The organism is Brevibacillus borstelensis (genome assembly GCF_003710865.1).
Taxonomy (GTDB): Bacteria; Bacillota; Bacilli; order Brevibacillales; family Brevibacillaceae; genus Brevibacillus; species Brevibacillus borstelensis.
Genome location: NZ_RHHO01000020.1, coordinates 1 through 54,462 on the forward strand (window position 1 = coordinate 1; position 54,462 = coordinate 54,462).

The following is a 54,462-nucleotide window of genomic DNA, read 5'->3' on the forward strand; positions in this document are numbered from 1 at the left end:
CTTTGACTTCAAGAAAGAAATTGCTAGGCTTGTGATTCAAAAACGCTTCGCTGTTCAGTTTTCAAAGAGCATTTCCGTCAAGTATTCATGTCCCGAGCCAACTTGTTTTTGAAGTTGTTCTCCCGAGGACAAGAACTAATCTATCACGTCAGCCTAGTTAGAGTCAATAGGTTTTTTGAAAAAAGTTTTAAGTAAAATTCTCTTCCCCTGTTTTTTTGCGTCTTACGTACTTGGAAATCTCATTGGGGGAAGCGATTCGGGCGTACATTCGAAAGATAATCGAGTACCGTTCTTCCATTGCCCTTTTCACTAAATAATCAATGCGCTTATCGCTAAAATCAAGCAACATTTCCTCCAGCTCTCGTTTCAGCAGATACTCCAACTCTTGTACCTCTTTTGTCGTGAACAGAAAACCCAGCAATCAGATCAACCTCCGCCTCTCCGAGTCTACCCTATATCATTGCCAAGGCATTTGAACCGTATTCATTTGAAAATCTTCGGTCCGACCCCAAATAAAAACAGCAGAAGCCTTGACTTTTCCAGCTTCGCAACAAAAAAACTGAAAAGAAAAAAAGCAAAGCACCCCTTTTTACGAGGGTGCTTCCAGACACAATTCGTCTATCCTATTTGATTAGCTTCATCTGCTGGAGCTGGTCGCCAAGCACTTCCCGCAAAATAAGCGGAGTAATGCTGCTCTCAACGATAGCAGCTACGAATAACAGGCCAATGACAGTTAATACGACCATCGGAAACTGTTTTAACGTGTCATACCAATCATTTTTCACACGCTCCCATTTTCCCGGTTGAATCAGCGATCCTACCGATCGGAAGCTGAGCATTCCAAGACGTATGCCCACACCAGCGGCAAACAGCACTGCAGGCAGCTCCAGTATGCCATGCGGCAAAATCCCGGCCGCAAATACAAGCCATGGACTGACACCGAACGCACTGTATTTTGCAAAGATAAAACCGAGTAAAACACCATTCGCAATCAAGCCAAATACGGGAAAAAAGGCAAAAAACAATCCCATTGCCATCATCATGAGAGAGCTGGTTACGTTATTGGAGAAGATAGCCCAAAACGTAGCAAACACGCCGCCACCATTCGCTTGTATCCGGTCAATTACTTCTTTTAGCTGACCCAGCAGGGAATTTACCATTTGCTCCAATGCATGTGCCTGCAGAAACCCTAAAGCCGCTCCGCCTACAAAAAGCAGGCAGGCAGCCAGGAAAAACTTGCTATTGTCAGTCCACAGGCGCTTAAACTGCGTCCTCATGAGCCACGCTCCTTTATAGCCTGGTTATTACACTATATGCATTGTACCGCATCATAACCCAACAGGACAAAGAATATCCTCGTCAGCCCAGCATAAACTGTATTGGGACAAAGGAGGTGCTGTCCATGAAGTTTATGTTTGTCGTGAGCACACAACGCTTAAAACAATGGATGATTATCGTAACCGCCTTGCTGATGGCAGCCGGAATCGCCTATGCCGAACGGGATGCCATCGCGGTCATTTCCGACGGGATTCAGGCCCCTCAAGCCATCTACAAGGTAGACACCAAGGAGAAAAAAATAGCCCTGACCTTCGACATTAGCTGGGGGGAAACCCGTGCCACACCTATTCTTGATGTGTTGCGTGAGAAAAAGGTAAACAAGGCCACCTTTTTTCTCTCCGCCCCCTGGAGCCAGCGCCACCCGGAAGTCGTCAAGCGAATCAAAGAAGACGGTTTCGAGATCGGTTCACATGGAAACAACCATGACTTTTACAGCAAATACCCCGACGAAGAAATCCGCACACAAATCAGCAAAGCCCACACCATTTTAACGGAGCTGACCGGAAAGAAACCTACGCTTATCCGACTTCCAAACGGCGATTTTGACAAACGGGTTCTCCAAATCGCAAGTGAGATGGGCTATACGGTCATCCAGTGGGATACGGATTCCAAAGACTGGACGAACCCTGGCGTAGACGTCATCGTAAATAACGTACTGTCAAAGGCTCACCCAGGCGACATCGTCCTATTGCACGCCAGCGACACGAGCAAAGAGACCCATCTGGCCTTGCCCAAAATCATCGATAAGCTTCGTGCGGACGGGTACGAATTCGTCACTGTGTCGGATCTCATTGCCGGCTCCCAGGTAAAAAGCCAGGAGGTTAATTGAAAAAGCTGACCAGATCCGGTCAGCTTTTCCTATTTTACCACTCGATGAAGTTGCATGACTTGCCAGACATTGCAGAACAATAAGGGAACCAGCATCGACATCGTGGCATAAAAATTATGCTGTTTGAGAGCTGGAATCCACTCGATGGCAGAAAAAACAAACATAAAGAACAATGTCGGCACCCACGCGCTATGATTCGTCAGCTTCGCCTTTGCATATGCCGTTACAATGGCAATCACGAGCAAGAGAATGGGCTCAACGAAAAATTCCGATATCCCTTTTCCTTCTCCCAGCATCGTATACCGCAAGTAAACCATATCGAAAAACGCGAACAGCACCAGGAAAATCTGTATATTTTTCCACAAGCCTGGGTTCTTGAAAAGTCCTCTGGCAAAGTAACTGATCGTCATATAAGCAAAGAGGCCCATTTGAGCCACAATGCTGATCGTCATCCCATACAGCATTTGCATAAAGGTTCCCATAAAAAAGTTGGCCATTGTGCCTTCCAGCAATTTATCGGAAGCAAAGATAAGACCTACCACAATGCCGCCCAATCCACCAAGCAGCAACGTAGTGAAAAACAGCCAGCCGTACTTGCGCAAGCTCACCGAACGTCCCTCCAATCTGCATCGCTTATGATTGTACCAACCCATGCAAGAAAATACTAGCGTAAGAACAAAACAAAATGCGCACGTTACTCATTAGACAGGGTAAAGGAGGGTAACCGCCTCATGTGGAAGAAAAGTGTTTCTTTGTGGCTGTTGCTGGCGGTCAGCCTGATCATGACAAGCTGCGGCAACGGAGGGCAAGCCCAGGGCCCGGCACAGCCTGATTATAAGAGTGTAAAGGATATGGTGCTCGACATCCTGCAAACGGAAGAGGCCAAAAACTCCGTTGCGAAAATGATGAAGGACGACAAATTTACACAGAACCTCATCATGGACGAGTCAACCGTGAAGACAACGCTGATCCAAAGCATTACCAACCCGGAAAACCGGCATATCAAAGAAGCCTTCAAAGACCCGAAGTTTGCCAGCACCCTGGCTAAGTCGATGAAAAATGAGCATAAAACATTGATGAAAGACCTGATGAAGGATCCCGAGTATCAAAAAATGCTGATCAGCGTAATGAAAGACCCGGAATTTGAAAAAAATCTGATGGAAATGATGAGAAGCTCCGCCTATCGCAAGCAGACCATGCAAATTATGAAGGAATCCCTGCAGAGCCCGCTGTTCCAGGAAGAGCTCATGAAATTGATGACAAAAGCCACCGAAGACATGATGCAGCCGAAAGAAGCGAAAAAAGGACAGAAAAAAGGCGGTCAGGGCGAAGGCGGCGGTGGTGGCGGTGGAAGTGGCGGCGAAAGCGGCGGCGGCGGTCAATCGTAATAAAAAAGGTGAGCTCCAATAAGAGCCCACCTTTTTCCATAGTTGCGTTTATTGATTGACAGTGGCTTCACATTTCTCGGCCACAAGCTTTGCCATATCCATATAAATGCTTCCAATCGCCGAATCCTGCCGGTAAACGGATGGAGAATAGTCAGCCTCGGCTGGATGATTTTCCGGCTGACCGAGCGGAATTTGCGCCAGCAATTCCGTAGCAAGCGTCTCGGCGAGCTTGGCTCCTCCGCCTCTGCCGAATACGTATTCCTTGGAACCGTCTTTCGCCTCATACCATGCCATGTTTTCGACGACACCGAGAATTTCATGCCCCGTCTTCTTCGCCATGGCGCCGGCACGGGCGGCCACGAAGGCAGCGGTAGCATGCGGAGTCGTCACAACGATTTCCTTGCTTTGCGGGATCATGGTATGGACGTCGAGGGCCATATCGCCCGTACCCGGAGGCAAATCAAGCAAGAGATAATCGAGGTCTTCGCCCCAATGGACTTCTGTAAAGAAGTTCCGCAACATTTTGCCCAGCATCGGTCCACGCCAGATGATCGGGGAATTGTCCTCCACGAAGAATCCCATCGACATGACCTTTACCCCAAACTTGTCGACGGGCAGGATCGTCTCGCCAATAACAGTTGGGCGTTGCTCAATGTTCATCATGTCAGGCACGCTGAACCCGTAAATATCGGCGTCAATAATCCCGACTTTTTTGCCTAAACGCGCCAGCGAGACGGCCAGGTTGACGGTGACCGTCGATTTGCCCACTCCCCCTTTTCCGGAGGTGATGGCAATAAACGTGGTCATCGAGTCTTTTGCCAAAATCGGATTGAGAACGGGCGCTTGTCCTGCCGGTGACGGAGATGACGCCTGTCCTCCGCGCAACTGTGCGCTTAACGCTGCACGTTCTTCATCGGTCATGGAACCGAATTGCAGACGGACTTCTTTGGCACCCAGCTCTTTGACGGCAGCAATCACGTCTTGTTCGATTTTGGCTTTCAACGGACAGCCGGAAATCGTGAGAACAACGGTCAAACTGACAGTTTCTCCCTCGATCTGGATGTCCCGAATCATATTTAATTCGACCAGGCTGCGGTTGATTTCCGGGTCTTTTACATCACGAAGCGCTTCCAGCACGCTTTCTTTGGTCAACATCGCGTCCACCTCTATCTTATATGATACAAACGTAAACAGAAGCTCTTTAGGGTATGCGCGTCCATTATAGCATATCCGACGGGACCATACACGGCTGCGGGTGTTTCGAAATTGCAACAGTCAGACCGTCAGCAAGGAAACGCTGATCACGGTGCAGTCGGCGGCTTTTCCCCGGCGTAATGCCGCAGTATCCCTTGATAAATCGCATTGGCCATAGCCTTTTGGTAATCAACCGAGCGCAGGCGTTTAGCTTCCGCCTCATTGCTGACAAAACCAACCTCCACCAATACAGCGGGACAATCTACCTCGCGTATCAAAAATACGTCGTCCGTTTTGCTCGGCACCCGGTCCGTATTCTCCAGTACCCGCTTGATCTCATCCTGAATGAGGTAGGAAATTTCCTCGCTCTTTTTGAAAGCAGGATAGTAAAACGTCTGGGCCCCCTTCCACTTTGGCGATGGAATCGAGTTTACATGAACGCTTACCAAAAAGTCAGGGGAATTGTCGTTGACAAACTTGACCCTGTTTCGGATATCCTCTGATTTTCGTTTCCGCAGCCGTTCTGCCTCAGGGGAAGCCAGATCCTTGTCCTCTTCCCGCGTCATAATGACGTGCGCCCCTGACTGCAGGAGAAAATCACGCAAGTACAGACTGATTGCCAATGTCACTTCTTTCTCGATGACACTGCCATCTGACGAAACAGCTCCGCCGTCTTTTCCTCCATGTCCAGGATCGATGGCGATGACTGTCCCTGCCAAGGGCAATGACCAGGTCGTCCAGGAGGAACGATCTGGTGCTTCATAGGTGAGCAACAGCACGAGCAGAAGAAATGATAAGATGTATCCCGTTACTTTTCGAGCCACCTTGCACCGTCCCCTTTGTCCATTCTCGTTTCATCTTATGGACAAAGGGCCGCAAATATGACGGCTTGTTCGAGTTCGCTTACCCAATAAACCAAACCTTGATCCGTCCCTACAATAGATCCGTTGGCGAAAAAACAAAAACCCCCTGCCTTTGCATACACAAAGAACAAGGGGTTTTGCATAAAGCCTCTCTTAGCGCTTGGAGAATTGAGGAGCGCGACGAGCAGCTTTGAGACCGTATTTTTTACGCTCTTTCATACGAGGGTCGCGAGTCAGGAAGCCAGCGCGTTTCAGAGCGCCACGCAGTTCCGGATCTGCCTTCAGGAGAGCGCGGGATACGCCATGACGGATCGCACCAGCTTGACCAGTGGTACCGCCACCTTTTACGTTAACCAATACGTCGTAACGACCCAGTGTTTCAGTCAGTACGAGTGGTTGTTTTACGATCAGTTTCAGTGTTTCCAGACCAAAATAAGTGTCCATATCACGCTTGTTGATCACGATGCGACCTTCACCTGGAACCAGGCGAACGCGTGCGACGGAGTGCTTACGACGACCTGTGCCGTAGTATTGTACTTGTGCCACGTGTCTTTCCTCCCTTTACCTTAACCGCGGATTTGCCATACTTCTGGTTTTTGAGCTGCGTGTGGATGGTCAGTACCAGCGTACACTTTCAGCTTGGAGAACATTTGACGTCCCAGGCTGTTTTTAGGCAGCATGCCCTTAACAGCGATTTCAAACATGCGGGCTGGCTTGTTTTTCAACATTTCACCTGCAGAGGTTACTTTCAGACCACCCGGATAGAGGGAGTGGGAGTAGTATTTCTTGTCTTGCAGCTTGTTGCCGGAAAGCTTGACTTTGTCAGCGTTGATTACGATTACGAAATCACCAGCATCAACGTGCGGAGTGAATTCCGGTTTCAATTTGCCGCGCAGAATGGAAGCAACTTCGCTAGCCAGACGGCCAAGCGTTTGACCTTCTGCGTCAACGATGTACCATTTACGCTCGACTTCGAGCGGTTTCGCCATATATGTGGTACGCATGTTTGTCCCTCCTAAATATCTTACACATCCATTTACAATCATGGAAAATCAGTTTGGAAAAGCTGTCTTGTAACGGAGAGCAACTTCTCCAGGTGTTTCAAAAAAAAACGAACTTGTTTTTCAATCCCGGGGCTAGAGTGGGGCTAGGCGGGTATGAAAATACCAAGGAATATCGTACTACATAGAAGTTCTTGAGTCAAGTGCCCTCATGCATGTTAAACATTGGCACGGCTGTTTTTTTGCGGGATCATCATCCGCAAAAAAGACCATTATTCCTCGTAGGAAACCTCCCACATGGTAAGACCCTTGGCCGGGGCTGTTTTCCCCGCAAGCTCGCGATTCCGCCCGAGCAAAATGGTCCGCAGCTCATCTGGATGGCGCTTTCCTTGGCCTACCTCTACCAAGGTTCCGACGATAATGCGCACCATGTTGTACAGAAAGCCGTTCCCCCTGCAAATCACCCAGATCACCTGTCCTTCAGACTCGACCCTCACATCGTACACCGTTCGCACCTTGTCTTCCACAACGGTCTTGGCTGAGCAGAAGGAAGTAAAGTCGTGCCTGCCGACAAGATGCCGGGCAGCCTGGCGCATCGCTTCCACATCCAGGGGAGAGCGGATATGATCGGCATAGCGGTGGCGAAATACATCCGGGACAGCACCGTTGTCGATGCAGTAACGGTACTCCTTGACCTTGACATCAAAGCGGGCATGGAACTCCGATGATACTTCTTCGACGGATCGTATCACTATGGAATCCGGAAGCTGATTGTTCAGAACAAACCGCCATTTGTCCAGCGGAATGCCGCTTTTTGTATCAAAGTGAAAAACTTGGCCGCGGGCATGGACGCCAGCATCTGTCCGGCCGGAACCGGAAATCTGGATCGTCTCCCCCGTAAGCCGGTGCAGGGCAGCCTCGATTTCCCCCTGGATCGTGACCTGATCCGGCTGTACCTGAAAGCCGCTGAAATCTGTACCGTCATAAGCGACCACACACTTTAACCGCCTCATGTACGCCACCATCCGATCACGAGCAGCAAGACGCATGCAGCGAGGGCGATCGAGCCGTCTCGCCAGCTCATCGTCAACGTCCGCAGTCTCGTTCGTCCAACACCGCCGCGATACCCCCGCGCCTCCATGGCCAAAGCCAGCTCCTCGGCACGCCTGAAAGCGCTGATAAACAAAGGAATCACGATCGGTATCAAATTTTGTGCACGCCGGATCAAATTGCCGCTGGTGAAATTTGCGCCGCGTGCTGTCTGCGCCTTGATGATCTTGTCCGTCTCTTCCATAAGCGTGGGAATAAACCTCAGTGCAATAGACATCATAAGTGCAATTTCGTGAACCGGCACGCCTATTCGTCCAAACGGGCCAAGCAAGCGCTCCAGCCCTTCCGTCAGATCGATCGGCGAGGTCGTCAGCGTCAACAACGAACTTACCAGCACCAACAGGCTGACCCGAAGCGAGATAAAGATCGCTTGGGTGACGCCCTTCTCCTCAATGGAAAACCAGCCCCACTGAAAGTAGACCTCTCCGCCTTTGGTAATCAACACGTGAAGAATGACGGTAAACAAGACCAGGATCCAAACAGGCCGCAAACTTTTCAAAATATAGGCAAGCGACAAGCGTGAGAGCATTACAGTCATGACCGTAAAGGCAATCAAGATCGCGTAGGTGATCACGTTGTTGGCCAGAAAGACCAGGATGGCAAACAGAATGATAAACAGCATCTTGCTCCGCGGATCAGCCCGATGGAGAAATGAGGTTCCCGGAACGTATTGCCCGATCGCAATATTTTGCAGCATCTGTCACCGCTCCCCTCGGTCCGAAATCCGTGCCAGCAGATGACTGATCAGTTCTTCTTCCCGGTAAACCGAAGATGGAAGGCGCTGTTCTTCCGGCAGCTTCCTGTTCAACTGTGAAATCAGGGAGACCGTTTCCGGCACATCCAAAGCGAGCTCGCGAAGAGTATCCGCCTGCGCAAATACCTCATCAGGCTTTCCCTCCAGCATTACCTTGCCTCCTGCCATGACGATCAGCCGATCGGCATAACGAGCGGCTTCCTCCATACTGTGCGTCACCAGCAAGGTCGTCAGCGACTGCTCGCGGTGAATGCGATAAATGGCCTCCAAAATCGCTTTTCTCCCCGCCGGGTCGAGTCCTGCTGTCGGCTCGTCCAATATCAACACTTTGGGCTGCATCGCCAGGACACCGGCTATAGCTACACGCCGCATTTGACCGCCGCTCAAGAGAAACGGGGAACGATCCTTCATCTCCTGGTAATCCAGTCCGACAATCTCCAAAGCTTCACGTACCCGCAGCTCGGCCATCTCTGGAGGCATGTCAAAGTTCAGCGGCCCGAAAGCCACGTCTTTGGCGACAGTCTCCTCAAACAACTGATGCTCGGGGTACTGAAAAACAAGTCCTATGTTGCGTCTGCTTTCGTGCGGCAGCTTTCGAGTCGGTGTCACCGTAACGTCGCCCAGCCTGATTGTTCCTTTCGTCGGCTGAAGCAAACCGTTGACATGCTGAATCAACGTGGATTTTCCCGAGCCAGTCTGTCCGATGATCCCCACAAAAGAGCCGGATGGAATGTTTATGGAAACATCCTGCAGCGCGAGGCGTTCAAATGGTGTGCCCACCCCGTACACATGACTTACCTCTTCAAAAGTAATTTGCATAAGTGCTCCACCAGCTCCTCTTGGTGCAGGATGAACGGCAGGGATACACCTTCCGCGGCCAATGCATGACGAACACGAACGGCAAACGGGACATCGAGCCCCAACGCCTGCAACCGGTCCGGATCAGCAAATACCTCGGCTGCAGTACCATCCCATTCCACCTGACCGGCCCGCATGACGATAACCCGATCGGAGAAGACTGCTTCCTCCGGAAAATGAGTGATGTTTACAACCGTTATTCCCTCTTCCCGATTGAGACGGCGGGCCAGATTCAACACCTCTCGTCTCCCCATTGGGTCAAGCATCGCTGTCGCTTCATCCAGAATAAGAACAGAGGGCCGCATCGCCATGATGCCGGCTATCGCGACACGCTGCTTTTGCCCCCCGGACAAGCGATGCGGCTGGTCATACAGATGCGCTTCCATGCCGACCGCTTGCAGCGACTCCCGAATGCGTGTACGCATCTCGGCAGGGTCTGTTCCCATGTTTTCCAAACCGAACGCCACATCGTCCTCAACCGTTGCTCCAACGATTTGGTTGTCCGGATTTTGAAAAACCATGCCGACATGCCGGCGAACCTCCCAAATCAGCTCGCCGTCACGCGTATCAATACCGGTAACGAGAACAGTTCCCTCTTTCGGCAGCAATAGTGCGTTCATCAGCTTGGCCAGCGTCGACTTCCCTGAACCGTTATGCCCGAGAACGGATACAAAGGCCCCTTTGTGAATATCAAGGTTGATGCGATTCAGCACCGTTTCTTTTTGGCCTCCTTCGCCTTCGTAGGCAAATGAGACTTCTTGCAATGCCAGTAGGCGTTCCTCCGTCATCAGGTGTCCACATCCTCCCAGCTAAAACAGGGGATTTACAAACAAATAAAGAAAAAGGGCACGAATCAGAGTCCAGTCCCAAGACCAGAGTCTGCCCCCACCCTTTTTCAGGTTGTCTAAAAAGATAGCCTTTTTACACAACCCGGATTTGATCAGATATATTACACCAATTCGATGTAAGCCATCGGAGCAGCATCCCCACGACGAGGACCTGTCTTCAGGACACGAGTGTATCCACCATTGCGCTCTTTGTAACGAGGAGCGATGTCATCAAACAGCTTTTGAACCGCATCGCGGCCTTCTTCTGTAGCTACTTCTTTACGAACGAAAGCAGCTACCTGACGGCGTGCATGCAGGTCACCGCGTTTTGCCAGCGTGATCATTTGATCAGCGATGGAACGCAGTTCTTTCGCTTTCATCTCAGTCGTCTCGATGCGCTCGTTGATGATCAGGTCAGTTACCAGATCACGGAACAGCGCTTTGCGAGCAGAGCTGCGACGACCCAATTTACGGTATGCCATGTTCTTACCTCCTTCTTACTCGCGAGCACTACGTCGATTTGCTGCTTAGGTCGAGCGAGATCTGCAGTGCCCTCGGGTGCTTCTTACTCGCGAGCACTACGTCGATTCTGCTGCTTAGGTCGAGCGAGATCTGCAGTGCCCACTGGGTGCCTCTTGCCAGACATGCTGCAGGTGCCCTAGTCGTCGCTGCGAAGAGAGAGGCCGAGTTCTGCCAGCTTCTCTTGCACCTCTTCCAAGGATTTGCGACCGAGGTTGCGCACTTTCATCATGTCCTCTTCGGTCTTCTGCGTCAGCTCTTGCACGGTGTTGATACCGGCACGCTTCAAGCAGTTGTAGGAACGGACAGAGAGATCGAGCTCTTCGATTGTCATCTCGAGCACTTTCTCCTTCTTGTCCTCTTCCTTCTCTACCATGATCTCTGCATCCTTCGCCTCGTCAGTCAAGCCAACGAACAGGTTGAGGTGCTCGGTCATGATTTTTGCGCCTAGACTAACGGCTTCTTCCGGACTAATGCTGCCGTTCGTCCACACTTCAAGAGTCAACTTGTCATAGTTGGTCATTTGACCAACGCGAGTATTCTCCACTTGATAGTTGACACGCTTGATGGGCGTATAGATCGAATCAATCGGAATCACGCCAATCGGCAGATCTTCCGACTTGTTTCCATCTGCTTGTACGTATCCACGTCCACGTCCAGCTGTCATACGAATGTGCAGACGACCGCCGTTTGCCAACGTTGCAATATGAAGATCAGGGTTCAAGATCTCCACATCACTGTCTGCGCGGATATCTCCCGCCTTGACTACGCCTTCGCCCTCAGCGTCAATCTCGATGACTTTTTCTTCATCGGAATGGATCTTAAGTGCCAGGCCCTTGATGTTGAGAATAATCTCTGTTACATCTTCCACGACGCCTTCAATCGTAGAGAACTCGTGAAGGACCCCGTCAATCTGAACGGTGCGTACCGCCGCGCCTGGCAAGGACGAGAGGAGAATCCGTCTCAGTGAGTTGCCAAGAGTGGTGCCGTATCCGCGCTCAAGAGGTTCTACAACGAACTTCCCGTACGAGTTGTCGTCGCTTACTTCCACAACCTCGATTTTCGGTTTTTCTATTTCTATCATTAAACAAACCCTCCTTCAAAACGTCGAAATTCTTGGGTGGGCAAGCGTTCCGCCCACTCATGAATTTCCCCGGCGGTTTACCGTTTGCGTGCATGACAAGCTAAAATCAGAATTTACCATTCTAGTATGGACATGTTCTGAACGTTATAAACCCGTTACACGCGGCGACGTTTTGGTGGACGGCAACCGTTGTGCGGAATCGGCGTCACGTCTTTAATCATGTTAACTTCCAGACCTGCTGCTTGCAGGGAACGGATCGCTGCTTCACGACCTGCACCCGGACCTTTTACCAGCACTTCCAGAGAGCGCATGCCGTGTTCCATTGCTACGCGGGCAGCAGATTCTGCAGCCATTTGCGCAGCAAACGGTGTGCTCTTGCGGGAGCCTCTGAAGCCGAGGGCACCGGCACTGGACCAAGAGATCGCGTTGCCGTGCGGATCAGTGATAGTCACGATCGTGTTGTTAAACGTAGAACGGATATGTGCTACGCCGACTTCAACGTTTTTACGGTCACGACGACGGGTACGAGTAGCCGTCGCTTGTTTTCTTTTCGCCATGTCCCATTACCCTCCTTTACTTCTTCTTGTTTGCTACAGTACGGCGAGGACCTTTGCGCGTACGTGCATTTGTTTTCGAACGTTGGCCGCGAACAGGCAGGCCACGACGATGACGGATTCCGCGGAAGCAACCGATTTCCATCAGGCGCTTGATGTTCAGAGAGATCTCACGACGAAGATCGCCTTCCACCTTGATGTTCTTATCGATGAACTCACGCAGTTTTGCCACTTCTTCTTCTGTCAGATCACGAACGCGAGTATCCGCGTTAACACCGGTAGCGGACAGGATTTTTTGGGACGTGGGACGGCCGATACCGAAAATGTAGGTAAGAGCGATTTCCACGCGTTTTTCGCGAGGCAAGTCAACGCCTGCAATACGTGCCATGTGTCAAAAGCACCTCCTTGTTTACTTATCCTTGTTTTTGCTTATGCTTTGGGTTTTCACAAATAACCATTACGTTACCTTTGCGACGGATAACCTTGCATTTTTCGCAAATCGGTTTAACCGACGGTCTCACTTTCATGGTTCTTGCCTCCCTCTTTAGGGTAGTGAAAAACGTCGAGACGTTTTTCATAAAACTATAATCAGACCGCGCTGCGGTTACAAAACGCTGGGAAGCATTTTGTTATTTATAGCGGTACGTAATGCGTCCGCGAGTCAAATCGTAAGGCGACAGTTCAACGGTTACCTTGTCCCCTGGCAGAATGCGGATAAAATGCATGCGGATTTTTCCCGAAACGTGAGCGAGCACTTTGTGCCCATTCTCTAATTCTACCCGAAACATCGCGTTGGGCAAAGGTTCGATTACCGTACCCTCCACTTCAATTACATCGTCTTTCGCCATCGTACACTCTCCTTTCTTCTGCAGCTTCAGTCAGACCATGAGTTTTTGGTATATGAAATACGGAACGAACTTATCGTCGACACGTTGGACGACAATCCTGAAGCGACCGTTGTGCCTCAGCTACGCTCTTGTAAAAATCTCATAGCCATCTTCCGTAATCGCGATGGTGTGTTCAAAGTGAGCACATCTTTTTCGATCCACTGTTACAACCGTCCAATTGTCCTCCAAAGTGCGGACATAACGTTCGCCGGCATTGACCATTGGTTCGATTGCCAACACCATTCCCGGTTTCAACCGAGGACCTCGATCAGGCGGCCCGTAGTTGGGAACCTGAGGATCTTCGTGCAGGTTTTGCCCGATCCCATGCCCCACATACTCGCGAACGAGAGTGAAGCCAGCAGCTTCTGCGTGGATCTGAATCGCGTGGGAAATATCGGACAGCCGCGCACCAGGTAGTGCCTTTTCCAGGCCCTTGTACAACGACTCTTCCGTCACTCGCAGCAAACGTTGATCTTCTTCTGCAATATTGCCGACCGGGTACGTCCAAGCAGAGTCACCATGAAAGCCCTGATACTGAGCTCCAATATCGATGCTGATGATGTCCCCTTCTTGCAGCACCCGTTTTCCTGGGATCCCGTGTACGAGTTCTTCATTGACTGAAGCACAGATACTTCCTGGAAAGCCTCCGTAGCCTTTAAACGATGGAATCGCTCCCTTGCTGCGGATAAAGGTTTCGGCGAGTTCGTCCAGTTGCTTTGTCGTTACGCCAGGCTTGATCGCCTTAGCCAGTTCTTGATGGGTGAGTGCGACGATCCGACCAGCTTCGCGCATAACCTCAAGTTCTGCTTTCGACTTTAGGATGATCATTCACTTACCCTCGCAACAAAGACTTAATCTCCTCAAACACAACCTGGATATCCTGCTCGCCGTCAATGCTACGCAGAAGGCCTTGCTCCGTGTAGTAATCGATCAGCAGCTGTGTTTGGGCAATATTGACATCGAGGCGTTGAGAAACAACTTCCAGCTTGTCGTCATCGCGTTGATAGAGCTTGCCGCCATCCTTGTCGCAAATTCCTGCCTCTTTCGGAGGATTGAACATGGTGTGGTAGCTCGCCCCGCACACTGGACAAATCCAGCGGCCGGTCAGACGATCAATCAGAAGCTCACGGCGAACATTGATGTTGATGACGTGATCAATCTCACGTCCCAGCTCCTTCACTGTCGCCGTCAATGCCTCAGCCTGAGGAACAGTACGCGGGAATCCATCGAGGAGGAAACCCTTCTCGCAATCTTCCATTGCCAGGCGTTCCCGCACAATTCCGATGACGACCTCATCAGGAACAAGCTGCCCCTGGTCCATATAGGACTTGGCTTTCAGTCCGAGCGGCGTTTCGTTTTTGACCGCTGCCCGGAACATGTCACCGGTTGAAATATGCGGGATGTCAAACTCTTTTACGATTCGTTCTGCCTGTGTGCCTTTACCGGCACCAGGCAGTCCCATCAAGATTATATTCACGTTCATTCCTCCGTCCCATCCGAAAAGCTTCTCACGCACCCTGAATCGGAGCCGTATCCCCGACCAGAAAGCTTTTCAACTACCTCGGTTACTTAATGAACCCTTGGTAATGGCGCTTGATCATCTGGCTTTCGATCTGCTTCATCGTGTCGAGAGCGACACCGATCACGATCAGCAGAGAAGTTCCGCCGATGTAGATCTGTTGAGGCAGGTTGGCCAGCTTACTGAAGAAGAATGGCAATATGGAAATTGTCATCAGGAACAAGGCGCCAGCCAATGTAAGACGGTTCAACGTACGGGTAATGTACACCTCGGTGTTTTTACCGGGTCGGATACCAGGAATGTAACCGCCATTTTTCCTCATATTCTCCGCCAGTTGTACAGGGTTGATCTGTACAAAAGTGTAGAAATACGTGAAACCGATAATCAAGATTGCGTATAGCGTCATCCCAAGCGCTGCGCTAGGTTGGAAATGTGTGTAGATCCAGTTGGCGATACCCGTTCCGGAACCATCTACCCAGAACTGCGCGATTGTTGAAGGGAAGATTACGAGCGAGATTGCAAAGATAACGGGAATTACACCAGCAGAGTTGATTTTGAGCGGAATGTGGGTGGATTGACCACCGTACATTTTGCGACCAACTACACGCTTTGCATATTGCACCGGAATCTTGCGCACACCTTGCTGCATAAAGATGACCCCAACAATAATAGCGATGATCACCAAAAGGACAATCAGCAATTTTACGATTGAAAAGAACAGATTCTGAGAAGCGTCGCCAAATTGCGTCGTGTAAATTGTCGTAATCCCACTAGGAATATTGGCAACGATACCAGCAACGATGATAATCGAAATCCCGTTTCCGATACCCTTCTCTGTAATTTGTTCACCCATCCACATCAGAAACGAGGTTCCTGCTGTCAGAGTGAGTGCGATCAATGCGTAACTGCCAATCGACGTATCGTTAAGCAGTCCTGGAGCCATGTTGTTAAACCCGATCGTCATCCCCACAGACTGGATCAAAGCAAGCACAATGGTGAAGTAGCGCGTGACGGTCGCGATTTTGCGGCGTCCCACTTCTCCTTCACGAGCCCATTGCGTAAACTTAGGCACAACATCCATGGACAGAAGCTGCATGATAATCGATGCCGTAATGTACGGCATGATTCCCATTGCAAAAATCGAGTAGTTTTGCAGTGCGCCACCGGAGAAGGTATTCAACAATCCCAGCAAGTGGTTCGTATTCTGCTGAAACAACTCGACATTCACGTTAGGGGCAGGGACGAAACTCCCGATTCGGAAGACGACCAGCATCATCAGCGTAAAGAATATCTTACGACGCAGGTCGCCTATCTTAAAAATGTTAGTTAATGAGCCTAACATTAGATCACCTCGGTTGTTCCACCGACTTGAGCGATCTTCTCAGCAGCTGCATTGGAGAACTTGTGAGCTTTCACAGTCAGCTTCACAGTCAGTTCACCGTTTGCAAGAACTTTTACACCGTCGCGCATAGCGCTGATTACACCAGTTTCTTTCAACAGTTCAGGTGTAACCACAGTGCCTTCTTCAAAACGATTCAGCGCATCCAAGCTAACAACCGCGTATTCCTTACGGTTAATGTTAGTGAAACCGCGCTTAGGCAGTCGACGGAACAGTGGGTTTTGACCACCCTCGAATCCAGGACGAACACCGCCGCCGGAACGAGCGTTTTGACCTTTATGACCTTTACCAGCTGTTTTACCAGTACCGCTACCGATACCGCGACCAAGGCGCTTGCGAGTATGGCGGGACCCTTCTGCAGGTTTCAGTTCATGCAATTTCATTCCTTGCACCTCCTAACCGTGTAAAATCAACGTTTACGCTTCTACTTCTTTCACTTCTACCAGATGCTTCACTTTGAAGATCATGCCGCGGATTGCAGCGTTATCTTCTTTCACCACAGTGTGGTTGATTTTGCGAAGACCCAGAGCTTTTACTGTATCTTTTTGATCGACTGTGCGGCCGATCACGCTGCGCTTGAGGGTAATTTGCAATTTTGCCATGTCCATTCCCTCCTTATTAACCCAACAACTCGTCAACAGTCTTACCGCGCAGTTTCGCGACGTCTTCCGCTGTTTTCAGACGGCCGAGGCCTTCCAGCGTAGCGTTGACCATGTTGATGGGGTTGTTGGAACCGAGAGACTTGCTCAAAACGTCACCTACACCAGCAAGCTCCAGAACCGCGCGGACAGGTCCGCCAGCAATAACACCGGTACCTTCGGAAGCAGGTTTAATCAGCACTTTACCGGAACCGAAGTGGCACAGTACTTCGTGCGGAATGGTCGTTCCTTTCATCGGTACACGGATCAATTTTTTCTTTGCATCGTCAATCGCTTTACGAATCGCGTCCGGCACTTCTTGGGCTTTACCCATACCAGCGCCTACGTGACCGTTGCGGTCGCCGACTACCACAAGAGCGCTGAAGCTCATGCGACGTCCACCTTTAACCGTTTTCGCAACACGGTTAACGGCGACTACTTTTTCTTCCAGCTCCAATTTGCTAGAGTCGATACGCATTCCTTTCCCTCCTTGTTGTTAGAATTGCAGGCCAGCTTCACGAGCTGCTTCTGCGAGTGCTTTAATGCGTCCATGATAAATATATCCACCACGGTCGAAAATTACGTCATTCAGACCTTTTTCTTGTGCACGCTTAGCAATCAGTGTACCCACAGCAGTCGCTGCTTCTACATTCGCACCGTTTTTCAGGCCAAGCTCTTTATCCAGAGAGGATGCTTGTGCCAAAGTAGTGCCTGTAGCATCATCGATCAGTTGAGCATAGATGTGCTTGGAAGAACGGAATACGTTCAGACGTGGACGTACAGCAGAGCCGACCAGACGCTTGCGAATGCGCAGATGGCGTTTTTTCCGAGCTTTGTTTTTATCAGCTTTCGTAAACATTACGCGGCCTCCCTTCTCATAAAACTACGAAGCTTATTTACCTTTTTTACCCTCTTTGCGGCGAACAACTTCGTCGCTGTACTTAATCCCTTTGCCTTTGTATGGCTCAGGCTTACGGAGGGAGCGAATTTCAGACGCGATTTGGCCTACGCGCTCTTTGTCGATACCTTTAACCACCAGAGTGGTTTGGTTTGGTACATCGATTTCAATACCCTCTTCAGGAGTTACCTCAACTGGGTGAGAGAAACCGAGAGAAAGAGTTACGCCTTTTCCTGCTTTCGCAGCGCGGTAACCTACACCTACAAGCTCCAGTGTACGAGTAAAGCCTTCGGATACGCCTTTTACCATGTTGGCAACCAGCGCACGAGTCGTACCATGGAGAGAGCGGTGAAGCTTGTTATCGCTAGGACGCTCAACGACTACTTCGTTATCGTTGATATTGATTTTGATATCCGGATGGAAGTTACGAACGAGTTGACCCTTAGGGCCCTTTACCGTCAGCTCAGTACCGTTCAGAGTGAGGGTAACGCCTGCAGGGACCACGATCGGTTTTCTACCGACACGAGACATGTGGTGCACCTCCTGTGCTTTTCAAATCTGTGATTACCAAACGTAAGCGAGAACTTCTCCACCTACATGAGCTTGGCGAGCTTGCTTGTCGGTCATTACGCCAGCAGACGTAGAGATCAGGGCTACACCCAGACCGCCAAGAACTTTAGGGATCTCTGTGTTTTTCGCATATACGCGCAGACCTGGCTTGGAGATACGCTTCAGTCCGGTGATTACGCGCTCGTTGTTCGCACCGTATTTCAGGAAAACACGGATGATCCCTTGCTTGTTATCTTCAACGAACTCAGCATCGCGAATGAAACCTTCTTCCTTCAGGATGCGAGCAATTTCTTTCTTGATAGTGGACGCCGGGATCTCCACTTTCTCGTGGCGAACCATGTTGGCGTTACGAATGCGCGTAAGCATGTCAGCGATTGGATCAGTCATAACCATGAGAGAGAACCTCCTTCCCGTTTCAAATTACCAGCTTGCTTTTTTCACGCCAGGGATTTGGCCTTTATAAGCAAGTTCACGGAAGCAAATACGGCAGAGTTTAAATTTGCGCAAAACGGAATGAGGACGTCCGCAGCGCTCACAACGGGTGTAAGCACGAACCGCAAACTTCGGTTTCCGTTGTTGCTTGATAACCATCGATTTCTTTGCCACATTCTTCCCTCCTTACTTTGTTTGTGGGGTTTATTTACGGAATGGCATACCCATTTGAGTCAGCAATTCACGAGCTTCTTCGTCTGTTTTCGCGGAAGTGACGATTACGATGTCCATACCGCGAACTTTGTCGATTTTATCGTACTCGATCTCAGGGAAGATCAGCTGTTCCTTCAGACCGAGCGTGTAGTTGCCGCGACCATCGAAAGCTTTCGAAGATACACCACGGAAGTCACGTACACGTGGGAGAGATACGTTCATCAGTTTGTCGAGGAAGTGGTACATACGCTCACCGCGCAGTGTCACTTTCGCACCGATTGCCATACCTTCACGCAGTTTGAAACCAGCGATGGAGTTCTTTGCACGAGTTACAACCGGCTTTTGACCAGCGATAATTTGCAAATCTTCAACCGCGGAATCCAGAGCCTTGGCGTTGCCTACCGCTTCACCAACACCCATGTTGATCACGATTTTTTCTACTTTCGGAACCTGCATGATGGAAGAGTAACCAAACTTGCTCATCAGGCTAGGCACGATTTCGCTAGTATATTTTTCTTTCAATCTTGCTGCCATCTAGGACATCCTCCTTTCCGATCTGACTACTTGTCGAGAACTTCGCCAGATTTTTTCGCGTACCGAACTTTTTTACCGTTATCCAGTACCTTGTAACCGATACGTGTTGCTTTGCCGGACTTCGGATCGATCAAAGATACGTTGGATACATGAATCGGTGCTTCTTGAGTTACAATGCCGCCTTGCGGATTGGATTGGGACGGACGAGAGTGTTTTTTCACCAGGTTGATTCCTTCAACCAGGACGCGATCTTTCTTCGGGTAAGCAGCGAGAACGCGACCTTTTTTACCCTTGTCTTTACCCGTTATTACGATAACAGTGTCGCCTTTCTTAACGTGCATCGCTTGGTGCACCTCCTATCGAGCAAACTACCAGAGTATTTCCGTTCAATTAGATTACCTCAGGAGCCAGGGAGATGATCTTCATGAAGTCTTTTTCACGAAGTTCACGTGCTACCGGTCCAAAAATACGGGTACCACGAGGTGATTTATCCTCTTTAATGATTACTGCTGCGTTTTCATCAAAACGGATGTAAGAACCATCCTGACGGCGAACGCCGCGCACGCTGCGTACTACAACCGCTTTAACTACTTGACCTTTCTTGACAACGCCGCCGGGTGTAGCGGATTTAACGGAGCACACGATAACATCACCGATGTTCGCCGTTTTGCGACCGGAACCGCCCAGAACCTTGATGCACATGAGTTCTTTTGCACCGGAGTTGTCAGCAACAGCCAATCTCGTCTGAGTTTGGATCATTTACTGTTCCTCCTTTCGGATGTAATTACCCGAAAATCTGAGTTATACGATTACTGCCTCTTCGACGATACGAACCAAGCGGAAGCACTTGTCTTTAGACAGCGGGCGAGTTTCCATGATTTCCACGATATCGCCTGTTTTCGCAGAGTTGTTTTCGTCGTGAGCCTTGAACTTCTTGGAATACTTCACACGTTTACCGTACAGCGGATGCTTTTTGTAGGTCTCTACCAGAACAACGATGGTTTTATCCATTTTGTCGGATACAACGCGACCTACCATGGTTCTACGCATTTTGCGTTCTGCGGTCATGTTCGAACCTCCTTCCTGTAATTAGCCGATCCCTAATTCTCTTTGGCGCAGGACGGTTTTCGCACGAGCAATATCCTTACGCACTTGTTTAATGCGAGATGTGATTTCGAGCTGACCGGTAGCCAACTGGAAGCGAAGGTTGAACAGCTCTTCTTTCAAGGAGTTAACGTTTTGTTCGATCTCGGCAGTGGTCAAATTGCGAAAATCATTAGCCTTCATGTGCGTCACCACCCACTTCTTCCCGCTTCACGAACTTGCACTTAATAGGCAGTTTGTGCATTGCCAGGCGCATAGCCTCGCGAGCGACTTCTTCGGATACGCCAGCAAGTTCAAACATGATCTTGCCAGGTTTCACTACAGCTACCCAGTACTCAGGAGAACCTTTACCGGAACCCATCCGTACTTCAAGCGGCTTTTGTGTAATTGGTTTGTCAGGGAAAATCTTGATCCATACTTTACCGCCACGGCGGATGTAACGAGTCATCGCAATACGGGCAGCCTCGATTTGACGGTTGGTAATCCAAGCCGGTTCGAGAGCTTGCAGACCGAATTCACCGAAAGCAACAGTAGTACCGCCTTTTGCGTTACCAGCCATTTTTCCGCGGTGCTGTTTGCGGTGTTTCACGCGTTTTGGCGTCAACATGTTTATTTGCCTCCTTCCTCAGTCGCTACGTTCTTCTTCGTAGGAAGGACTTCTCCACGGTAGATCCACACTTTTACGCCGATGCGGCCATAAGTGGTGTGTGCTTCGGCTGTACCATAGTCGATGTCAGCACGGAGCGTATGAAGCGGAACAGTACCTTCGCTGTAACCTTCGGAACGTGCAATGTCAGCTCCGCCAAGACGACCGCTGACCAGAGTTTTGATTCCTTTTGCACCTGCGCGCAGCGAACGAGTAATCGATTGCTTTTGAGCACGGCGGAAAGAAATACGGTTTTCCAGTTGACGAGCGATATTTTCAGCTACCAAAGTAGCATCCAAATCAGGCTTCTTCACTTCGTTGATGTTGATGTGTACGCGCTTGCCAGTCAGTTCGGTCAAGGATTTGCGCAGAACTTCTACTTCCGAGCCACCTTTACCAATTACCATACCAGGCTTAGCGGTGTGAATCGTAACGTTTACGCGGTTCGCTGCACGTTCGATTTCAATGGTAGAAACAGCAGCATCTTTCAGACGCCCTTTTACAAATTTGCGGATTCTCAGGTCTTCGTGCAACAGAGCTGCGAAGTCCTTGTCAGCGTACCATTTGGACTCCCAGTCGCGGATAATGCCGATACGAAGACCAACCGGGCTTACCTTTTGACCCACACGTAATCCCTCCTTATTTCTCGTTTAGTACCACTGTGATGTGGCTGGTGCGCTTATGGATGCGGCTTGCGCGACCCATAGCACGCGGGCGGAAACGCTTCAGTGTTGGACCTTGGTCCACGAAGATTTTTCCAACAACGAGTCCGTTCGGATCCATTTCATAGTTGTGTTCAGCGTTAGCGATCGCCGATTTCAGAAGTTTCTCCACTACCGGAGAAGCCGCTTTCGGCGTGTGTTTCAGGATCGCCAGCGCCTCACCCACTTGCTTGCCTCGAATCAAGTCAACCACCAGGCGAACTTTGCGAGGGGCAATGCGAATATAGCGAGCAACTGCTTTAGCTTCCATCTTTGTACCTCCTCTCTGTCAAGAGAAAATTAGCGCTTCTTGGATTTCTTGTCGTTATCGACGTGACCCTTGAAGGTACGAGTTGGTGCAAATTCACCCAGTTTGTGACCTACCATATCTTCTGTAACGTATACCGGTACATGTTTGCGGCCGTCATATACAGCAAACGTGTGTCCTACGAAATCAGGGAAGATTGTGGAGCGACGAGACCAGGTTTTCACCACGCGTTTTTCGTTCTTTTCGTTCAGTTCAACTACTTTTTTCATCAGGTGATCATCTACGAAAGGACCCTTTTTCAAACTGCGACCCATGTGTGAACCTCCCTTCGCCAAAGGCGTTCGGTTATTGTCTCACCCTGCCTTACTTCTTGCGACGGCGGATGATATATTGATCGGATTTGTTTTTCTTCTTGCGGGTTTTGAGACCGAGAGTCGGTTTACCCCAAGGAGTAACTGGTGCTTTACGTCCGATCGGAGCGCGACCTTCACCACCACCGTGTGGGTGATCGTTCGGGTTCATTACGCTACCACGTACAGTTGGACGAATACCCAACCAACGGGAACGACCAGCTTTACCAATGTTCAACAGCTCGTGGTCGATGTTGCCTACTTGACCGATGGTAGCGCGGCAAACGTTATGGATGCGGCGAGTTTCACCGGAGGACAGGCGCACGATTACGAAATCGCCATCGCGACCGAGCAATTGAGCGGAAGTACCTGCTGCACGAACCAATTGTCCGCCTTTGCCAGGTTTCAGCTCGATGTTGTGAATGGTAGTACCAACTGGAATGTTAGCCAGTGGCAGTGCATTACCGGTTTTGATGTCAGCATCTGCGCCGGAAATGATTTCATCGCCAACTTTCAGGCCGTGTGGAGCGATAATGTAACGCTTTTCCCCGTCCATGTAGTTGATCAGAGCGATGTTTGCGGAACGGTTTGGATCGTACTCGATAGTAGCTACGCGACCTACGATGCCATCTTTGTTCCGTTTGAAGTCGATGATACGATATTTGCGTTTATGACCGCCACCTTGATGACGAACGGTGATTTTCCCGTGGTTGTTGCGTCCAGCTTTCTTGCTCAGAGGCGCCAACAGGGATTTTTCGGGAGTCGAAGTTGTGATCTCCTCGAAAGTAGAAACCGTCATTTGGCGACGACCAGGAGAAGTCGGTTTAAACTTTTTGATACCCATTTAAAATTCCCTCCTTTTCGGTAGTCGTCGGGGTTATACGCCTTCGTAGAAAGCCAGCTCTTTGCTGTCTTCTGTCAGCTTAACGATCGCTTTTTTCCACTCAGAGGTGTAACCGGAGTATTTGCCGTAGCGTTTTGGCTTCGCAGGAACACGGGAAGTGTTTACTGCTTCTACTTTTACGCCGAATACTTTTTCAACGGCTTGCTTGATCTCGGTTTTGTTGGCTTTGAGCGGCACTTCAAAAACGTACTTCTTCTCAGCCATCATGTCAGTGGTGCGCTCCGTAATGATAGGGCGCTTGATGATGTCGTGAAGGCTCTTCATTAGGCGAGCACCTCCTCTACTTTCGCAACCGCATCTTTCGTTACGATTACTTTATCGTGCGCAACCAGGTCCAGAACGTTAATGCCAGCTGCATCTACGAATTTAGCGCCTGGGATATTGCGGGAAGAGAGCGCTACGTTTTGATCGAACTCGGAGGTTACGATCAGCACTTTGCGATCTACTTTCAGGTTGTTCAGTACAACAGCCATTTCTTTGGTTTTTGGAGCAGAGAAGTTCAGTGCATCCAATACCAACAGTTCGTTGTTTTGTACTTTTGTCGACAGCGCGGATTTCAGCGCCAGACGACGAACTTTACGGTTCAGTTTGTATCCGTATTTGCGTGGAGTCGGACCGAATACTACGCCGCCACCCTTCCATTGCGGAGCGCGAATGGAACCTTGACGAGCACGACCGGTACCTTTTTGACGCCACGGCTTGCGGCCGCCGCCACGAACCTCAGAACGGTTCTTTACATCATGCGTGCCTTGGCGTTGGGACGCTTGCTGCATAACGATAGCATCGAAAAGAACAGCGTTGTTAGGCTCGATACCGAAAACACTGTCTGCCAGTTCGATTTCGCCTACTTGTGAACCAGCTTGATTGTAAAGAGCTACTTTTGGCATGTCAGTTCCTCCTTTCCTTAACTAGTTCTTCTTGACTGCCGTAGATACTAGAACGTAGCTGTTTTTCGGGCCAGGCACGGAGCCTTTCACCAAAATCAGATTGCGATCAGCATCAACTTTGATTACTTCCAGGTTTTGAATGGTTACGTTGTCGCCACCCATTTGACCTGGCAGGGTTTGGCCTTTGAATACACGGCCTGGATCGATAGCCCCGAGAGAACCAGGACCACGATGGTAACGGGAACCGTGAGCCATCGGACCGCGGCTTTGGTTGTGACGTTTAATCGCACCTTGGAAACCTTTACCTTTGGTTACGCCGGCAACGTCTACAAACTCTCCTGCGGCAAAAATATCAGCTTTCAATTCTTGACCTACCTCGTAATCTGCGAGGTTTACTCCGCGAATTTCGCGAATGAAGCGCTTAGGTGCAGTGTTAGCTTTCGCTGCGTGTCCTTTTTCCGGCTTGTTAGCTCGATGTTCCTTTTTGTCTTCGAAACCGATCTGGATAGCTTCGTATCCATCGTTCTCTTGATCCTTCTTTTGCAGTACTACGTTAGGACCTGCTTCGATGACGGTAACAGCGATTGCCGATCCGTTCGGACCAAAAACTTGGGTCATGCCAAGCTTTCTGCCTAAGATTCCTTTGGTCATTTGTGCCACCTCCTGTGCTTATATCCACTTACCATACTGTTGTATCAAGGTCCCTGCCGATGCGCAGGGGCGCCGTTTACGGGGTTTGAAGACTTGATAGATCGCGCTTATCAAGACAACGCCTACGCGTGTATCGTACTCGAACCTTACAGTTTAATCTCGATGTCCACACCGGACGGCAGATCCAAACGCATCAGCGCGTCAACCGTTTGTGGGGTCGGATTCAAAATGTCGATCAAGCGTTTGTGAGTGCGCATCTCGAATTGTTCACGAGAATCTTTGTACTTGTGAACAGCACGCAAAATCGTGTAAACTGCTTTCTCCGTCGGAAGCGGAATTGGACCCGATACATTGGCACCGGAACGCTTGGCAGTCTCCACAATTTTCTCAGCAGACTGATCGAGGATTTTGTGATCGTACGCCTTTAAACGAATACGAATCTTTTGTTTTGCCATTTTAGTCCCTCCTTTTTCGCCCATTTTTTGAAACGGACATTTCTCCGTGGAAATATCCTGCACCCCGGTCATGGCAAAGGGGCCGGGTGTGTCAGCAACCTCCCACATCATCGCAAGTCCATGACCAACATTCAATATTGTACTAAAATGAAATGGGCAACGCAAGTTTTTTCTTGGTTTTCCACACATTTTTCGTACACAGCGGCCTTTTTTGGCTCACTTTGTCCATCTTACTGATTTATCCGGCCAAAGGCAAGCGGGATTCACTTCCAAACTCATTTTTTCTCTCTCAGTCTCGCTTGTTTTTTTGTTATCTGCCCGCGCAAAAACAGAACCTTCTCTTCCCGGCTATATATATAAGAAGAAACACGGTATACTGGTAACGTACTCTCGCAAAGAAGGAGGATACCGGCAGTGTCCGACAAGCTTGTCACACCTTATGAACAAATTGGCGGGGCCGAGACTCTCACCCGTTTGGTAGATACGTTTTACGATCTCGTAGCGAAGCATCCCGATCTCGCTCCGCTCTTTCCGGACGATTTTACCGAAGTGAAGGAGAGACAGTATCAGTTCCTCACTCAATTTCTAGGCGGGCCCACCCTCTACAGCGACAAGCATGGCCATCCCATGCTCCGCGCCCGCCACATGCGGTTTCCGATCGGCACTACGCAAGCAGCCGCATGGCTTTCTTGCATGAGCGAGGCTATGGATCGCATCGGTCTAAAAGGCGAGCTCAGAGATCAGTTCTTTGAGCGCTTGCGCCTGACCGCCTACCATATGGTCAACCAGTGGGAAACAGATAAAGCGTAGGGAGCTCCCCTACGCTTTTGTCATGACATCCGTTTTTGGCTTGATCCCTCTTGCCGAAATCTGCCGCGACCCCAAATAAACGCCAGCGACTATCATCACCAGAGCGAGCAAATGCAAAAGCTGCAATCGCTCCCCGAGAAACAAAGCGGCAAAAAACAGGCTGGCGAGCGGCATTCCATTTAAAAATACAGCCGTCCGGCTTGCCCCCAACTGGCGAATGCCGTAATTCCAGCCCATCGAACCTACAGCCGTCGAGAGTCCGCCTGACACAAAAATGACGAGCCATTGGAACGGTGTTACTTCCAGTGATACATAGTAGGATAATGGCTGTTCAACCAGAGCCGCCCCCCATAAAAAGAGGAACCCGAACATCTGCGAAGCGGCTGTAATCAACAAAACGGGAACGCCCCGGGTCGTCAGCTTCCGAATCAATAGTCCGCCCGTGACATACATCAGCATCGAGGAGAACATAATCAAGTCTCCCCAGCCGTTCATTTCGATCGAACCATGCTGGGACAAAACGACAATCAAAACACCGCTGAATCCAACCCCGATCCCGAGCCCCTTCCGCCAGGACATTCCTTCGCCCAGAAGAAGCATGGCAAGCAGAGCTGTTGCCAACGGATTGAGTCCCAAAATCAGAGATGCGTTTCCTGCAGTCGTAAATCGCACTCCCAAAGCGAGTGTCAACTGGTGCAGCGCTATCGAACTGGCGCCTACTCCCACGATGAGCAGCCAGTCAGTCCCTTTCAATCTCAACTGGTGCCGATACATCCATAAAATCGGGCTCAAACAAAGGCCTGCTACAGTCATCCTGATCGCTGCCACGTAGAGCGGCGGAAACATGGTAAGGTACTTTACCATTACGACATTCAGGCCCCACAGTGTGACCACACCGGCAAGCATCAGATACAACCATCGTTCATTGTTTTGCATGACTGGCCCTTCTTCCCTTTCTACATTACAAATCGCATTCTGTAGCACAGGAATGGCCGTCACATAATTTCCTTTTTTTGATCGCCGTCATTTGCAAATTTGATAAGGACCACCGGCGCGCACTAACCTTGAGTCATCAAACGTTTTTGAGTTTATCCGGATTCCGGATGATATACACGGCCGCGATTTTTCCGTCTACCAGCTTGATTGTATTTATACCGTAAACCTCATTTCCCTCATAGGCGATGATGCCAGCCTCGCCATTTACGTTTGCGATTTCCACACGATAATCTGTAGATTGCTTTCGGGTGACTCCCAGCAAGAACGCGACAACTCTCTCGCTCGACAAAATAGGCCTGAGAGCGGCCTTTACCTTTCCGCCGCCATCGGAGTAGAGGACCACATCCGGAGACAGCAGCTCCAGCAATGTGGCCGAATCCTCCGTATGAATCGCCTGTAAAAACGACTCCAGCAGCATCCTCTGCTGCTCGTAATCAATCCTTTTGTCTGGCAGCTCTTTGGAGAGCTTTTGTTTTACCCGACTGAAAATCTTGCGGCAGTTCACCGTCTCCTTGCCCGTTATCTCGGCAATCTCGTCATATTCAAAATCGAGGACCTCCCGCAAAATAAAGATGGCTCTTTCTACAGGCGAGAGACTTTCCATCAAGGCCAGCATCGCAATCGACAGTTGGTCTTGCCGGATCACCTGCTCCATTGGACCAAGCTGTTCATCCCGAAAAACAACGGGTTCGGGCAGCCAAGGTCCTACGTATACTTCCCTCTTTTTCCGAGCAGACCTCAAAAAGTCAATGCAGCGATTTGTCAAAGTCTTGCAAAGCCACGCTTTGATGTTTTCGACATTCTTTTTTTGAAATCTTTCAAGCGACAAAAACGTATCTTGAACAATATCCTCTGCATCCGCTACTGTTCCGAGCATGCGGTAGGCAATCGAAAAAAGCAGCGGCTTGTATGTTACGTAGAGCTGCTGTGTATCCATCATGGCTCATCCTCACTTGCCTTCCATCTTCAAAATGTCTTGCACAGCCTCATACGCGCTAGCCAATGCCGCATCCGCCAACAGCCCCTCGCGTGCAAACCAGTCGCCAACTGCGTAAAGACCGGGAATTTCCTTGATAGCCGGACTTTCTTTGGACAGCATGGCGGCTCGCTCCGGTGTCACCAGACTGTGGGAAACCGTCATCGCTGGCAAATAGCGCTTTTTCAAAACCTCGTTTTGCCAGCCTGGCTGCAGCCTGTCGAGAAAGGCTTCCAACAGCTCGCGATCCTGGTCGGAATCAGGGATTTCCGAAGCACGATGATATTTGAATGTGTGTATCACCTGGTAGTCCGGATGATTCGTAAAGACTGCTGCGGCTGAATGATTCGAAAAATACAGGGGCTGCTCCAGATCCAGGGCAAAGGAAATGTCCGGATTCGGCAGCCTCTTGACGATAACGTCCAGGGCGGCGCCTTTTACCGGTATGAGCGTGTATTTCCACCTGGCCAACACCGTCTTCTCTGCATGTTTCACCATACGATAGGTAGCCGCTGGGCCCGCCGAAGATATGACGTATTTCGCAGATAGAAATCTCGTTTCTGTCAGGCCGACTTTTATCGCTGGCGTTTCTCCTTCGATCGTTGCCACATGCTGCCTCAGCCGAATCGTAACACCCGCCTTCAATGCCTGTTCCCTCAAATCATTAATGAGGCTTTGCCAACCGTAGTGGAGATACGCTACACCACCTACTGCGGATAGTCGAAGCTGCCGAAGAAGTACTCCTGCACTCGCTCGCTCGGGATCATCGCAGTAGCTGGACAAGCGAACCAGCGTATAAAGCAGTTGTCTCACACGTTCATCGGCTATGTTTAGATTAGCCCATTCGTAGAGTGTCATTTGACAAACTGATTCCAAATCCTGCCTCGTCAAGCGAAACAACAGACTGAGAAATTCCTTCTTTTGTTTCCAGGTAAAAACATTGGTTTTCAGCAGTGAGAGCGGTGTCATTGGCAGCTCATATTCATGTTCCCGCTCTGTTAGCGTGCCACCTAAAGCCAACGTGCCCCCTTTTGGAACGATTCCCAGTTGGCCCAGCACCTTCATTCCTATCCCTTTTTGGCATAAGGCATGAGGTCCCCGGTTTACAAAACACCCTTCATAAACATCAGAGGAAGCACGGCCGCCAAGCCGTTCTGATTGTTCCACCAGCATAACCGTTTTACCCGCCCCTGCCAAACAGACAGCCGACGCCAATCCGGATAGTCCGCCGCCGATTACACACACATCAACATGCTCCACTTGGCGTCTCCCCTTTTCGGGTTCTGTTCTACTCACAAGACGATTAGGGACTGGTTGTTGTGACAGGCAGCAGCAATTTGCCGCATGAAAAATAAAAAACCCGACAGCTTTATGCTGTCGGGTTTGCTTTTTTGGCAATTACTCAGTGATGGAGGAAACTACGCCTGCACCAACTGTACGGCCACCTTCGCGGATAGCGAAGCGAGTACCTTGTTCCATCGCTACTGGAGCGATCAGTTCAACGGTGAACTCAGTGTTGTCGCCAGGCATGATCATTTCAACGCCTTCTGGCAGTTGGATGATACCTGTAACGTCAGTTGTACGGAAGTAGAATTGTGGGCGGTAGTTGGAGAAGAAAGGAGTGTGACGGCCGCCCTCTTCTTTGGACAGAACGTAAACTTCTGCTTTGAACTTGGTGTAAGGTTTAACGGATGCTGGCTTCGCCAGTACTTGACCGCGCTCGATGTCTTTGCGCTCAACACCACGGAGCAGAGCACCGATGTTGTCACCAGCTTCTGCTTGATCCAGCAGTTTGCGGAACATCTCAACACCAGTTACAGTAGTAGTTTTTGTTTCTTCAGCCAGACCAACGATTTCTACTTGGTCACCAACTTTAATTACACCGCGCTCTACACGACCGGTAGCAACAGTACCACGGCCAGTAATGGTGAATACGTCCTCAACTGGCATCAGGAATGGTTTATCAGTTGCACGCTCAGGAGTTGGGATGTAAGTGTCAACAGCTTCCATGAGCTCGAGAATTTTCTTAGCCCAATCGCCGGATGGGTTGTCAAGAGCTTCTTTTGCAGAACCTTTGATTACTGGGATATCGTCGCCTGGGAACTCATATTGAGACAGCAGGTCGCGGATTTCCATTTCAACCAATTCCAAGAGCTCTTCATCGTCTACCATGTCGCATTTGTTCATGAATACTACGATGTAAGGTACGCCTACTTGGCGGGACAGCAGGATGTGCTCACGAGTTTGTGGCATTGGGCCATCTGCAGCAGATACTACCAGGATAGCGCCGTCCATTTGAGCAGCACCGGTAATCATGTTTTTCACGTAGTCCGCGTGTCCAGGGCAGTCAACGTGTGCATAGTGACGGTTTGCAGTTTCGTACTCAACGTGAGCAGTGTTGATTGTGATACCGCGCTCTTTTTCTTCTGGAGCAGCGTCGATGCTGTCATAAGCCATTGCTTTCGCTTGACCTGCTTGAGCCAAAACAGTGGTGATAGCAGCAGTCAGAGTAGTTTTACCGTGGTCAACGTGACCGATGGTACCAATGTTTACGTGCGGTTTCGTCCGCTCAAATTTTTCTTTAGCCATGAGAGTGAGCCTCCTCATTAATAAGGGTTTTATTAGAGTAAAGAAAGGTTTACCCTATCAACGGTTACCCTATCATATTGTAAACCTTTCTCGTTTCAAGATAAAGTCAAGCGCGCCAATTATTCGCCTTTGGACTTCTTGACGATTTCATCAGCGATGAACTTCGGTACTTCTTCGTAATGGTCGAGTACCATTGCGTACGTACCGCGTCCTTGCGTACGGGAGCGCAGTACGGTGGAGTAACCAAACATCTCGGACAGTGGTACCATTGCACGGATCACTTGTGCGTTTGCACGAGCTTCCATACCTTCGATACGACCGCGGCGGGAGTTCAGGTCACCCATAACGTCGCCCATGTACTCTTCCGGAATTGTGACTTCTACCTTCATGATTGGCTCGAGAAGAGTAGCGCCACATTTCTTCGCAGCTTCTTTCAGTGCGAGGGAACCAGCCACTTTAAATGCCATCTCGGAGGAGTCGACATCGTGGTAGCTACCGTCAACCAGCGCTGCTTTGATATCTACCAGTGGGAAGCCGGCAAGAACACCATTTTTCATAGCTTCTTCGATACCAGCTTGTACCGCAGGGATGTATTCACGCGGTACTACACCACCGACGATTTTGTTTTCGAATTCGAAGCCTTTGCCCGGCTCCAGTGGAGAGAACTCCACCCAAACGTGACCGTATTGACCACGACCACCGGACTGCCGAACGAATTTACCTTCCACTTTGGCTGCATTGCGGAATGTCTCGCGGTAAGCAACCTGCGGAGCACCTACGTTCGCTTCAACTTTGAATTCACGCTTCATGCGGTCAACGATGATCTCCAAGTGAAGCTCACCCATACCGGAGATGATGGTTTGACCAGTCTCTTCGTCTGTGTGAGTTCTGAACGTTGGATCCTCTTCGGACAGCTTGGAAAGCGCAACACCCATTTTGTCTTGGTCGGCCTTGGATTTAGGCTCGATCGCAATGTGGATAACCGGCTCTGGGAAGGTCATGGACTCCAGAATTACTGGAGCTTTCTCATCACAGAGGGTATCACCAGTCGTAGTGTCTTTCAAACCTACAGCTGCTGCAATGTCACCGGAGTAAACCTGTTGGATTTCTTCGCGGTGGTTTGCGTGCATTTGCAGGATACGACCGACACGCTCGCGCTTGCCTTTGGTGGAGTTCAGTACGTAAGAACCGGAGCTCAGAACACCAGAGTATACGCGGAAGAATGTCAGACGACCTACGTACGGGTCAGCCATGATTTTGAACGCCAGAGCGGAGAACGGACCGTTGTCGTCAGCCGGACGTTCTACTTCATCCTCGGAGTCAGGGAGCGTACCTTTGATTGCTGGAATATCGATCGGAGATGGCAGGTATGCCACTACGTTGTCCAGCATTGGTTGAACACCCTTGTTACGGTAGGAAGATCCGCACATGACTGGCGTGATTTTGCACTCGATGGTACCTTTACGCAGAGCTGCGCGAATTTCATCGTTGGTCAGCTCTTCGCCTTCCAGGTACTTCATCATCAATTCTTCATCTTGTTCCGCAGCTGCTTCAACCAGTGCAAGACGGAGCTCTTCGCACTTGTCTTTGAGTTCAGCCGGGATTTCAACAGCATCGGAGGTTTTACCGAGGTCATCGGTATAGATGATTGCCTTCATTTCGATCAGGTCAACCATACCTTTGAACTGGTCTTCCGCACCGATTGGATATTGAACAGCTACCGGGTTTGCGCCCAGGCGGGTACGAATTTGCTCCAAGCACATATCGTAGTTTGCGCCGATAATATCCATTTTGTTGATGTAGCACATACGAGGTACGCCATACCGGTCAGCTTGGCGCCAAACGGTTTCGGTCTGAGGCTCAACGCCGCCTTTCGCGTCGAAAACGGTTACGGCACCGTCCAAAACGCGCAGGGAGCGCTCTACTTCAACAGTGAAGTCTACGTGTCCAGGCGTATCGATAATGTTGATTCGATGGCCTTTCCATTGAGCCGTGGTAGCAGCCGAGGTAATGGTAATACCGCGTTCTTGCTCTTGTTCCATCCAGTCCATGGTGGCCGCACCTTCGTGCGTTTCACCAATTTTGTGCACGCGACCGGTGTAGAACAGAATACGCTCAGTGGTGGTTGTCTTACCGGCATCAATGTGTGCCATGATACCGATGTTCCGCGTATTCGCTAAAGAGAACTCGCGAGCCATTGGGTATGCTCCTTCCATACTCGAATGTAAGAATATGCGGGTATCGAAACCGAACACCCGCTCTTATTACTACCAGCGATAGTGTGCAAACGCTTTGTTTGCTTCAGCCATCTTGTGCGTGTCTTCACGCTTTTTCACTGCTGCACCTGTGTTGTTCGCAGCGTCCATGATCTCGTTTGCCAGACGTTGTTCCATGGTTTTCTCACCGCGAGTGCGGGAGTAGTTAACCAACCAACGCAGGCCGAGAGTGGTACGGCGCTCAGGTTTTACCTCGATCGGTACTTGGTAGTTGGCACCACCAACACGACGAGCTTTTACCTCCAGTACAGGCATTACGTTTTTCAGTGCTTCTTCAAACACTTCCATAGGGTTGCGACCAGTACGCTCCTGAATAATGTTGAATGCATTGTACAGGATGTTCTGCGCAACACCGCGTTTGCCATCCAGCATCAAGCGGTTGATCAGACGAGTGACCAACTTGCTGTTGTAAATCGGATCAGGCAGTACGTCACGACGGGTTACAGGACCTTTCCGTGGCATCGTATTCCCTCCTTCTGTATAGATTTAAGATTACGCCATCATAGCTAGGCGATTATTTTTTTGCTGCTGCTTGGCCCGGCTTCGGACGCTTCGTACCATATTTGGAACGACCTTGTTTGCGGTTGTTCACACCAGCAGTGTCAAGCGCACCGCGAACGATGTGATAACGAACCCCTGGCAAGTCTTTTACACGGCCGCCGCGAACCAGCACGACGCTGTGCTCTTGCAGGTTGTGGCCGATACCACCGATGTAAGCAGTAACCTCAATACCGTTAGTCAAACGCACACGAGCGTATTTACGCAACGCGGAGTTTGGTTTTTTCGGAGTCATGGTACCCACACGAGTGCAGACACCGCGTTTTTGAGGAGAGCTTTGGTTGGTTTGAGCCTTTTTGAAGCTGTTGTACCCCTTTTGCAGAGCTGGGGACTTCGACTTCACAACCTTGTCCTTGCGACCTTTGCGCACCAATTGGTTCATTGTAGGCATGGATGTTACCTCCCTTCTTATTACCCAATCTCAAGACCACAGATCCAGGTGAGTCATCTTTGGTCAAATAGAAAGTCTTTGCCACACAACCAACGCGAAGTTGGCCGGAAACAAAAACATCGTTAACCACTTTTCTTTATCGCGGCAGTTGCCGCTCCCACTTCTATCCCACACGCTTTGCCTAATCGGCGCATGGAATCGACGCGGATGACTGGTACACCCTTCTCTTTGCAAAGAAGCTCGACTTTTTGGGTCAATCGTCTATCAGCATCAACTGCAATGTAAACCGCTTCAACCTGATTGTGCTCCACGGCTTTCATCGTCTGTTTGACGCCAATGGTGAGCTCCTTGGCCCGCTCTACTTTTTCATAAGACATGTAGAATCATATCCTCCAAAGTACAGATGTCAGGCACACTTGAATATAATATCAGCTGGGCCCGTCAATGTCAACGCCCGATGCTATTATTTTTCTATTATTTATTTAGTAAAGGGAAGTGCCCATCACGAGGACGGGCACTTCCTGCTTTGTTGCGTCTATTGCGCCGACCTGCTTTGGCGCTACTCTACCGACACAGCTTCGCGCTGCTCGTTGTTCTCGCTAGCTTGCGCTTCGTAGTCTGCACGGCTTGCTACCTTGATATTGCGATAGCGGGACATACCGGTACCGGCTGGAACCAGTTTTCCGATGATGACGTTCTCCTTCAGGCCGAGGAGGCGGTCCACCTTGCCTTTGATCGCCGCATCGGTCAGGACACGTGTTGTTTCCTGGAAGGATGCTGCCGACAGGAAGGAGTCTGTTTCCAGAGAAGCCTTGGTGATCCCCAAGAGGACTGGACGACCGACAGCAGGGCTCTTTCCTTCCATAAAGGCTTTGGCGTTTGCCTGCTCAAACTCATGCACTTCGACATAGGAGCCTGGCAAGAGATCGGTTTCGCCGCTGTCGATGACTCTCAGCTTGCGAAGCATCTGACGGATCATGACCTCGACGTGCTTGTCGTTAATTTCTACCCCTTGCATCCGGTACACTTTTTGTACCTCTTGCAGGATGTAGTTGGATACGCCGCGTTGGCCGCGTACCTTGAGCATTTCTTTCGGGTCAACGGAACCCTCTGTCAGCTCGTCACCGGCACTGAGCTTGGTGCCTACGGCTACCTTGATGCGGGAACCGTACGGTACGGCGTACACTTTGTTTTCCGCCTCGCCGCGAACCTCGATCTCACGACGGTCTTTGCCTTCGCGGATATCGATGACTTCACCGTCGATCTCGGAAATAACTGCTTGCCCTTTCGGATTGCGCGCCTCAAACAGCTCTTGAATACGCGGCAAACCTTGGGTAATATCGTCTCCCGCAACCCCCCCGGTATGGAAGGTACGCATCGTCAGCTGGGTTCCCGGCTCACCGATGGATTGAGCGGCGATGATTCCGACTGCTTCGCCGATTTCCACCTCGTCGCCGGTAGCCAGGTTGCGACCGTAGCAGCGCTTGCAGACGCCATGGCTTGTGCGGCAAGCAAGCACGTTGCGGATATAAACCTCGGTAATGCCAGCTTTTTCGATGACCTCGGCAATTTCCTCTGTAATCTCCTCGTTGCGGCCGATGATGACTTCGCCGGTCTCCGGATGGCGCACAGTCTCAAAGCATGTGCGGCCAATCAGGCGATCGGAAAGCTTCTCGATTTCTTCCTTGCCGTCCTTGATCGCTGTGACGCGAATGCCCTTGTCGGTTCCGCAATCGATCTCGCGGACGATCACGTCTTGCGCAACGTCAACCAGACGGCGGGTCAGGTAACCCGAGTCAGCGGTACGCAGAGCGGTATCGGCAAGACCTTTACGCGCACCGTGCGTGGAGATAAAGTACTCCAATACGGTCAGGCCTTCCCGGAAGTTCGATTTGATCGGCAGCTCGATGATTCGACCGGACGGGTTTGCCATCAGACCGCGCATACCAGCCAGCTGTGTGATCTGCGACACGTTACCGCGGGCACCGGAGTTCGCCATCATGAAGATCGCATTGAACTTATCCATGGACTTCATCAGCACTTCGGTTACCTCGTCCTTCGCCTTCGACCAGATGGAGATAACCCTGTCGTATCGCTCATCCTCGGTAATCAGACCGCGGCGGTATTGCGCCATAACGGTTTGTACCTTTTGATCAGCTTCTTCGAGGATTTCCTTTTTCTTTTCAGGCACGACGATGTCGGCAACAGCGATCGTAATACCGGCTTTCGTAGAGTACGTGAAGCCGAGTTCCTTGATTTTGTCCAGAATCTTCGAGGTTTCCATTGTGCCAAAACGGCGGAAGCACTCGGAGATGATGGTTCCCAAGAAACCTTTTTTCACAGCTCCCTGGTCAGGCAGCTTGGCGATAAACTCTTTTACGTTTACGCCTTTATCAAAAATGAAGAAGTCGTTTGGTACGCCCTTTTGCAGGTTCGCTTTCGTCGGAACGTTGATAAACGGCAGCTCCGGCGGGAAGATTTCGTTGAAGATCAGTTTCCCTACCGTCGTCACGAACAGAGCGTTGCGCTGTTCTTCCGTAAAGCTGGTTTTGTTCAATTCCTTCGCCGGCAGAGCAATGCGCGTATGGAGGCTGATAAAGCCGTTTTGGTATGCGGCAATCGCATCGTGAGAGTCACGGTATACCGTACCCTCGCCAATGTCCCCTTCACGCTCCAGCGTCAGATAGTAGGAACCGAGAACCATGTCCTGAGAAGGCGTTACAACCGGTTTTCCATCTTTCGGGTTCAAGATGTTCTGTGCTGCCAGCATGAGGATACGGGCTTCTGCCTGTGCCTCAGCGGACAGGGGAACGTGAACCGCCATCTGGTCACCGTCAAAGTCGGCGTTGTATGCCGTACAAACGAGCGGATGCAAACGAATCGCACGGCCTTCAACCAGTACAGGTTCGAATGCCTGAATACCAAGTCTGTGCAGCGTGGGGGCGCGGTTCAAAAGCACCGGGTGCTCGCGGATGACATCTTCCAGTACATCCCACACCTCAGGCTGAACGCGCTCTACCTTGCGCTTTGCGCTCTTGATATTGTGAGCGAGGCCTTTTGCCACCAGCTCTTTCATTACAAATGGCTTGAACAGCTCCAGCGCCATTTCTTTCGGCAGACCGCACTGATACATCTTCAGGTTTGGTCCAACCACGATAACGGAACGGCCGGAGTAGTCAACACGCTTACCGAGCAGGTTTTGACGGAAGCGTCCTTGTTTCCCTTTCAGCATATGGCTGAGGGATTTCAGCGGACGGTTACCCGGACCTGTCACCGGACGGCCGCGGCGACCGTTGTCGATCAGCGCGTCTACTGCTTCCTGCAGCATGCGTTTCTCGTTTTGCACGATAATGTCCGGTGCGCCGAGTTCCAACAGGCGTTTCAGACGGTTGTTGCGGTTGATTACGCGGCGGTACAGATCGTTCAGGTCGGAGGTGGCAAAGCGTCCCCCATCCAACTGAACCATCGGACGCAGCTCTGGCGGAATGACCGGCAGTACATCCAGAACCATCCAGTCAGGACGGTTGCCGGAATTGCGGAATGCCTCCAGTACTTCCAGACGCTTGATCGCACGGTTGCGGCGTTGGCCTTGTGCCGTTTTCAGATCTTCCTTCAGCGTCTCTACTTCTTTTTCCAGATCGATTTCCTGGAGAAGGCGTTTGATCGCCTCTGCTCCCATCATCGCCTGGAAGGAATGTCCGTATTTTTCACGGTAATTGCGGTATTCCTTTTCGGACAACAGCTGCTTTTTATCGAGCGGCGTATCGCCCGCATCGGTTACCACGTAAGATGCAAAGTAGATGACTTCCTCGAGCGAACGCGGGGACATGTCAAGAACAAGGCCCATGCGGCTCGGGATTCCTTTGAAGTACCAGATGTGAGAGACTGGGGCAGCCAGCTCGATGTGCCCCATCCGCTCACGGCGTACTTTGGCGCGGGTCACTTCCACGCCGCATCGATCGCACACGACACCTTTGTAGCGAACGCGCTTGTATTTTCCGCAATGGCACTCCCAGTCCTTGGTCGGACCGAAAATACGCTCGCAGAACAAACCGTCCTTTTCCGGTTTCAACGTACGATAGTTGATCGTTTCCGGCTTTTTCACTTCCCCGAAAGACCAGGAGCGGATCTTGTCCGGGGAAGCCAGGCCGATCTTCATATATTCGAAGTTGTTCACGTCTATCACAGGGCGTTACCTCCCTTTGTACCGGAATCTTACTCTTCGTCCAAGCTTCCGCCTTCAAGTACGAGATTCAGCTTTTCACCGCTGCCCTCGTCCTCTTCTTCCATTTCACGCATTTCAATTTCCTGCTCGTCTTCGGACAGGATTTTCACGTCCATACCCAAGCTTTGCAGTTCCTTGATGAGAACCTTGAAGGACTCAGGAACACCTGGCTCCGGTACGTTTTCCCCTTTGACGATCGCTTCGTAGGTCTTCACCCGACCAACGACGTCGTCCGACTTGACAGTAAGAATTTCTTGCAGCGTATAGGCGGCACCATAAGCCTCGAGTGCCCAAACCTCCATCTCCCCGAAGCGCTGTCCGCCAAACTGAGCTTTACCGCCCAGAGGCTGCTGCGTAACGAGCGAGTATGGACCAGTGGAACGAGCGTGGATCTTGTCGTCCACCAAGTGAGCCAGCTTCAGCATGTACACGCAACCTACCGTTACACGGCGGTCAAACGGTTCACCTGTGCGGCCATCGTACAAAATCGTTTTTCCGTCGCGGTCGAGGCCGGCTTCTTCCAGCGTCTCGAACACATCTTCCTGACGAGCTCCGTCAAATACCGGTGTCGCTACGTGGATGCCGAGCATTTTCGCCGCCATGCCAAGGTGCGTTTCCAGTACCTGACCGATGTTCATCCGGGACGGAACCCCGAGTGGGTTCAGAACGATTTCCACAGGAGAGCCATCCGGCAAGAACGGCATATCCTCCTCTGGCATGATCCGGGCAATAACCCCTTTGTTACCATGTCGACCGGCCATTTTGTCACCCACGGAAATTTTCCGTTTTTGGGCGATGTAGACGCGGACGAGTTGGTTGACACCCGGCGGCAGCTCGTCGCCGTTCTCGCGGGTAAACACTTTCACGTCGACAACGATACCGGAACCGCCATGCGGTACGCGCAAGGATGTGTCGCGAACCTCGCGTGCCTTTTCACCAAAGATGGCATGGAGCAAACGCTCTTCCGCCGTCAGCTCGGTAACCCCTTTCGGCGTTACTTTACCGACGAGGATGTCGCCGTCCTGAATTTCCGCACCGACGCGAACGATACCGCGCTCGTCAAGATTTTTCAGAGCGTCTTCGCCGACGTTCGGAATATCACGGGTGATTTCTTCCGGACCGAGCTTGGTGTCACGGGCTTCGGACTCGTACTCTTCAATATGGATAGACGTATACACGTCATCTTTTACAAGCTTTTCGCTGAGGAGAATGGCGTCCTCGTAGTTGTACCCTTCCCAGGTCATGAACGCAACGATAACGTTGCGGCCCAGTGCCAATTCGCCCTTTTCTGTGGACGGACCGTCACCGATGATGTCGCCTTTTTCAATCCAGTCGCCTTTTCTGACGATCGGGCGCTGGTTGATGCAGGTACCCTGGTTGGAACGGATAAACTTGTGCAATTTATATTTGTCGATATCGCCGGCTACTTTCTTGCCGTCGATCTCTTTATAGCGGCGTACCCAAATTTCGCGGGCTGTCACGCGCTCTACCTGACCCGGATGCTTGGCAACGATCGCCACGCCGGAGTCTTGCGCTGCTTTATGCTCCATACCGGTACCGACAAACGGCGCTTGCGGAATGAGCAATGGAACAGCCTGCCGCTGCATGTTGGAACCCATCAGCGCGCGGTTGGCGTCGTCGTTTTCCAGGAACGGAATCAAAGCGGTCGCAACCGAAACGACTTGCTTCGGAGATACGTCCATATAGTCAACCTTGTCGCGCGGGACACTCAAGATGTCGCCCTTGCGTCGGCAAATAACCATGTCGTTGATGAAGCGGCCCATTTCGTCCAAAGGCTGGTTGGCCTGAGCGACGTTGAACACGTCTTCTTCATCCGCCGTCAGATAGGCGATTTCATCCAGAACGTAACCGGTCTCCGGGTCTACCTTGCGACGCGGCGTTTCAATGAATCCATAGTCATTGATCCGGGCAAAGGAAGACAGCGAGTTGATCAAACCGATGTTCGGACCCTCCGGCGTCTCAATCGGACACATACGGCCGTAGTGAGAGTGGTGAACGTCACGCACTTCAAAGCCCGCGCGCTCACGAGTCAAACCACCGGGACCGAGTGCAGACAGACGGCGTTTGTGCGTCAGCTCTGCAAGCGGGTTGGTCTGATCCATAAACTGCGACAACTGGGAGCTTCCGAAGAACTCCTTGATCGCTGCGATGACCGGACGGATGTTGATCAGCGCTTGCGGCGTGATCTGGTTTTGATCCTGAATGGACATCCGCTCGCGAACTACGCGCTCCATACGGGAAAGACCGATGCGGAACTGGTTCTGCAACAGCTCACCAACGGAACGCAGACGACGGTTGCCCAAATGGTCGATGTCATCGGTAGAACCGACTCCATGAAGCAGGTTCATGAAATAGTTGATCGCCGCAACGATATCAGCAGGCGTGATGTGCTTAACGGTCTTATCGACGTTTCCATTGCCGATGACCTTGATCACTTTGCCGTCGTCAAGCGGAGAGAAGATGTTGATGGATTGCAGACGGATCATATCCTCTTCGAGAACACCGCCGTGCGTCCGTACATCTACGAACCCTACGCTCTCTTCCAGCATCGGCAAAATCCGGTCAAGAATCCGGCGGTCAATCATTTGACCTGCTTCTGCGATAATTTCACCTGTGCTCGTATCTACCAACGTCTCAGCCAGACGCTGATTGTAGAGACGGTTTTTCAGGTGAAGCTTCTTGTTCATTTTATAGCGACCAACGGATGCCAGGTCGTAGCGCTTCGGATCGAAGAAACGGGAAATGAGCAAGCTCTTCGCGTTCTCGACTGTCGGCGGCTCACCCGGACGCAGACGCTCATAGATTTCAATCAGCGCCTTTTCCGTAGAGTCGGTATTGTCTTTCTCCAGCGTATTTTTGATATACTCGTCCTCACCCAGCAGGTTGAGAATCTCGATGTCGGAACCAAAGCCGAGAGCGCGCAAAAGCACCGTTACCGGGATCTTCCGGGTACGGTCGATACGGACGTAAATGACATCCTTCGCGTCCGTCTCCAACTCCAACCACGCGCCACGGTTTGGAATAACGGTAGCGGTAAATGTTTGCTTGCCGTTTTTGTCCACTTTGGTGTTGTAATATACACTGGGGGAACGAACAAGCTGGCTGACAATGACACGCTCAGCCCCGTTAATAATGAAGGTTCCCGTTTCGGTCATGAGCGGGAAGTCCCCCATGAAGACTTCTTGTTCCTTCACTTCGCCCGTCTCTTTGTTAAGCAAGCGGACCTTCACGCGCAGAGGCGCTGCATAGGTGACGTCACGTTCTTTCGACTCGTCCACGTCATACTTGGGCTCACCCAGGCTGTAATCGATAAATTCCAGCACAAGGTTACCCGTAAAGTCCTGGATCGGAGAAATGTCCTGAAACATTTCACGCAAGCCTTCATCCAGGAACCACTGGTAAGACTTTTGCTGAATCTCGATCAGATTTGGAAGGCCCAGCACTTCGTTAATACGCGAATACGTACGACGCTGGCGGTGTCGGCCACTTTGAATCACTTTACCTGCCAACTTATTCACCCCTCAGGTTGTGTTTTCACACATAGAAAACTGGGCATCCGGCAAGCTTTTCAGCAGACGAATGCCTTGGTGCGAGCAAAAATAAAAATGGGTTAAAGCAGCGTTACCATTTTTAACCCAAAGGAAATCTATTTTATAAGAATTCCCATCTTTTTACACCGTCATTCCTCCTTTGATAAAAAAGCAGGAAAGCCGTTTTGATAATGAGAACTGCTAAAAAAATAGACATTAATCCCATATTGACATTTTATAATGCTAACATATTGAAATATGCACGTCAAGGGACTATTTTTTATTTCTTGCCTGCCGTGCGCAGATGTGCGTTCTGCTACTTCCTCGCTCTAAAAATGGAATACCCTTTTTTCTTGTCTACCTCTTCGACTTCGCGGTAGACTTCCTGCAGCTTTCGCAAAGCGGAAGGCGCCCCTTGTTTCTTCTGAATCACTACCCACATCTCGCCGCCTTCGGCAAGCAGCTCGTACCCTTCCGTAAAAATGCGATGGACGATCTCCTTGCCGGCCCGAATCGGCGGATTGGTTACAATGACGTCAAACACCCGCCCCTGAACAGCGCTGTACACATCACTGACAAGGATCTCCACATTCGTGATCCCGTTCAATTGAGCATTTCGACGGGCCAGTTCAACTGCACGCTCGTTGACATCGAGCATCGTAACCTGCCCCTTGTTGGCCAGCTTGGCTGCAGTTAGCCCCATCGGCCCGTACCCGCAGCCAACATCCAGCACGCGGGCATGCTCATCGAACTCCATCGTCTCGATTAGCAGCTGACTGCCAAAATCAACCCGATCCCGGGAGAATACACCCGCATCCGTAATAAAACGAAGCTCATGCCCCCGCAGTGTGAACGTAAACTGCTGCTCGTCATGCTTGGCTCCCGGGCGGCTCGTGTAGTAGTGATCTGCCACGTATGGTCCACCTTTCCTCTTCGATAGGCTTGGTTCCTTCTTACAGAAAATCCCCCTGCCGCAGGCAAGGGGATATATTCCACTTTCAGGAAGCTAACTTACTTCACTTCTACAGTTGCGCCAGCTTCTTCGAGTTTTGCTTTGAGGGATTCTGCTTCTTCTTTGGAAACGCCCTCTTTGAGTGTTTTTGGAGCGTTGTCTACCAGGTCTTTTGCTTCTTTCAGACCCAGGCCAGTCAGCTCGCGAACAACTTTGATAACGTTGATTTTGGAAGCGCCGCCGCTTACCAGGTTTACAGTGAATTCAGTTTGCTCAGCAGCAGCTTCAGCTCCGCCACCAGCAACTACAGCTACAGGAGCAGCAGCAGTTACGCCGAATTCTTCTTCAATTGCTTTTACCAGATCGTTCAGTTCGAGAACGGACATACCTTTGATCGCTTCCAAGATTTGCTCTTTGCTCATCTTATTGTCCTCCCATTCATGGATAAGTGTATTGGTTCGGTTGCTCACACAACCAGTTGGGTTTGTAACCCGTTCAGGCGATTACGCGCCTTGGCCTTCTTTTTGCTCGGAAACGGCTTTGACTGCCAGTGCGAAGTTGCGCACAGGAGCTTGCAGCACGCTGAGAAGCATGGACAGGAGACCTTCGCGGGAAGGCAGTGCTGCCAGCGCTTTGATTTCATCAGCGCCCACTACTTTTCCTTCGATTACGCCACCCTTGATTTCCAGCTTTTCGTTTTTCTTCGCAAATTCAGCGATGATTTTCGCAGGAGCGATTACATCTTCAGTGGAGAACGCGATTGCGTTTGGACCGGTGAGGTACTGATCCAGTTCAGTCAGGTTCTCTTTCGCTGTAGCGAGTCGAGTCAGTGTGTTTTTCAGAACTACGAATTCGATACCTGCTTCACGCAGTTGTCTACGCAGCTCAGTTACTTGCGCTACAGTCAGACCGCGGTAATCAGCGACTACTGTTGTTTGGCTATTGCGCAGTTTTGTAGCGATTTCATTTACCGCTTGTACTTTCTCTTCACGAATAACGGTTGGACGAATTTCTGCCAATGGTTACACCTCCCGTGCTCTATCCTGGAAAAAAGAATGCCCTCGTAGCATCTACGAGGGCATAATGTATATCGTCAAAGGAAATCTAGCATTTCCTCTATCCGCTTCATTACACGCCTCGGAGGGATATTAAGCAGGGCTTTTGGGCTCTGCACCTTCTGTCTACGGCATGGCATATTCTTTTCATCAACAGGAACTATCTTATCAACTTCCACCAGGGAAGTCAACTATCATTATTTTACAGCTACACGAACGCCAGGACCCATCGTGGAGCTGATGGATACGTTTTTCATGTAAACGCCTTTTGCTGCCGCTGGTTTCGCACGGTTCAGCGCTTCAGTCAGCGCAGCGAGGTTTTCAGCCAGCTTCTCGGCATCAAAGGAAACCTTACCGATTGGAGCGTGGATGTTACCTGCTTTGTCAACGCGGTACTCAATTTTACCAGCTTTGATTTCGTTAACGGCTTTGGTTACATCAAATGTAACGGTACCGGTTTTCGGGTTTGGCATAAGGCCTTTTGGACCGAGCACGCGACCCAGTTTCCCTACTTCACCCATCATGTCAGGGGTAGCTACGACTACGTCAAAGTCGAACCAACCGCCTTGAATTTTTGCGATCATGTCTGCATCGCCGACATAATCTGCACCAGCTGCTTCTGCTTCTTTCGCTTTTTCGCCTTTCGCGAAAACGAGAACGCGCTGTACTTTACCAGTACCGTGCGGCAGAACAACTGCACCGCGGATTTGTTGGTCAGCACGCTTCGGGTCTACACCCAGACGGAATGCTGCTTCCACGGATTCGTCAAACTTAGCAGAAGCTGCTTTTTTAACCAGCTCGATACCTTCTGCTACTTCGTATACTTTGTTCTTGTCAATCAGCTTCGCAGCCTCTTGGTACTTCTTGCCACGTTTTGCCATGTTTTAAAATCTCCCTTCAATGTGGTCGTAGCGGTTTGATCCTCCCACAAACAAGGGGCACAGCTCGTGTACCCCTCATTGCAACAAAGACAATTAGTCTTCGATCACGATACCCATGGAACGAGCGGTACCTTCCACCATGCGCATAGCCGCTTCCACGGTTGCTGCGTTCAGGTCAGGGCGCTTCAGTTCAGCGATTTCACGAACTTTATCGCGTTTCAGGGTAGCAACTTTCGTCTTGTTCGGCACGCCGGAACCAGACTCGATACCAGCAGCTTTCTTCAGCAGAACAGCAGCCGGCGGAGTTTTCGTAATGAAAGTAAAGGAACGGTCTTCAAAAACAGTAATTTCTACTGGAATGATCATTCCTACTTCGCTCTCAGTACGAGCGTTGAATTCTTTACAGAATCCCATGATGTTTACACCAGCTTGACCGAGAGCCGGACCTACTGGAGGTGCAGGATTCGCTTTACCTGCCGGGATTTGCAATTTAATTACGCGGATAACCTTCTTAGCCACGTAAGACACCTCCTTACTTCACATGTGGTTATTACGGGGGAATGCCCCCTCCCACTGTTTTGCCGAAAGTCCTATGTAGACTTTCCATCTATAGTGAGAGTGCAAGAAACCCCTTATGGTTGGGGAAATAAGAAACAACATGAAATGTACCACATAGCGTGGTCATTTTCAAGATGAATCCTAATCCAATTTTTGAATCTGTGTAAAGTCTAGCTCGACCGGCGTTTCGCGACCGAAGATATCGACCAGTACGCGAACCTTTTGTCTGTCAGGGTGAATCTCGATGATTTCTCCGGTACGGTTGGAGAACGGACCGTCAGTCACGCGCACCATGTCACGAAGATCAAAATCGACTTTGATTTTGGGAATCTCGATCCCCATCTGACGCAGGATCATATCGGCCTCTTCAGGACGAAGCGCTGTCGGTTTGGAACCAGCGCCCGTGGATCCGACAAAGCCGGTAACCCCAGGGGTGTTGCGCACGACATACCAAGAGTCGTCGGTCATCACCATTTCAACAAGGACATATCCTGGAAACACCTTTTTCGTGACGGTGCGCTTTTTGCCGTCCTTCGTCTCCACTTCTTCTTCCGTGGGTACGAGAACGCGGAAGATCTTGTCTTCCATGCCCATCGACTCGACGCGCTTCTCCAGATTTGTCTTTACCTTGTTTTCATAACCCGAGTACGTATGAACCACATACCATGCTTTTTCCATATCCACAAGGACGTTATCCGTCCGTCCCTCCTAGGCGTGCAAAATTACGTTCCTAAAATCAAATCAATAAGGCGCGAGATACCCAGATCAACGACAAAGAAGAAAGCAGCGAGAAGCGTAACCGTAATGAGAACGACGACCGTGTAGGTGGTCAATTCCTTTCGGTTTGGCCAGCGGACCTTCTTCAGTTCTGATTTCACATCGCCGAAAAATTCACCGGTCCGGCGAAAACTAGATCCTATTCTTGCTAGGAAACCCACACTGCCACCCCCTGACTTCGTCGCTTCCGTTCATTACTTCGTTTCGCGATGAAGGGTCTGCTTCTTGTCACGGGAGCAATACTTTTTCAGCTCGACACGCTCAGTAGTAGTGCGCTTGTTTTTCGTGGAGATATAGTTACGCTCGCCACACTCAGTGCACGCCAACGTGATGTTTACTCGCATTTATTGCCACCTCCATCTCATTTCAAACCTACGTATTCAAAAGAACAAGGATAAAATAGTACGGGAAAACCGCTACTTTTTCCTGACCATTTTAACAAAGCAACCATAGGCAAGAGAGAAATGTGGCCATGGTTACCTAAACAAATTTATCATACCAGTCAACCCATGTCAACAAAACGTCTTGACAAAGCGGAAGCATTTTGTTCCAAAAGAAAAGAGAGATTCTGCGATGCTACAGATGAATCTCTCTGCCTTCCAAATACTTTTCCAATTTGCGTTTTACCCGCTGCAGGGCATTGTCTATCGATTTGACATGCCGCTTGAGTTCTACAGCAATTTGCTGATAGGATCGGCCGTCCAAATACAGCATCAATACCTGACGCTCCAGATCGCTCAGAATTTCGCTCATCTTCCCTTCGATGTCGTCGAATTCTTCGCGATTGATGAACAATTCTTCAGGGTCAGTCACCTTCGTCCCGCAAATCACATCGAGCAGGGTGCGGTCAGAATCTTCATCGTATATAGGCTTGTCCAGCGATACATACGAGTTGAGCGGAATATGCTTTTGCCGGGTTGCTGTCTTAATCGCAGTAATAATCTGACGGGTTATGCACAATTCGGCAAACGCCTTGAACGACGTGAGCTTGTCCCCTCGGAAGTCGCGAATAGACTTGTACAATCCAATCATGCCTTCTTGGACGATGTCTTCGCGGTCTGCCCCAATGAGAAAATAGGACCTCGCTTTTGCCCTTACGAAATTCTTGTACTTGTTGATCAAGTACTCTAAGGCTTCGGCATCATTGTCACGAACCAGATCAACTACCTCTTCGTCGGACATTAACTCATATTGGGCATGCTTCAGCTCCTTGAGGTCAACGCTCACAATGATCCCCCCGCCATCCGGTTATTCCACAGATAGGGCTATTATACATGCGCCGTAAAAAAGCGTCAACCGAATCCAGGTTATTCCCTTCGCCATTTTTCGAATATTTTCGCTATTTCCCCATCCAAGGAAATACGCGTGGAGAAGCGTTCTTCACGAGTCTTCTCCACCTGCTCTTTGATCTCCTTGCCGATACTTTCCATGTCATGAAGCAACTCCCTCGCTGACTTGCGCAAGGCTCCCTGGCCAAAAATGACACGCTGGGATGTATAGTCCGAGGTCGCTACATAAATTTGTCGATTTTTCGCGTAATGTTCTGCCACAAGCTGCTCAATTTTTTCATCGGCCGTCTCTTTTTTCTTGGTGAAATAGATGTCTATCTGATAATCGCTCATCTGTCTTCCGATACCCGGCACATTGTAGGCATCAAATACGATCATGACCTTTATGCCCGTAAAGCTCTGGTAATCTGCCAGCTTGGAGATCAACAGATCACGGGCTTCGTCCATGCGCTCCTCCTCTTTGAGAACGCGCAGGTCGGGCCAGGCTCCGATGATGTTATAGCCGTCAACAATCAAAAGTTGCTTGGCTTTCCTTTTTGCCATGTCACTTCACCTGTGCCGACAAAGGACTCCTCGCGCGGTAAACTTCGTACATGAGAAGGGCAGCAGCTACTGAGGCATTCAGCGAGGTGACATTTCCCGCCATGGGCAGGCTGTACAGGAAATCACAGTTGTCCTTTACCAATCTGCTCATGCCCTTGCCTTCGCTGCCGATCACGATCGCCAGCGGCATCGAGTAATCGCCTTGGCGGAAGTCTTGTTTGGCACTGGCGTCCGTCCCGGCGATCCAGACGCCTTTTTCCTTCAGTTCCTCCATCGTACGAACCAGGTTGGTCACCCGCGCTACGGGGACGTAGTTGATTGCGCCGGCGGAGGCCTTTGCTACAGTCGCCGTCAAACTGACCGAACGCCGTTTCGGAATGACAATTCCGTGCGCTCCCACCGCATCTGCCGTCCGCATGATGGACCCCAGGTTGTGGGGGTCCTCGAGCTCATCGAGCAGTATGAGGAACGGCAGTTCATTGCGTTCCTCGGCTCTCTTCAGAATGTCCTCCACTTCGACGTAGTCATAGGCGGCGACTGAGGCAATCACACCCTGGTGATTGTCGGTGCCGCAAAGCTGGTCGAGCTTTTTGCGGTTGGCCGTGGTGACAATCACCCCTTGCTCCTTGGCAAGGGAAAAAATGGGTCCCATCAAATTTTTATTGGTCCCTTCCGCTATCCATATCTTGTTCATGGTACGGCCAGACCGCAACGCCTCGATAATCGGATTCTTTCCGACAATCCACTCTTCACTCATGTCCGTATACTCCTTCCACAATGGCAAATGCCTGCTCCATAATCTCCGCCAGCCGCTCTTCTTTCCCGCACAGATACAAGTAGCCGACGAGCGCCTCAAAAGCGGTAGCGTGCCGGTAATCGATAATATCGGCATTCTTTGCGCTGGAGCCGGATTTGGCGTTGCGCCCGCGCCTCACCACCGCTGCCTCCTCTTCCGTGAACAGAGGCATCAGGGTCAGCAGGATGTTAGCCTGCGCTTTTGCAGAGACGTACTGATTGGCCGTCTTGTGAAGCACATTTGGCTTGACCAGACCTTTTGCGATTAAATGGTAGCGAACGCAATGCGAATACGTAGCGTCGCCCAAAAAAGCGAGCACCAGCGGATTTAACAAATGCGGGTCTTTTGATAGCTCTTCCTTTTGCATGTTTTGTTATGCCCCTTTATTTTCTGCGCCAGCGAACACCTTGAGGGGTATCCTCCAGTACAATTCCCTTTTCGCTGAGGAGATCGCGAATCTCGTCGGCACGAGCAAAGTTGCGTAAGCGGCGCGCTTCCGTACGCTCTCCGATGAGCGCCTCCACCTCGCTGTCCAGCAGCTCCTCCGCCTGTTCAAGCTGCACGCCGAGTACGCTCGTCAGCTCCGTCAGCAGCGAGAGATACTGCTCGACTTGCTCCCGACCGACATTTTGATTGCGCAAGTACAGATTGGCTTCCTTGACGACCTCGTAAACGACCGTAATCGCATTGGCCGTATTCAGATCGTCGTCCATCTCGGCAATGAACTGTTCCCGCAGCTGACTGATCGTGCGGGCCTGTTCTTCGGCCAGCCCGTTCGGCTCCTGCGGCCGGGCAGTCTCCAGGCGATGGCGGAGATTGGCGTAAGCCGTCTTAATGCGCTCCAATCCATTGGCAGCCTGTTCGAGAAGATCATCGCTGAAGTTGATCGGATTGCGGTAGTGACCCTGCAGCATGAAAAATCGGATCAGCTCTCCGCCGTAATGCTGGATCAGGTCGCGTGCAAGGATGAAGTTTCCGAGCGACTTGGACATTTTTTCATTGTTGATGTTGAGCATACCGTTGTGAAGCCAGTAGCGGGCAAATACTTTTCCCGTGTAGCACTCAGATTGAGCAATTTCATTTTCATGGTGAGGGAAAACAAGATCGGCTCCCCCCGCGTGAATATCGATCTGGTCTCCGAGAAACTTCAATGCCATTGCCGAGCACTCGATATGCCAGCCGGGACGGCCTTCTCCCCACGGACTGCTCCAGCTTACCTCACCCGGCTTGGCTGCCTTCCACAGCGCAAAATCAAGCGGGTTTTCTTTCTTTTCATTGATCTCTACGCGAGCGCCCGCCTGCAGCTCATCGAGAGGCTGATGGGAAAGCTTGCCGTACTCGGTGAAACGACCTGTGCGGAAATAAACGTCACCCTCACTATCATAGGCATATCCTTTTTCAATCAGTCCTTCGATAAACTGAATGATCTCCGGAATGGTCTGCATGACCCTGGGCTGGATGTCCGGCGGCAGGATATTGAGGGAACGCAGATCTTCGTTAAAGGCGTCTGTATACCGATCTGCCACCTCTTTTACCGTGATGCCCTCCTCGTTGGCTTTCCGGATCAGCTTATCGTCGACATCTGTAATATTTTGCACAAAAGTAACCTCGTAGCCCCGGTATTTCAGGTAGCGGCGGAGCGTATCAAACACAATGGCCGGACGGGCATTGCCGATGTGGATGTAGTTGTACACAGTCGGTCCGCACACGTACATCTTCACTTTGCCGGGTTCCAGTGGAACAAACGCTTCCTTTTGTTTGGTCAGCGTATTAGTGAACTGAATGCTCATTATCCTTCTTATCCTCCCTCAAAGCGCTCACTTCTTTGCGCAACTGCTCGATTTCCTGCTGCATGGTCCGAATCATGTCCGCCACCGGGTCGGGCAAATTGACGTGGTCCAGATCATTCGTGACCTTTTTTCCGTCCTGTATGCGGATGCGGCCCGGAATACCTACGACCGTAGAATTGGGCGGCACCTCCTGCAGCACGACCGAGCCTGCCCCGATCTTGGAATTATCTCCGATTTTAAAGGAACCCAGCACTTTAGCCCCTGAAGCGATAATTACATTATTGCCTACAGTCGGATGCCGCTTCCCTTTTTCCTTGCCTGTCCCGCCCAATGTTACCCCTTGATAAATGGTGACATTGTCACCGATCTCACAGGTCTCCCCGATCACGACACCCATCCCGTGGTCAATAAACAGCCGGTTGCCGATCTTGGCCCCTGGATGAATCTCGATTCCGGTGATGAAGCGGAAAAACTGCGAAATAGCCCGCGCAAGCGTAAACCAACCGGCTTTCCAGCACTTATGGGCAATGCGATGTCCCCATATCGCATGAAGTCCGGAATACGTCAACACCACTTCGAATGTGCTGCGTGCTGCCGGATCACGCTCAAATACTGCCTGAATGTCATCCCTCATCTGTGAAAGCACAGGGTTTCACCTCCTGCTTCGTTTACCTCTCCAAAAATGATTGTAGAAAAACAAAAACGCCTCTGCCGCCTTCGAATCAGAAGGAGGCAGAGACGGGTTGAACCGCGGTTCCACTCTGCTTAGATCGCCAATTGTCCGTCAAAATGAACGAACACGGCAAATCTCGCTCTTTCCCGATAACGGCGGGCCACCGATTGCCCTACTGCCGGTCTTGTCAATACAGATAGACGCCGGGTTCGGGGTCACAGCTCACAGGTGCATTTCCTGACAGGTCTCGCCGGACGGCTCTCACCTTTCCATCCTCTCTTTGGACGAGACTTGCTGCAGTACTCTCCTGGTCATAGCTATATTGCATCAGGCGATCAAAAACGTCCGCCCTTGCAGTATTCATTTCCTTACTCGCCGTTTGCCAATACGCGCTTTACACGCTCAAGCACGGTCTGTTGTCCCAGCAGATAGAGCGTTTCCGCCAGATCGCGGCCATGCGCCTGACCGGTGGCCGCAACGCGGACCGGCATGAACAGAGCCTTTCCTTTATGGCCTGTTTCTTTCTGCACGTCTTTCAAAATGGCCTTGATCGTATCTGCATTATATTCAGCAGCCGCCTCAAGGTGTTTGGCAAAGGAAGTCAATACCTCCGGCAATTGCGGTTCCTTGAGTACAGCTCTTGCCTCTTCATCGTACACCACTTCTTCGAGGAAGAAAAGAGCGGCCAGCGGCACAATCTGCGCACAGTACGACATCTGCTCCTGATAGAGGGCGACGATGCTGCGTACCCACGCCTTTTTCTCCTCGCTCAGTTCCTCATCGATAAAGCCGGCTTTTTGCAAATGAGGAATGCACATCTCCGTAATCAGATCAACCGATTGACGTTTGATGTAGAAGTTGTTCATCCAGTTCATTTTCGTGGAGTCGAACACTGCCGGCGATTTGCTCACGCGCTCTTCCGAGAACAGCTTGATCAGCTCGTCCAGCGAGAAGATCTCTTCTTCTCCGCCTGGAGACCAGCCGAGCAGCACCAGGAAGTTGACGATCGCGTCCGGCAGGAAACCGAGCTCGCGATACTGTTCAATAAACTGGATGATGCTCTCGTCGCGCTTGGACATCTTTTTGCCTTCCTGATTGAGGATCAGCGCCAGATGGCCAAACTGAGGCGGCTCCCAGCCAAACGCTTCGTAAATCATCAGCTGGCGAGGCGTATTGGACAGATGCTCCTCCCCGCGGAAGACGTGACTGATCTTCATCAGGTAGTCGTCAATGACAACAGCAAAATTGTAAGTCGGGATCCCGTCCGGTCGACAGATGACAAAGTCGCCCATCTCTTTGGAATCAAACGTAACCTGCCCGCGAATCAAATCGTTGACCACGTACTGTTTGTCATCCGGCACCATAAAGTGGATGGATGGGGTGCGGCCCTCCCTTTCGTACTGTTCACGCTGTTCCGGTGTAACATGGCGATGCTTCTCCAGGATGCGCGGCGTTTCTCCACGGGCGATCTGTTCCTCACGCTCCGCATCGAGCTCTTCCTTGGTCGCGTAACAGTAGTACGCTTTCCCTTCAGCCAGAAGCTGATCGATGTACTTGCGGTAAATGTCGAGACGATCCATCTGGCGGTAAGGTCCGTACGGGCCGCCGATGTCCGTCCCCTCTTCCCAGGTGATGCCCAGCCACTTCAGATTTTTCATCTGTTCTTCGTCGGCGTTTTCTACGTTCCGGGTCTGATCCGTATCCTCGATCCGAACGATGAAAGAGCCTCCGTGATGCTTGGCGAACAAATAGTTGAAAAGTGCAGTGCGCGCACCGCCAATATGTAAATGTCCAGTCGGACTTGGAGCATACCGTGTGCGGATTTCTTTAGCCATGATTGCGCCATCCTTTCGTGAAGCAATAATCGCTTCCTTCTGTCACTTCGTATCTACGGGTTAATCTTACACCCAGTCCGCATTACTTGACAAGCAAGCAGGCGGCTTGGGCAGCAATTCCCTCTCCTCGTCCGGTAAAGCCCAATTTTTCCGAGGTGGTGGCCTTTACGTTAACCTGCGACAAATCCTCTGCTTCAAGCACTCTGGCAATCAGCTCGCGCATCTGCGGAATATAAGGGGCCATTTTGGGAGCCTGCGCAATGATCGTAGCGTCGAGGTTGCCCAGACGGTATCCCTTTTGTTTAACCAGCTCCCACACATGCTCCATCAGCTTGACGCTGTCGGCATCTTTAAAGGCAGGGTCCGTATCGGGAAAGTGACGGCCGATATCGCCCTCGCCAATCGCCCCGAGCAATGCGTCGCTGATCGCGTGCAGCAGGACATCAGCGTCCGAGTGGCCGAGCAGCCCTTTTTCATACGGGATCGTTACTCCGCCAATAATGCAAGGACGTCCCTCCACTAATTGATGTACATCAAAGCCTTGTCCGATTCTCATGATCCCTCTCCCTTTCTTCTCCGCAAGATTTCTTCTCCAAACCACAGATCATCCGGCGTGGTGATCTTGATGTTTTCGTAACTTCCCCGGACAACACTGACGGTATGCCCCAGCCATTCGACCAGCATCGCGTCGTCGGTACCTGTCTTGCCTGCCTGCAATGCCGCTTCATGCGCCTCTCGCAACAAGGAAACGAGAAAAGCTTGTGGGGTTTGGACCGCCCACAAGCTCTCGCGTGCCGGGGTCGACTGGACTACTCCGTCAGCCCCTACCACTTTGATGGTATCCTTGACGGGAACGGCCATGATCGAAGCCCGATCACGCCGCACCTGCCGAATCATCTCGCTGATTTGTTCACGAGTTACGAAAGGACGGGCAGCATCGTGTACCAGCACGTACGAGCAGTCTGAGGAAAGAGCAGCCAAGCCGTTTCTGACGCTGTCCTGCCTTTCGGCTCCGCCAAGCACAACGGTCAGCTTCAGCTTCTCCTGGCGCTTCCACTCCAGTACCTCTTCATGATCCTGTGCGCTTACCACCAGTACAATTTCCCCGATTTCGGGATGGCTGGTGAACAGGCGTACCGTACGAGTCAAGATCGGCTCACCGCCAAGCGGCAGCCAAAGCTTGTTACGTTCTGCTCCCATGCGCTTCCCGGAACCAGCCGCAACGATTACGACTCCCGTTTCCACGTTACTTCCTCTCCAGTCTCTCTGCTCTGGATGTTCGAAAAGGGAGGCTGCATCCCTCCCCTTCGCTTCATCCCTTACAACGCTTTTTCCAAAAGCTTCGGCTTGGCGAAGATCATCCTTCCAGCCGATGTTTGCAATACGCTGGTTACGAGCACTTCCAGATCGTGCCCGATGTAGTCGCGGCCGCCCTCAACGACGATCATCGTGCCATCGTCGAGATAAGCCACTCCCTGGCCATGCTCCTTGCCGTCCTTGATGACTTGCACAGTCAGCTCTTCGCCCGGGAGCACCACCGGTTTTACTGCATTGGCCAGATCGTTG

The 54,462-nt window shown here is 50.8% G+C and carries 72 protein-coding genes, 1 pseudogene and 1 other annotated feature (1 of these 74 only partly in view); of the genes and pseudogenes, 3 read left to right on the plus strand and 70 right to left on the minus strand.

Annotated elements, in window-relative coordinates; translation table 11 throughout:
• Positions 1–187: 187 nt before the first annotated feature.
• Positions 188–421: a hypothetical protein gene (locus EDM54_RS10830; RefSeq protein ID WP_003391894.1), complete on the minus strand. Its 234-nt coding sequence runs from the start codon at positions 419–421 to the stop codon at positions 188–190.
• A gap of 202 nt (positions 422–623) precedes the next feature.
• Positions 624–1,277 carry a stage II sporulation protein M gene (locus EDM54_RS10835; protein ID WP_003391895.1) on the minus strand — a complete coding sequence of 218 codons (654 nt, stop codon included), beginning with the start codon at positions 1,275–1,277 and terminating at the stop codon, positions 624–626.
• Positions 1,278–1,402: 125 nt separating this feature from the next.
• Between EDM54_RS10835 and pdaB the strand changes: the two genes are divergently transcribed.
• Positions 1,403–2,167 (plus strand): polysaccharide deacetylase family sporulation protein PdaB, encoded by a 765-nt coding sequence (pdaB, locus tag EDM54_RS10840; protein ID WP_003391897.1) that lies wholly within the window; start codon positions 1,403–1,405, stop codon positions 2,165–2,167.
• Between the two features lie 29 nt (positions 2,168–2,196).
• Here pdaB and EDM54_RS10845 read toward each other — a convergent pair whose 3' ends face one another.
• Positions 2,197–2,775, minus strand: coding sequence for a KinB-signaling pathway activation protein (locus tag EDM54_RS10845; protein WP_024985077.1), 579 nt, complete (start codon positions 2,773–2,775; stop codon positions 2,197–2,199).
• Positions 2,776–2,898: 123 nt separating this feature from the next.
• Between EDM54_RS10845 and gerD the strand changes: the two genes are divergently transcribed.
• Positions 2,899–3,555 carry a spore germination lipoprotein GerD gene (gerD, locus tag EDM54_RS10850; RefSeq protein ID WP_003391903.1) on the plus strand — a complete coding sequence of 219 codons (657 nt, stop codon included), beginning with the start codon at positions 2,899–2,901 and terminating at the stop codon, positions 3,553–3,555.
• Positions 3,556–3,603: 48 nt separating this feature from the next.
• Here the strand turns inward: gerD and salA are convergent, their stop codons facing one another.
• The 39 genes and pseudogenes from salA to EDM54_RS27370 all read right to left on the minus strand — a co-directional run.
• Positions 3,604–4,710: an iron-sulfur carrier protein/transcriptional regulator SalA gene (salA, locus tag EDM54_RS10855; RefSeq protein ID WP_003391906.1), complete on the minus strand. Its 1,107-nt coding sequence runs from the start codon at positions 4,708–4,710 to the stop codon at positions 3,604–3,606.
• Positions 4,711–4,856: 146 nt separating this feature from the next.
• Positions 4,857–5,573 carry an N-acetylmuramoyl-L-alanine amidase CwlD gene (cwlD, locus tag EDM54_RS10860; protein WP_003391909.1) on the minus strand — a complete coding sequence of 239 codons (717 nt, stop codon included), beginning with the start codon at positions 5,571–5,573 and terminating at the stop codon, positions 4,857–4,859.
• Between the two features lie 192 nt (positions 5,574–5,765).
• Complete coding sequence (gene rpsI / locus EDM54_RS10865; protein ID WP_003391912.1) at positions 5,766–6,158, minus strand: 30S ribosomal protein S9; 393 nt, start codon at positions 6,156–6,158, stop codon at positions 5,766–5,768.
• 20 nt (positions 6,159–6,178) lie between these two features.
• A complete protein-coding gene (rplM, locus tag EDM54_RS10870; RefSeq protein WP_003391915.1) occupies positions 6,179–6,616 on the minus strand; it encodes a 50S ribosomal protein L13 in 438 nt (145 codons plus the stop codon).
• Positions 6,617–6,885: 269 nt separating this feature from the next.
• Positions 6,886–7,626, minus strand: a complete 741-nt coding sequence (gene truA / locus EDM54_RS10875; RefSeq protein ID WP_031932700.1) for a tRNA pseudouridine(38-40) synthase TruA — start codon at positions 7,624–7,626, stop codon at positions 6,886–6,888.
• The gene (locus EDM54_RS10880; RefSeq protein ID WP_003391919.1) at positions 7,623–8,420 is read right to left on the minus strand and encodes an energy-coupling factor transporter transmembrane component T family protein; all 798 of its coding nucleotides are present in this window, start codon (positions 8,418–8,420) and stop codon (positions 7,623–7,625) included. Before EDM54_RS10880 ends, truA begins: the two co-directional genes overlap by 4 nt.
• Before the next feature lie 3 nt (positions 8,421–8,423).
• Entirely contained in the window at positions 8,424–9,296 is an 873-nt protein-coding gene (locus tag EDM54_RS10885; RefSeq protein WP_024984054.1) for an energy-coupling factor transporter ATPase, read from the minus strand.
• Positions 9,272–10,123 carry an energy-coupling factor transporter ATPase gene (locus EDM54_RS10890; protein ID WP_003391923.1) on the minus strand — a complete coding sequence of 284 codons (852 nt, stop codon included), beginning with the start codon at positions 10,121–10,123 and terminating at the stop codon, positions 9,272–9,274. Before EDM54_RS10890 ends, EDM54_RS10885 begins: the two co-directional genes overlap by 25 nt.
• 161 nt (positions 10,124–10,284) lie before the next feature.
• A complete protein-coding gene (gene rplQ / locus EDM54_RS10895; protein WP_003391928.1) occupies positions 10,285–10,644 on the minus strand; it encodes a 50S ribosomal protein L17 in 360 nt (119 codons plus the stop codon).
• 176 nt (positions 10,645–10,820) lie between these two features.
• Entirely contained in the window at positions 10,821–11,765 is a 945-nt protein-coding gene (locus EDM54_RS10900) for a DNA-directed RNA polymerase subunit alpha (RefSeq protein WP_003391931.1), read from the minus strand.
• 155 nt (positions 11,766–11,920) lie between these two features.
• Positions 11,921–12,322, minus strand: a complete 402-nt coding sequence (rpsK, locus tag EDM54_RS10905) for a 30S ribosomal protein S11 (protein ID WP_003391933.1) — start codon at positions 12,320–12,322, stop codon at positions 11,921–11,923.
• 16 nt (positions 12,323–12,338) lie between these two features.
• Positions 12,339–12,707, minus strand: coding sequence for a 30S ribosomal protein S13 (rpsM, locus tag EDM54_RS10910; RefSeq protein WP_003391935.1), 369 nt, complete (start codon positions 12,705–12,707; stop codon positions 12,339–12,341).
• 25 nt (positions 12,708–12,732) lie between these two features.
• Positions 12,733–12,846, minus strand: coding sequence for a 50S ribosomal protein L36 (gene rpmJ, locus EDM54_RS10915; protein ID WP_003333770.1), 114 nt, complete (start codon positions 12,844–12,846; stop codon positions 12,733–12,735).
• Positions 12,847–12,948: 102 nt separating this feature from the next.
• Positions 12,949–13,167: a translation initiation factor IF-1 gene (infA, locus tag EDM54_RS10920; RefSeq protein ID WP_003333772.1), complete on the minus strand. Its 219-nt coding sequence runs from the start codon at positions 13,165–13,167 to the stop codon at positions 12,949–12,951.
• A 120-nt stretch (positions 13,168–13,287) separates the two neighbouring features.
• The gene (map, locus tag EDM54_RS10925; protein ID WP_003391937.1) at positions 13,288–14,034 is read right to left on the minus strand and encodes a type I methionyl aminopeptidase; all 747 of its coding nucleotides are present in this window, start codon (positions 14,032–14,034) and stop codon (positions 13,288–13,290) included.
• Between the two features lie 4 nt (positions 14,035–14,038).
• A complete protein-coding gene (locus EDM54_RS10930; protein WP_003391939.1) occupies positions 14,039–14,683 on the minus strand; it encodes an adenylate kinase in 645 nt (214 codons plus the stop codon).
• Between the two features lie 88 nt (positions 14,684–14,771).
• Positions 14,772–16,067 carry a preprotein translocase subunit SecY gene (secY, locus tag EDM54_RS10935; RefSeq protein ID WP_003391941.1) on the minus strand — a complete coding sequence of 432 codons (1,296 nt, stop codon included), beginning with the start codon at positions 16,065–16,067 and terminating at the stop codon, positions 14,772–14,774.
• Positions 16,067–16,507, minus strand: coding sequence for a 50S ribosomal protein L15 (gene rplO / locus EDM54_RS10940; protein ID WP_003391943.1), 441 nt, complete (start codon positions 16,505–16,507; stop codon positions 16,067–16,069). Before rplO ends, secY begins: the two co-directional genes overlap by 1 nt.
• A gap of 33 nt (positions 16,508–16,540) precedes the next feature.
• The gene (gene rpmD, locus EDM54_RS10945) at positions 16,541–16,726 is read right to left on the minus strand and encodes a 50S ribosomal protein L30 (RefSeq protein WP_003391945.1); all 186 of its coding nucleotides are present in this window, start codon (positions 16,724–16,726) and stop codon (positions 16,541–16,543) included.
• A 16-nt stretch (positions 16,727–16,742) separates the two neighbouring features.
• Positions 16,743–17,240 (minus strand): 30S ribosomal protein S5, encoded by a 498-nt coding sequence (rpsE, locus tag EDM54_RS10950; protein WP_003391947.1) that lies wholly within the window; start codon positions 17,238–17,240, stop codon positions 16,743–16,745.
• 18 nt (positions 17,241–17,258) lie between these two features.
• Positions 17,259–17,621 (minus strand): 50S ribosomal protein L18, encoded by a 363-nt coding sequence (gene rplR / locus EDM54_RS10955; RefSeq protein WP_003391949.1) that lies wholly within the window; start codon positions 17,619–17,621, stop codon positions 17,259–17,261.
• 33 nt (positions 17,622–17,654) lie between these two features.
• On the minus strand, positions 17,655–18,191 hold the full coding sequence (gene rplF, locus EDM54_RS10960; protein ID WP_003391950.1) for a 50S ribosomal protein L6: 537 nt from the start codon (positions 18,189–18,191) through the stop codon (positions 17,655–17,657).
• Between the two features lie 33 nt (positions 18,192–18,224).
• Entirely contained in the window at positions 18,225–18,623 is a 399-nt protein-coding gene (gene rpsH, locus EDM54_RS10965; RefSeq protein WP_003391953.1) for a 30S ribosomal protein S8, read from the minus strand.
• 27 nt (positions 18,624–18,650) lie between these two features.
• Positions 18,651–18,836, minus strand: a complete 186-nt coding sequence (locus EDM54_RS10970; protein WP_003391955.1) for a type Z 30S ribosomal protein S14 — start codon at positions 18,834–18,836, stop codon at positions 18,651–18,653.
• Between the two features lie 30 nt (positions 18,837–18,866).
• Positions 18,867–19,409, minus strand: a complete 543-nt coding sequence (rplE, locus tag EDM54_RS10975) for a 50S ribosomal protein L5 (protein WP_003391957.1) — start codon at positions 19,407–19,409, stop codon at positions 18,867–18,869.
• Positions 19,410–19,435: 26 nt separating this feature from the next.
• A complete protein-coding gene (rplX, locus tag EDM54_RS10980; protein ID WP_003391959.1) occupies positions 19,436–19,750 on the minus strand; it encodes a 50S ribosomal protein L24 in 315 nt (104 codons plus the stop codon).
• A gap of 49 nt (positions 19,751–19,799) precedes the next feature.
• Positions 19,800–20,168: a 50S ribosomal protein L14 gene (gene rplN / locus EDM54_RS10985; protein WP_003391962.1), complete on the minus strand. Its 369-nt coding sequence runs from the start codon at positions 20,166–20,168 to the stop codon at positions 19,800–19,802.
• Positions 20,169–20,210: 42 nt separating this feature from the next.
• Complete coding sequence (gene rpsQ, locus EDM54_RS10990; protein WP_003391964.1) at positions 20,211–20,477, minus strand: 30S ribosomal protein S17; 267 nt, start codon at positions 20,475–20,477, stop codon at positions 20,211–20,213.
• A 21-nt stretch (positions 20,478–20,498) separates the two neighbouring features.
• Entirely contained in the window at positions 20,499–20,696 is a 198-nt protein-coding gene (rpmC, locus tag EDM54_RS10995) for a 50S ribosomal protein L29 (RefSeq protein WP_003391966.1), read from the minus strand.
• Positions 20,686–21,120 carry a 50S ribosomal protein L16 gene (gene rplP, locus EDM54_RS11000; RefSeq protein WP_003391969.1) on the minus strand — a complete coding sequence of 145 codons (435 nt, stop codon included), beginning with the start codon at positions 21,118–21,120 and terminating at the stop codon, positions 20,686–20,688. The genes rpmC and rplP overlap by 11 nt, the downstream gene beginning before the upstream one ends.
• A gap of 2 nt (positions 21,121–21,122) precedes the next feature.
• The gene (rpsC, locus tag EDM54_RS11005) at positions 21,123–21,785 is read right to left on the minus strand and encodes a 30S ribosomal protein S3 (RefSeq protein WP_003391972.1); all 663 of its coding nucleotides are present in this window, start codon (positions 21,783–21,785) and stop codon (positions 21,123–21,125) included.
• Between the two features lie 13 nt (positions 21,786–21,798).
• Positions 21,799–22,131: a 50S ribosomal protein L22 gene (gene rplV, locus EDM54_RS11010; protein ID WP_003391974.1), complete on the minus strand. Its 333-nt coding sequence runs from the start codon at positions 22,129–22,131 to the stop codon at positions 21,799–21,801.
• A gap of 29 nt (positions 22,132–22,160) precedes the next feature.
• Entirely contained in the window at positions 22,161–22,442 is a 282-nt protein-coding gene (rpsS, locus tag EDM54_RS11015) for a 30S ribosomal protein S19 (protein ID WP_003391977.1), read from the minus strand.
• Between the two features lie 49 nt (positions 22,443–22,491).
• Positions 22,492–23,322, minus strand: coding sequence for a 50S ribosomal protein L2 (gene rplB, locus EDM54_RS11020; protein WP_003391979.1), 831 nt, complete (start codon positions 23,320–23,322; stop codon positions 22,492–22,494).
• A 33-nt stretch (positions 23,323–23,355) separates the two neighbouring features.
• Positions 23,356–23,646, minus strand: coding sequence for a 50S ribosomal protein L23 (gene rplW / locus EDM54_RS11025; RefSeq protein WP_003391980.1), 291 nt, complete (start codon positions 23,644–23,646; stop codon positions 23,356–23,358).
• Positions 23,646–24,269, minus strand: a complete 624-nt coding sequence (gene rplD, locus EDM54_RS11030; RefSeq protein WP_003391982.1) for a 50S ribosomal protein L4 — start codon at positions 24,267–24,269, stop codon at positions 23,646–23,648. Before rplD ends, rplW begins: the two co-directional genes overlap by 1 nt.
• A 21-nt stretch (positions 24,270–24,290) precedes the next feature.
• On the minus strand, positions 24,291–24,920 hold the full coding sequence (gene rplC / locus EDM54_RS11035; RefSeq protein ID WP_003391984.1) for a 50S ribosomal protein L3: 630 nt from the start codon (positions 24,918–24,920) through the stop codon (positions 24,291–24,293).
• A gap of 146 nt (positions 24,921–25,066) precedes the next feature.
• Positions 25,067–25,375, minus strand: a complete 309-nt coding sequence (gene rpsJ, locus EDM54_RS11040) for a 30S ribosomal protein S10 (RefSeq protein ID WP_003333796.1) — start codon at positions 25,373–25,375, stop codon at positions 25,067–25,069.
• A gap of 216 nt (positions 25,376–25,591) precedes the next feature.
• Positions 25,592–25,684, minus strand: a pseudogene (locus EDM54_RS27370) (hypothetical protein); the annotation flags it as partial.
• 105 nt (positions 25,685–25,789) lie between these two features.
• Between EDM54_RS27370 and EDM54_RS11050 the strand changes: the two are divergent.
• Positions 25,790–26,185, plus strand: coding sequence for a globin domain-containing protein (locus tag EDM54_RS11050; protein ID WP_003391986.1), 396 nt, complete (start codon positions 25,790–25,792; stop codon positions 26,183–26,185).
• A 9-nt stretch (positions 26,186–26,194) separates the two neighbouring features.
• Here the strand turns inward: EDM54_RS11050 and EDM54_RS11055 are convergent, their stop codons facing one another.
• The 28 genes from EDM54_RS11055 to EDM54_RS11190 all read right to left on the minus strand — a co-directional run.
• Positions 26,195–27,121 (minus strand): DMT family transporter, encoded by a 927-nt coding sequence (locus EDM54_RS11055; protein WP_122958191.1) that lies wholly within the window; start codon positions 27,119–27,121, stop codon positions 26,195–26,197.
• Positions 27,122–27,257: 136 nt separating this feature from the next.
• Positions 27,258–28,118 carry an RNA polymerase sigma-70 factor gene (locus EDM54_RS11060; RefSeq protein ID WP_003391989.1) on the minus strand — a complete coding sequence of 287 codons (861 nt, stop codon included), beginning with the start codon at positions 28,116–28,118 and terminating at the stop codon, positions 27,258–27,260.
• A 12-nt stretch (positions 28,119–28,130) separates the two neighbouring features.
• The gene (locus EDM54_RS11065; protein ID WP_003391990.1) at positions 28,131–29,417 is read right to left on the minus strand and encodes a phytoene desaturase family protein; all 1,287 of its coding nucleotides are present in this window, start codon (positions 29,415–29,417) and stop codon (positions 28,131–28,133) included.
• Between the two features lie 138 nt (positions 29,418–29,555).
• The gene (tuf, locus tag EDM54_RS11070; RefSeq protein ID WP_003391992.1) at positions 29,556–30,746 is read right to left on the minus strand and encodes an elongation factor Tu; all 1,191 of its coding nucleotides are present in this window, start codon (positions 30,744–30,746) and stop codon (positions 29,556–29,558) included.
• Between the two features lie 119 nt (positions 30,747–30,865).
• On the minus strand, positions 30,866–32,944 hold the full coding sequence (gene fusA / locus EDM54_RS11075) for an elongation factor G (protein ID WP_003391995.1): 2,079 nt from the start codon (positions 32,942–32,944) through the stop codon (positions 30,866–30,868).
• Between the two features lie 69 nt (positions 32,945–33,013).
• On the minus strand, positions 33,014–33,484 hold the full coding sequence (gene rpsG / locus EDM54_RS11080) for a 30S ribosomal protein S7 (protein WP_003391996.1): 471 nt from the start codon (positions 33,482–33,484) through the stop codon (positions 33,014–33,016).
• 52 nt (positions 33,485–33,536) lie between these two features.
• On the minus strand, positions 33,537–33,971 hold the full coding sequence (gene rpsL / locus EDM54_RS11085; protein WP_003391998.1) for a 30S ribosomal protein S12: 435 nt from the start codon (positions 33,969–33,971) through the stop codon (positions 33,537–33,539).
• A gap of 122 nt (positions 33,972–34,093) precedes the next feature.
• Positions 34,094–34,348, minus strand: coding sequence for a 50S ribosomal protein L7ae-like protein (locus EDM54_RS11090; protein WP_003391999.1), 255 nt, complete (start codon positions 34,346–34,348; stop codon positions 34,094–34,096).
• A gap of 182 nt (positions 34,349–34,530) precedes the next feature.
• A complete protein-coding gene (gene rpoC / locus EDM54_RS11095; protein ID WP_003392000.1) occupies positions 34,531–38,157 on the minus strand; it encodes a DNA-directed RNA polymerase subunit beta' in 3,627 nt (1,208 codons plus the stop codon).
• 29 nt (positions 38,158–38,186) lie between these two features.
• On the minus strand, positions 38,187–41,726 hold the full coding sequence (gene rpoB, locus EDM54_RS11100) for a DNA-directed RNA polymerase subunit beta (RefSeq protein WP_003392002.1): 3,540 nt from the start codon (positions 41,724–41,726) through the stop codon (positions 38,187–38,189).
• Between the two features lie 337 nt (positions 41,727–42,063).
• A complete protein-coding gene (locus EDM54_RS11105) occupies positions 42,064–42,660 on the minus strand; it encodes a class I SAM-dependent methyltransferase (protein ID WP_003392004.1) in 597 nt (198 codons plus the stop codon).
• Between the two features lie 98 nt (positions 42,661–42,758).
• Complete coding sequence (rplL, locus tag EDM54_RS11110) at positions 42,759–43,121, minus strand: 50S ribosomal protein L7/L12 (RefSeq protein ID WP_003392006.1); 363 nt, start codon at positions 43,119–43,121, stop codon at positions 42,759–42,761.
• Between the two features lie 81 nt (positions 43,122–43,202).
• Positions 43,203–43,718 (minus strand): 50S ribosomal protein L10, encoded by a 516-nt coding sequence (rplJ, locus tag EDM54_RS11115; protein ID WP_003392008.1) that lies wholly within the window; start codon positions 43,716–43,718, stop codon positions 43,203–43,205.
• A 22-nt stretch (positions 43,719–43,740) separates the two neighbouring features.
• Positions 43,741–43,904 (minus strand) — a sequence feature (ribosomal protein L10 leader region).
• 47 nt (positions 43,905–43,951) lie between these two features.
• Complete coding sequence (gene rplA, locus EDM54_RS11120) at positions 43,952–44,635, minus strand: 50S ribosomal protein L1 (RefSeq protein ID WP_003392009.1); 684 nt, start codon at positions 44,633–44,635, stop codon at positions 43,952–43,954.
• A 93-nt stretch (positions 44,636–44,728) separates the two neighbouring features.
• Complete coding sequence (gene rplK / locus EDM54_RS11125; protein ID WP_003392012.1) at positions 44,729–45,154, minus strand: 50S ribosomal protein L11; 426 nt, start codon at positions 45,152–45,154, stop codon at positions 44,729–44,731.
• 180 nt (positions 45,155–45,334) lie between these two features.
• Positions 45,335–45,871, minus strand: coding sequence for a transcription termination/antitermination protein NusG (gene nusG / locus EDM54_RS11130; protein WP_003392014.1), 537 nt, complete (start codon positions 45,869–45,871; stop codon positions 45,335–45,337).
• A gap of 44 nt (positions 45,872–45,915) precedes the next feature.
• The gene (gene secE / locus EDM54_RS11135; protein ID WP_003392016.1) at positions 45,916–46,131 is read right to left on the minus strand and encodes a preprotein translocase subunit SecE; all 216 of its coding nucleotides are present in this window, start codon (positions 46,129–46,131) and stop codon (positions 45,916–45,918) included.
• A 33-nt stretch (positions 46,132–46,164) separates the two neighbouring features.
• Positions 46,165–46,314, minus strand: coding sequence for a 50S ribosomal protein L33 (rpmG, locus tag EDM54_RS11140; RefSeq protein WP_003392018.1), 150 nt, complete (start codon positions 46,312–46,314; stop codon positions 46,165–46,167).
• Between the two features lie 232 nt (positions 46,315–46,546).
• Entirely contained in the window at positions 46,547–47,197 is a 651-nt protein-coding gene (gene sigH, locus EDM54_RS11145) for an RNA polymerase sporulation sigma factor SigH (protein WP_003392020.1), read from the minus strand.
• Between the two features lie 80 nt (positions 47,198–47,277).
• Entirely contained in the window at positions 47,278–47,802 is a 525-nt protein-coding gene (locus EDM54_RS11150) for an NYN domain-containing protein (protein WP_122958194.1), read from the minus strand.
• Position 47,803: 1 nt separating this feature from the next.
• Positions 47,804–48,559 (minus strand): 23S rRNA (guanosine(2251)-2'-O)-methyltransferase RlmB, encoded by a 756-nt coding sequence (rlmB, locus tag EDM54_RS11155; protein WP_003392024.1) that lies wholly within the window; start codon positions 48,557–48,559, stop codon positions 47,804–47,806.
• Positions 48,552–48,965 (minus strand): Mini-ribonuclease 3, encoded by a 414-nt coding sequence (locus EDM54_RS11160; protein WP_003392027.1) that lies wholly within the window; start codon positions 48,963–48,965, stop codon positions 48,552–48,554. The genes rlmB and EDM54_RS11160 overlap by 8 nt, the downstream gene beginning before the upstream one ends.
• A gap of 16 nt (positions 48,966–48,981) precedes the next feature.
• Complete coding sequence (gene cysS / locus EDM54_RS11165; RefSeq protein WP_024984060.1) at positions 48,982–50,388, minus strand: cysteine--tRNA ligase; 1,407 nt, start codon at positions 50,386–50,388, stop codon at positions 48,982–48,984.
• Positions 50,369–51,034, minus strand: a complete 666-nt coding sequence (cysE, locus tag EDM54_RS11170) for a serine O-acetyltransferase (protein ID WP_003392031.1) — start codon at positions 51,032–51,034, stop codon at positions 50,369–50,371. Before cysE ends, cysS begins: the two co-directional genes overlap by 20 nt.
• Positions 51,035–51,429: 395 nt before the next feature.
• Positions 51,430–52,896 (minus strand): glutamate--tRNA ligase, encoded by a 1,467-nt coding sequence (gene gltX, locus EDM54_RS11175; protein ID WP_003392032.1) that lies wholly within the window; start codon positions 52,894–52,896, stop codon positions 51,430–51,432.
• A gap of 82 nt (positions 52,897–52,978) precedes the next feature.
• The gene (gene ispF / locus EDM54_RS11180; RefSeq protein WP_003392034.1) at positions 52,979–53,452 is read right to left on the minus strand and encodes a 2-C-methyl-D-erythritol 2,4-cyclodiphosphate synthase; all 474 of its coding nucleotides are present in this window, start codon (positions 53,450–53,452) and stop codon (positions 52,979–52,981) included.
• Complete coding sequence (gene ispD / locus EDM54_RS11185; RefSeq protein ID WP_122958195.1) at positions 53,449–54,141, minus strand: 2-C-methyl-D-erythritol 4-phosphate cytidylyltransferase; 693 nt, start codon at positions 54,139–54,141, stop codon at positions 53,449–53,451. The genes ispF and ispD overlap by 4 nt, the downstream gene beginning before the upstream one ends.
• 74 nt (positions 54,142–54,215) lie before the next feature.
• On the minus strand, positions 54,216–54,462 hold the 3' end of the coding sequence (locus EDM54_RS11190; RefSeq protein WP_003392038.1) for a PIN/TRAM domain-containing protein. 845 nt of this gene lie beyond the right edge of the window; only the last 247 of its 1,092 coding nucleotides appear in the window; its start codon lies beyond the right edge, outside the window; it ends in the stop codon at positions 54,216–54,218.

What these genes read in the sequence shown, in the direction of transcription:
- rplP (WP_003391969.1), bottom strand. Translation starts at nt 21,120, where the DNA reads ATGTTGACGCCAAAACGCGTGAAACACCGCAAACAGCACCGCGGAAAA.
- EDM54_RS11090 (WP_003391999.1), bottom strand. Translation starts at nt 34,348, where the DNA reads ATGTCTTATGAAAAAGTAGAGCGGGCCAAGGAGCTCACCATTGGCGTC.
- rpsE (WP_003391947.1), bottom strand. Translation starts at nt 17,240, where the DNA reads ATGCGTATCGACTCTAGCAAATTGGAGCTGGAAGAAAAAGTAGTCGCC.
- EDM54_RS11060 (WP_003391989.1), bottom strand. Translation starts at nt 28,118, where the DNA reads ATGGATACACAGCAGCTCTACGTAACATACAAGCCGCTGCTTTTTTCG.
- rplC (WP_003391984.1), bottom strand. Translation starts at nt 24,920, where the DNA reads ATGACCAAAGGAATCTTAGGCAGAAAGCTTGGCATGACCCAAGTTTTT.
- EDM54_RS11055 (WP_122958191.1), bottom strand. Translation starts at nt 27,121, where the DNA reads ATGCAAAACAATGAACGATGGTTGTATCTGATGCTTGCCGGTGTGGTC.
- EDM54_RS10885 (WP_024984054.1), bottom strand. Translation starts at nt 9,296, where the DNA reads ATGCAAATTACTTTTGAAGAGGTAAGTCATGTGTACGGGGTGGGCACA.
- EDM54_RS10880 (WP_003391919.1), bottom strand. Translation starts at nt 8,420, where the DNA reads ATGCTGCAAAATATTGCGATCGGGCAATACGTTCCGGGAACCTCATTT.
- EDM54_RS10890 (WP_003391923.1), bottom strand. Translation starts at nt 10,123, where the DNA reads ATGACGGAGGAACGCCTACTGGCATTGCAAGAAGTCTCATTTGCCTAC.
- rpsM (WP_003391935.1), bottom strand. Translation starts at nt 12,707, where the DNA reads ATGGCACGTATTGCAGGCGTTGACTTGCCTCGCGAAAAACGCGTGGAA.
- salA (WP_003391906.1), bottom strand. Translation starts at nt 4,710, where the DNA reads ATGTTGACCAAAGAAAGCGTGCTGGAAGCGCTTCGTGATGTAAAAGAC.
- EDM54_RS10835 (WP_003391895.1), bottom strand. Translation starts at nt 1,277, where the DNA reads ATGAGGACGCAGTTTAAGCGCCTGTGGACTGACAATAGCAAGTTTTTC.
- gerD (WP_003391903.1), top strand. Translation starts at nt 2,899, where the DNA reads ATGTGGAAGAAAAGTGTTTCTTTGTGGCTGTTGCTGGCGGTCAGCCTG.
- rpsG (WP_003391996.1), bottom strand. Translation starts at nt 33,484, where the DNA reads ATGCCACGGAAAGGTCCTGTAACCCGTCGTGACGTACTGCCTGATCCG.
- rpsS (WP_003391977.1), bottom strand. Translation starts at nt 22,442, where the DNA reads ATGGGTCGCAGTTTGAAAAAGGGTCCTTTCGTAGATGATCACCTGATG.
- EDM54_RS11150 (WP_122958194.1), bottom strand. Translation starts at nt 47,802, where the DNA reads ATGGCAAAAAGGAAAGCCAAGCAACTTTTGATTGTTGACGGCTATAAC.
- truA (WP_031932700.1), bottom strand. Translation starts at nt 7,626, where the DNA reads ATGAGGCGGTTAAAGTGTGTGGTCGCTTATGACGGTACAGATTTCAGC.
- rplQ (WP_003391928.1), bottom strand. Translation starts at nt 10,644, where the DNA reads ATGGCATACCGTAAATTGGGTCGTCGCAGCTCTGCTCGCAAAGCGCTG.
- rplX (WP_003391959.1), bottom strand. Translation starts at nt 19,750, where the DNA reads ATGCACGTTAAGAAAGGCGACACTGTTATCGTAATAACGGGTAAAGAC.
- fusA (WP_003391995.1), bottom strand. Translation starts at nt 32,944, where the DNA reads ATGGCTCGCGAGTTCTCTTTAGCGAATACGCGGAACATCGGTATCATG.
- EDM54_RS11160 (WP_003392027.1), bottom strand. Translation starts at nt 48,965, where the DNA reads ATGCAAAAGGAAGAGCTATCAAAAGACCCGCATTTGTTAAATCCGCTG.
- rpsK (WP_003391933.1), bottom strand. Translation starts at nt 12,322, where the DNA reads ATGGCGAAAAGAAAACAAGCGACGGCTACTCGTACCCGTCGTCGTGAC.
- rpmJ (WP_003333770.1), bottom strand. Translation starts at nt 12,846, where the DNA reads ATGAAAGTGAGACCGTCGGTTAAACCGATTTGCGAAAAATGCAAGGTT.
- nusG (WP_003392014.1), bottom strand. Translation starts at nt 45,871, where the DNA reads ATGGAAAAAGCATGGTATGTGGTTCATACGTACTCGGGTTATGAAAAC.
- rplE (WP_003391957.1), bottom strand. Translation starts at nt 19,409, where the DNA reads ATGGCAGCAAGATTGAAAGAAAAATATACTAGCGAAATCGTGCCTAGC.
- ispF (WP_003392034.1), bottom strand. Translation starts at nt 53,452, where the DNA reads ATGAGAATCGGACAAGGCTTTGATGTACATCAATTAGTGGAGGGACGT.
- rplR (WP_003391949.1), bottom strand. Translation starts at nt 17,621, where the DNA reads ATGTTTACGAAAGCTGATAAAAACAAAGCTCGGAAAAAACGCCATCTG.
- rpmC (WP_003391966.1), bottom strand. Translation starts at nt 20,696, where the DNA reads ATGAAGGCTAATGATTTTCGCAATTTGACCACTGCCGAGATCGAACAA.
- rpsQ (WP_003391964.1), bottom strand. Translation starts at nt 20,477, where the DNA reads ATGACCGCAGAACGCAAAATGCGTAGAACCATGGTAGGTCGCGTTGTA.
- gltX (WP_003392032.1), bottom strand. Translation starts at nt 52,896, where the DNA reads ATGGCTAAAGAAATCCGCACACGGTATGCTCCAAGTCCGACTGGACAT.
- EDM54_RS10900 (WP_003391931.1), bottom strand. Translation starts at nt 11,765, where the DNA reads ATGATAGAAATAGAAAAACCGAAAATCGAGGTTGTGGAAGTAAGCGAC.
- rpsH (WP_003391953.1), bottom strand. Translation starts at nt 18,623, where the DNA reads ATGGTTATGACTGATCCAATCGCTGACATGCTTACGCGCATTCGTAAC.
- rplL (WP_003392006.1), bottom strand. Translation starts at nt 43,121, where the DNA reads ATGAGCAAAGAGCAAATCTTGGAAGCGATCAAAGGTATGTCCGTTCTC.
- rpsL (WP_003391998.1), bottom strand. Translation starts at nt 33,971, where the DNA reads ATGCCTACAATGAACCAATTGGTGCGCAAAGGTCGCAAGGACAAGGTT.
- rplD (WP_003391982.1), bottom strand. Translation starts at nt 24,269, where the DNA reads ATGCCAAAAGTAGCTCTTTACAATCAAGCTGGTTCACAAGTAGGCGAA.
- rpmG (WP_003392018.1), bottom strand. Translation starts at nt 46,314, where the DNA reads ATGCGAGTAAACATCACGTTGGCGTGCACTGAGTGTGGCGAGCGTAAC.
- map (WP_003391937.1), bottom strand. Translation starts at nt 14,034, where the DNA reads ATGATCATCCTAAAGTCGAAAGCAGAACTTGAGGTTATGCGCGAAGCT.
- rplW (WP_003391980.1), bottom strand. Translation starts at nt 23,646, where the DNA reads ATGAAGAGCCTTCACGACATCATCAAGCGCCCTATCATTACGGAGCGC.
- rplV (WP_003391974.1), bottom strand. Translation starts at nt 22,131, where the DNA reads ATGGAAGCTAAAGCAGTTGCTCGCTATATTCGCATTGCCCCTCGCAAA.
- rplF (WP_003391950.1), bottom strand. Translation starts at nt 18,191, where the DNA reads ATGTCTCGTGTCGGTAGAAAACCGATCGTGGTCCCTGCAGGCGTTACC.
- infA (WP_003333772.1), bottom strand. Translation starts at nt 13,167, where the DNA reads ATGGCGAAAGACGATGTAATTGAAGTGGAGGGTACGGTAATCGAACCT.
- rplM (WP_003391915.1), bottom strand. Translation starts at nt 6,616, where the DNA reads ATGCGTACCACATATATGGCGAAACCGCTCGAAGTCGAGCGTAAATGG.
- rplN (WP_003391962.1), bottom strand. Translation starts at nt 20,168, where the DNA reads ATGATCCAAACTCAGACGAGATTGGCTGTTGCTGACAACTCCGGTGCA.
- secY (WP_003391941.1), bottom strand. Translation starts at nt 16,067, where the DNA reads ATGTTAGGCTCATTAACTAACATTTTTAAGATAGGCGACCTGCGTCGT.
- rplO (WP_003391943.1), bottom strand. Translation starts at nt 16,507, where the DNA reads ATGAAATTGCATGAACTGAAACCTGCAGAAGGGTCCCGCCATACTCGC.
- rplB (WP_003391979.1), bottom strand. Translation starts at nt 23,322, where the DNA reads ATGGGTATCAAAAAGTTTAAACCGACTTCTCCTGGTCGTCGCCAAATG.
- rpmD (WP_003391945.1), bottom strand. Translation starts at nt 16,726, where the DNA reads ATGGCAAAATTGCAAATTACCCTCAAGCGCAGCGTGATCGGCCGCACA.
- rplA (WP_003392009.1), bottom strand. Translation starts at nt 44,635, where the DNA reads ATGGCAAAACGTGGCAAGAAGTACCAAGAGGCTGCGAAGCTGATTGAC.
- cysS (WP_024984060.1), bottom strand. Translation starts at nt 50,388, where the DNA reads ATGAGCATTCAGTTCACTAATACGCTGACCAAACAAAAGGAAGCGTTT.
- rpsJ (WP_003333796.1), bottom strand. Translation starts at nt 25,375, where the DNA reads ATGGCAAAACAAAAGATTCGTATTCGTTTAAAGGCGTACGATCACAAA.
- pdaB (WP_003391897.1), top strand. Translation starts at nt 1,403, where the DNA reads ATGAAGTTTATGTTTGTCGTGAGCACACAACGCTTAAAACAATGGATG.
- rlmB (WP_003392024.1), bottom strand. Translation starts at nt 48,559, where the DNA reads ATGAGTGAAGAGTGGATTGTCGGAAAGAATCCGATTATCGAGGCGTTG.
- tuf (WP_003391992.1), bottom strand. Translation starts at nt 30,746, where the DNA reads ATGGCTAAAGAAAAATTTGAGCGGACGAAACCGCACGTAAACATTGGT.